This window comes from Vibrio sp. bablab_jr001 (genome assembly GCF_016464285.1).
In the GTDB taxonomy this organism is placed as follows: Bacteria; Pseudomonadota; Gammaproteobacteria; order Enterobacterales; family Vibrionaceae; genus Vibrio; species Vibrio fluvialis.
Map to the genome: position 1 here is coordinate 575,950 of NZ_JACDWZ010000092.1, position 57,671 is coordinate 633,620.

Here is a 57,671-nt window from a genome sequence, read left to right on the forward strand (position 1 = left end):
TCAACGCCGCTGTAATGGCGACGGTGGTCATTGCTCCGCTGACGAGACCGCCCGATAACGCGTCAGTATCGGTAGAAAACGCGGTGACGGATATCTGCCGGGGATCAAAGAGTGAATAACAGCTATCGCCGACGATAGAATCCGCCGCAGACGCGGGGGTTAAAGGCGCTGCCCGCATTTTTTCGCACAACTTGAACACCGTGGAGTCCTGACGATAAACCACATGGCGATATGCCGCCGCCCCTGCAGATTCCACGCGATACACAAAACCAACTACGGAGGGAGAACTTTGTGTATAAACCACGCTTGATGCCCCGGATAACAACACGGAAGTTCGGTTTACGTCATCAAACCCGGCCTGATACATCTCCTCTTTCATCCCTTGCATCACATTAGTGATATTTTGCAGCAGCAGAATTTCTTGGCTGCGTTGCGCGGCACTGCGCTGACTACTGATAAACACACTTCCGATTATCGCCAGCGCCATCGTCCCCACTAACGAGGCGATCATAAATTCGATCAACGAAGCGCCTCGGAGCTTTTTACGAGCACGCTGGATAACCATACAAGGCTCCTTGATTGCCACAAATCATCACTCGATTTGCGCTGTATGACGTCCGTAGTTTGAGTTCTTTGCTTGTCTCAGTGACCGGATGAAATGAGAGGCTGCCGTTAACCACTTTACCGCGCACACCATCGAACTTGATTTTGTTGGCGCTGAAATGCGATTCCAAACTGATGTTGCGAAATCCCCGGCCACTGAGTAGCAAAATGGTATTTCCAGAGGAAGGCGAATCGCTGTCTTTCAGCACAATAGTCCACTGGCCCGATGCAGATGGATTGCTGTCCATCACAAAGTGGGCCCATAAATCTTGGTTGCGAAACACCGCTTCCGATTTGGCTTGTAGCATGAATCCTTGCAGTTCAGACGCCAACGTCTGCATCTGATTCTGCTGTGAAAAACGCTCAAAACTGGGCGCTGCGAACGTTAGCACCACGGCCAGAACAGCCAGCGTGATCAGTAGTTCCAGTAAGGTAAACCCGCGAACCATTTCCCAAAACCTTTTGCAAACAATGAGATGAATGTGAATCAACTTGCACCGATGCTAGCAGTATCCACAATAGAGGCAGGCAGATTCAGGGAACTAATGGAAATGATTCGAACAAATCGTTGCAACAGGCGGCAATCCGATTCTTTGGGTATGACACTGATCGAATTAATGATCGCAGTGGTGATTATTGGCATTCTGTCCGGCATCGCCTACCCGGCTTATACTGGCTATGTTAAAGAAGGGCACCGTAAGCAGGTCATGGCTGACATGGTCAAAATCCAGTTGTATCTGGAAGAACATTACAACAGTGGCTATTCCATAGCCGGAGTGCTATCGGGTGGCGCCTGCACCTTATGTAGCAGTGATACAGATCGTTATTCCGTTGGTGTTACGGTATCCAGCTCGGGATACACCATTACCGCAACGCCACAAGCAGCCAAAGGCCAGAATCTGGATAAATGCGCAGGCAGCACTTACTCCCAGCTCTCATTGAGAAGTACAGGATTAGCAGAGCCCGTAACGTGTTGGCAGTAATTCGTAAATGTAAAAATCCACCAGCACCGCCAGTGGATTAGGAACAGAAAACAAAAAAGCCTGCAGATGCAGGCTTTTCAGTTCAATGATTAGCTGGTTAAGTCATCAAAGAACTTCTTCACACCATTGAAGAACCCTTCAGACTTGGGCTTATGCTTGTTGGCTGCATCGCCACCACAAGATTCTTCCAGTTCACGCAGAAGCTCTTTCTGACGCGCGCTCAGTTTCACCGGAGTTTCCACCACCAGCTTCACGATCAGGTCGCCGATGGCGCCGCCGCGAACACTCTTCACGCCTTTGCCACGCATGCGGAACATACGGCCCGTTTGCGTTTCTTCCGGCACTTTCAGGTTCACACGACCATCGAGGGTTGGAACTTCCACTTCACCGCCCAGTGCGGCCATTGCAAAGCTGACAGGGACTTCGCAGTACAAGTTGTTGCCATCACGTTCAAAAATGTGGTGTTCTCTGACGTGCACTTGTACGTACAAGTCGCCCGCAGGTGCGCCCATTTCTCCTGCTTCGCCTTCGCCCGCAAGGCGAATACGATCGCCCGTGTCGACACCGGCTGGAATTTTAACGTTAAGCGTTTTGGTTTTCTGTTTACGGCCCTGACCATGACAGTCGTTACAAGGGTCTTTAATGATCTTGCCTTTACCATGACAGGTAGGACAGGTTTGCTGGACCGCAAAGAAGCCCTGACGCATCTGTACCTGACCGTGACCATGACAGGTGCCACAGGTTTGAGCCGAGGTGCCTTTCTTCGCACCGCTGCCATCACAGGTATCACAGTGAACCAAAGTCGGAACTTCAATCTCTTTCGAGCAACCACGTACCGCTTCTTCCAGCGTCAGTTCCATGTTGTAGCGCAGATCCGCACCACGTTGTGGACGCGGCGCACCACCACCACGACGTCCGCCACCGAAAATATCGCCAAAGACATCACCAAAGATGTCGCCGAAATCCGCACCGCCGCCGCCAAAGCCGCCGCCACCGAAACCACCGCCGCCCTGTTCAAAGGCTGCGTGACCATATTGGTCGTACGCCGCTTTCTTCTGCGGGTCGGTCAGAATCTCATACGCTTCTTTTACTTCTTTAAACTTATCCGCAGCGCTGGCATCACCCTGATTGCGGTCCGGGTGGAATTTCATCGCCAGGCGTTTGTACGCCTTCTTAATATCGCGCTCAGAGGCATCACGGCTAACGCCTAATACTTCGTAAAAATCACGTTTTGACATGTTCTAGATCACCAATCTGTTACTGCAAACGGTTTTCGCTCTACTTAAGCGCCGCTTGGTGTTTGTATCGATATAGATAAAAAGTGTTGATTTCTTAGCTATAGCGATAAAGCTGACAAACAGACGGGCGTAAGAGTTTCCCCTAACGCCCGCATCAAACTTCGAGTGTTCTTTTCGAAAAAAGAACCGAAGGTGAAGGGCTTGAATTCTCTCAAATTCAAGCCTTCGATGACAAAGAATTATTTCTTGTCGTCTTTCACTTCTTCAAACTCGGCGTCAACCACGTCATCTTCTGGAGAAGTAGACTGCTGGCCAGCGTCAGCACCTTGTGCCTGAGCTTTCTGCTGAGCGATTTCCATCAGCTTCTGAGAAGCAGTCATCAGTGCTTGAACTTTCGCATCGATTTCTGCTTTATCTTCGCCGCGTTTCGCTGTTTCCAGCTCACTGATCGCCGCTTCGATCTTCTCTTTCTCGTCTGCTGGCAGAGCGTCACCCGCTTCTTCAACCTGTTTACGAGTTGCGTGGATCATCTGGTCAGCTTGGTTACGTGCAGTTGCTAGCTCTTCGAACTTTTTGTCCGCTTCTTTGTTCGCTTCTGCTTCCTGAACCATTTTCTCGATTTCTTCGTCGCTCAGACCACCAGACGCTTGGATAGTGATGTTCTGCTCTTTACCAGTTTGTTTGTCTTTCGCTGATACGTGCAGGATACCATCCGCATCCAGGTCGAAGGTCACTTCGATCTGAGGCATACCACGTGGTGCTGCCTGAATGCCTTCCAAGTTGAACTGACCCAGCGACTTGTTGAAGTTCGCTTGTTTACGTTCACCTTGCAGTACGTGAATCGTTACCGCGTTTTGGTTGTCTTCTGCTGTTGAGAACACTTGATTCGCTTTGGTTGGAATCGTGGTGTTTTTCTCAATCAGTTTGGTCATTACACCGCCCATTGTCTCAATACCCAGAGACAGAGGAGTTACGTCCAGCAGCAGTACGTCTTTCACTTCACCCGCCAGTACACCACCTTGAACCGCAGCACCAACAGCTACTGCTTCATCAGGGTTCACGTCACGACGTGCTTCTTTACCAAAGAATTCAGCCACTTTCTTCTGAACCATTGGCATACGAGTCTGACCACCCACCAGGATAACGTCAGTGATGTCGTTGACAGACAGGTCTGCATCAGCCAGGGCCACTTTCAGTGGATCCAGAGAACGTTGAACCAGGTCTTCAACCAGAGATTCCAGTTTCGCACGAGTCACTTTGATGTTCATGTGCTTAGGACCGGTTGCATCAGCAGTGATGTAAGGTAGGTTCACATCTGTTTGCTGAGCTGAAGACAGTTCGATCTTCGCTTTCTCTGCCGCTTCTTTCAGACGCTGCATCGCCAGTGGATCGTTCTTCAGGTTGATGCCTTGTTCTTTGTTGAACTCGTCAACCAAGTAGTTGATCATGCGGTTATCGAAGTCTTCACCACCCAGGTGAGTGTCACCGTTGGTTGCCAGAACTTCGAAGGTTTTCTCGCCTTCAACTTCATCGATTTCGATGATTGAAATATCAAAGGTACCACCACCCAGGTCGTATACTGCGATAACGCGATCGCCGCCCTGTTTGTCCAGACCGTAAGCCAGTGCAGCAGCAGTCGGTTCGTTGATGATACGTTTTACTTCAAGACCTGCGATACGACCGGCATCTTTCGTTGCCTGACGCTGCGCATCGTTGAAGTAAGCAGGAACGGTGATAACGGCACCCGTTACTTTCTCGCCCAGGTAATCTTCTGCAGTTTTCTTCATTTTCTTCAGAACTTCTGCTGAAACCTGTGGCGCAGCCATTTTTTGGCCTTTCGCTTCTACCCACGCATCGCCGTTGTCTGCACGAACGATCTTGTAAGGCATAATTGAGATGTCACGCTGTACTTCTTCGTCTTCATAACGACGACCGATAAGACGCTTGATTGCAAATAGCGTGTTTTCCGGGTTTGTTACAGCTTGACGTTTCGCTGGCTGACCAACTAGCGTTTCACCATCTGTGTACGCGATTACAGAAGGGGTTGTACGCTCACCCTCTGCGTTCTCGATTACGCGAGGTTTGTCGCCGTCTAGCACAGCAACACATGAGTTAGTAGTACCTAAGTCAATACCAATGATTTTACCCATCAGGCTATCTCCGAATAAATTCTATGTTCGTTTTGCTATACCCCTAATGTGGGGATGGAGAATCGGGTTTCAACCCCCGCTCACAAACAAAAACGTGTATGTTTGCTTCTCGTATGCCCCATAGATAAGGGCGACAAATACCTTTTCAAGGGCAAAAACGAAAAAAGTTTGAATTTTTAGTAAGAAAAAAGCGAAGCATCGGCTTCGCTTTTCATACAAGAAGTGAATTTTGTGCTTAACGAGTTTCTGTTGCCAGCTCTGCTTGCGCTTCTTCTTCGTTCGCCAGACCACCTTCGCTTTTCGCCACGATGGTGTTAACGGCAGTGTCACCCACTACGTTCGATGAAGTACAGAACATATCGTTAATACGGTCTACCGCAGCGATGATGGCCAAACCTTCAGGTGGCAGACCCAGTTGGTGCAATAGCACGCCAACCATCACCACACCGCCGCCCGGAACACCACCAGCACCGATAGACAGCAGCAGAATCGTCAGACCCAGAGTAAAGATATCCGCTGAGTTAATTGGCTGACCAAAAGCGTTCGCTACAAAGATAGTCGCCAGAGCGATATAGATAGACACACCCGACATGTTCATGGTTGCACCCAGCGGCACACCAAAGCCCGCGACAGACTTCGACACTTGCAACTTCTCAGTCAGTGTACGCATGGTTACCGGAATGGTTGCATTCGAACTTGCAGTCGACAGTGAGAACAGAATCTGTTCACGCGTAGCACGCAGGAACTGCTTTGGCGATACGCTGGTCGTCATACCTACCACAATTGGGTAGAAAACGAAGATCCAGAACACCAGCATAGCAACAACCAGAGCCACGTAACCCGCCACCGACATCAGCGTGTGCGCATCCAGTGTTGCACCCAGTTGGGTCATCAGAGCGAACACGCCGTAAGGTGCCAGACTCATCACCAGACCAACCAGCTTCATCATGATTTCGTTAGCCAGCTTAAAGGTACGAATAGCCGGGCCACCACGAGAATCCAGCGCTTGAATCGCCAAACCAGTCAGAATTGCCATAAAGATGATTTGTAGCATGTCGCCATTCGCAAACGCCTGAACCGGGTTGCTTGGCACAATGTTCACAACCAGAGAGAAAATATCCGGCGTTTCTGTGGTGGTCAGTTTCACCGCTTGTGACACCGTACCTGCCAAGTTTGCATCGGCACCTGGCTGGAAGATCAGACCAACCGTTAATGCCGCCGCAATCGCAATCACGGTGTTGATGATATAAAGCGCAAAAGTTTTAGTGCCTAAACGGCCAAAAGCGGAGATGTCTTTAAGATCAACAATGCCACAGACGATTGAAACATACACCAGTGGAACAACCAGCAGTTTGATCAGCGAAACGAACATGCCGCCCGCCCCTTCTGCTGCACCTAACAGGTACACGTCGAACAGGGAAACACCCTGAAACAGGTATTGAATGGCGGTCCCAAGAACCAGACCAGCAAACAAGCCTAAAAAGATTTTCGATGAGAGCGATTTATCCATCGTTCTACTCCAGTTTGTTGTGTTGAGTATTTATCGTTATAGAGTCGTTTATGTCACCCAAAGTGCTAAACGTCCGCGCATAATACACACACCGATAACAATCCGAAGCATTTATTTACAAAAATGTTACATGGCGCAAATTAGAACATTTACCAAAAATAGCCAGAACAATCAGGATTAACGTCTAACCACCTGTTTCACAAGAAAATCAACCAACCCAACAGCTTTACTTAAGAAACTCCTTATGCAACAAGCTTTCCGGTGCGAATTTAAAACAAAAAAAGAGAGGCCTATGCCTCTCTTTTCATAAAATCCGCAGTGGATTATTTTGCAACCATCACCATCGCAGGACGAACAACACGGCCGTTCAGTTCATAACCTTTCTGCATCACAAACATCACGGTGTTTGACTGATGATCCGGGCTTTCTTGAATCGACATTGCCTGGTGGAACTCAGGATTAAATGCTTCGCCTTCTGGGTTGATCTCTTTCAGGCCAAATTTTGCTACCGCATCAACAAATGTTTTATGCGTCAGCTCCACACCTTCCAGAATCGGCTTCACGATTTCGTTCTCGCCGTCGGCAGCCTGAATCGCACGTTCCAGGTTATCCAGAACCGGCAGCAACTCCTCAACAAAACGACTCAGCGCGTATTTGCGTGCTTTATCGATTTCCTGTTCGCTACGACGGCGCATGTTTTCCACTTCAGCACGGGCACGCAGCACCGCATCCTGATTCTCTTTCACACGCTCTTCGCTGGTCAGCAGCGCGGCTTCCAACTGTGCAATTTTCGCTTCTTTTTCATCAAGCTCTTCTGCGTCTTGATTCCAATCGATATCAGCATCAGTGCCAACGGCTTCCGCTTCTACTTCAACCGCGTCTTGTTGCAGCTCTTCGTCTTTGATCTTGTTTTCTTCGTTGCTCATGATATCTCCAGAACTCTCGTCACTTATGTGCTTAGGAGTTGAAATCTCTTAGTTTCCTGACACAAAAATTCGCATAAAAGCGTAACTTGCCTTTATTATGGGGATGAAGAATTCTGATTCAAGCCTAATTCGGTTGGAAAACTTATGAAAAACCCGTTTGAAGTGATCGCTATCATCGGTAAACCGAGAGATCAACAAGCGATTCAAACACATAAAGATCTCTACCACTGGTTAATGTCTCTGGGCAAGTCTGTCTTTATTGACGACCGACTACGTGAAATTTTGACCGAGATCCCGTCGGACCATTTTGGTAGCCTGATCGAACTGGGCAAAAAAGCCGATCTTGCGATTGTCGTTGGCGGTGATGGCAACATGCTGGGAGCGGCACGCGTCCTGTCGCGCTTTGATATCTCCGTCATCGGTGTGAACCGAGGCAATCTCGGCTTTCTGACCGACCTCAATCCGGAAGATTTTCAGGATCGCCTGCTTGACGTTCTGGCGGGTAACTATCTGGAAGAAGAACGCTTTTTGCTCGAAGCGGAAATCCATCGCCACGGCCAGGTAAAAAGCCATAACGCCGCTCTCAACGAAGCCGTATTGCACCCGGGTAAAATCGCGCACATGATTGAATTTGAAGTGTACATCGACAACAACTTCGCGTTCTCTCAGCGTTCCGACGGCATCATTATCTCCACACCGACTGGCTCGACAGCATATTCGCTCTCAGGAGGCGGTCCGATTTTGTCACCAAGCCTTAACGCCATCACTCTGGTTCCGATGTTTCCGCATACACTGTCTTGTCGCCCATTAGTGGTCGATGGTAAACGGCGCATCAAACTGATTGTGTCGCCAGACAACCGTGGCACCCAGGAAGTAAGCTGTGACGGTCAGGTTTCTCTCCCCGTTTCTCCGGGCGATGAAATTCATATTTATCAAAGCCCTAACGTACTCAGACTGATCCATCCACAGGACTACAGCTACTACCACGTGCTGCGTAACAAACTCGGCTGGTCGAGCAAACTGTTTTGAGTTTGCTCACACTTCATTCAGCTGGCTAAAAGTTTTTACCTGGACAACTTTACTGTATAAAGAAACAGTATATACTGTTTTCTTATACAGTATTGTTCAATTATACAGGTGCAAAAATGCTGGCTCATTTAAGTGTGAATAACTTTGCGATTGTAAAATCTCTGCAGCTTGAGCTGTCAAAAGGAATGACCACGATTACCGGTGAAACTGGTGCGGGTAAATCTATTGCGATAGACGCGTTGGGTCTTTGTTTAGGTGGCCGCGCAGAAGCCAGTATGGTGCGACAAGGTGAAGAGAAAACCGAAGTCAGCGCCGCTTTTGTACTTGATAACAATATTCACGCAACACGTTGGTTAGAAGATAACGATCTGCTGGACGGCAAGGATTGCATTCTGCGCCGTACCATCACTAAAGACGGCCGCTCAAGAGCCTTCATTAACGGCAGCCCTGTTCCGCTGTCGCAACTCAAATCCCTAGGCCAACTGCTGATCAACATTCATGGTCAGCACGCCCACCAACAACTGATGAAACCGGAATATCAACTGACTATGCTGGATCAGTATGCCGGGCACATCGACTTGTTAAAAAAAACACGCTTGACCTATCAAGCCTGGCGTCAGGCCAACAACCAATTGAAGCAACTGAAAGAAAACAGCCAACAAAATCTGGCCCAGTTGCAGCTGTTGGAGTACCAGATCAAAGAGCTCAACGAGCTGGCGATCGGTGAAGAAGAGTATGCGGAACTCGAACAAGAACACAAACGCCTGTCAAACAGCGGCGATCTCGCGATCAACTGCCAAAAAGCCATCGAACTTTTGTACGAAGGTGAAGAAGTCAATGCGCTGAATATTCTGCAATCCGCCAGCCAAACCCTGATTGAGCTGGCAGAATTAGACGGCAAACTCGGCGCGCTGCCGAACATGATTTCAGAAGCCATGATCCAGTTGGAAGAAGCCAATAGCGAGCTGCGTGGTTACCTGGACAGTATTGATGTCGATCCCGAGCGCATGGCATTTGTGGAAGAGCGTTATTCGCGCATCATGTCGCTGTCACGCAAACATCACGTGCTGCCGGAGGAGCTCTATCAACATCATCAGGATTTACTCCAACAGATCGCACAATTGGATTGCTCAGAAGAGAAAATGGATGAACTGGCCGCTGAAGTAGAAGCGAAATATCAGGCATTTGTTTCCGCGGCAGAAAAACTGAATAAATCGCGCAGTCGCTACGCCAAAGAACTGGATAAGCTCATCAGTCAGAGCATGCATGAACTCAGCATGGAGAAAGCACAGTTTAAGATTGATGTTTGCAATCAAGGTGGACATCCTTCGCCACTCGGCTTTGACTCTGTCACTTTCTTGGTATCCACCAACCCTGGTCAGCCTTTGCAACCGATCGCCAAAGTCGCCTCTGGTGGTGAACTTTCACGTATGTCGCTCGCGATTCAGGTCATCACTGCGCAGAAAGTGGATACGCCAAGTTTGATCTTCGATGAAGTGGATGTGGGTATTTCGGGCCCAACCGCTGCTGTCGTCGGGAAAATGTTGCGCACTCTGGGCGAATCCACTCAGGTACTCTGTGTCACTCACTTACCTCAGGTCGCCGGCTGCGGCCACAATCAGCTGTTTGTGGCTAAGCAAACCAAAGGCGGAAAAACCGAAACACAAATGGTCAAGCTCGATCAGGAGCAACGTGTGGCAGAACTGGCACGCCTGTTAGGTGGAAGCCAAATCACCGAATCTACGCTGGCCAATGCCAAAGAACTGCTGATTGCTGCCTAGCGCACAAAAAATGGATTTTTTGTTCAGGCTTTGCAACCTAATTCAAAAATCGTAGTCTCAACAAGCTCAGAGTATACAGGATGTTTTTACATCTGCTCTGAGCTTGTTTATTATCACCCCAGTTTTGAGTTTCATCAGCTATAGAATTTTGAATATGCAGTTTACCAAGTGGCTTGTTGCCCTTCCCCTAGCCTTGACCATGCTGTCTGGCTGTACTGTCCTAGAACGTCTGGTTTATCGTATCGATATTAACCAAGGTAACTACATCGAACAGCAGGCTGTTGATCAGTTGAAGTTTGGTATGTCAAAAGAACAGGTCCGCTTCGTGCTGGGTTCACCTATGCTGGTTGAAAACGGTTACCCGGATACCTGGTATTACATTTACCACCATACCGCTGGCCACGAAGATCCTGTTCAGAAGAATTTGGTCGTGAGCTTTAACAACGGTGGCACCTTAGTCAACATCGCTGGCGACTTCCAGCAAAGTGACAACTTCTTTGAAAGCCTGAACTGATCGGGTATGAAAAAAGCTCGCCTAAGCGAGCTTTTTTATTGTTATATTATTCCGTATCTGCTTTTCGCGAAGCACTTGGTTTGCCACCCGTTACCTGATCCGCAGTACCTGCAGCCTTTGCCTGTTCAGCGCGCTTACGGCGAATCTCTTTCGGGTCTGCCAACAACGGACGATAGATTTCGATTCGGTCACGATCACGTACTGTTGCGTCCAGCTTAACGTTGCGGCTGAAAACACCCACTTTGTTTTTGCTCAGATCAATCTCAGGGTACATCTGCAAGATCCCTGAGGTCTGAATGATTTCTTCAACCGTCATGGTTTTATTCACCACCAGCGTCAGTACACGCTGCTCATGCGGAAGCGCATAAACCACTTCCACGTGAATCATGTCGGATTCAATACTCATAGCGCATATACCTGTTTGGCACGTTTCGTAAAGGCATTGACCATATTGCTGGTGAGTTCGTTGAACACCTTACCAAACGCCATCTCGATCATCTTACTGGAGAACTCAAATTCCAGTTTCAGCTCTACCTTACACGCCTGCTCATCCAGCGGCGTGAAATACCAGCCACCACGCAGAGTTCGGAACGGGCCGTCGACCAGATTCATGATGATCGATTCACCATGATTCAATTCATTAGACGTGGTAAACGTTTTGCTGATGCCCGCTTTAGACACATCTACAGACGCCACCATTTTCTCACTCGATGCTTCAATAACACGCGAGCCAGAGCATCCCGGTAAAAATTCCGGATAACGAGCTACATCATTCACTAAATGAAACATCTGCTCTGCACTAAAAGACACCAGGGCAGAACGACTGACTTGCTTCATCTTTTCTCCTCACATTACCCAGAATTCTTGTTCAACCAACCTTTTATACTGAAGTTCGTTCTTCTATCGGCCAATCGGGAATATCACGTTGCAGGGATTGTACTTTTATCCCTGCACGACCTCAAGTTACTGCGTAAATCCCTCTTGAACTCGACAGTCGTTAACCTTATGCTACGCAAAGAAAAGCATTTCCTAACCTTTCACCAATCCGTATAATGCGCCCACTATGGTAAAGAAAAAATCAAACACAAAAGCGGGTAGCAACACTATCGCGCTGAACAAAAAAGCTCGCCATGAGTATTTCATTGAAGATGAAATCGAAGCTGGCATGGAGCTACAAGGCTGGGAAGTTAAATCTCTACGCCAGGGTAAAGCCAACATCGCAGAAAGCTATGTATTCCTGCGTGACGGAGAAGCCTTTATCTCCGGGATGACGATTACACCACTACAACAAGCTTCAACGCACGTGGTCGCTAACCCGACTCGTGTGCGTAAATTGCTTTTGTCACGTCGTGAACTCGATAACCTATTTGGTCGTATTAACCGTGAAGGGATGACTTTGATAGCCACCGCGCTGTACTGGTCTCGCTCATGGGTAAAAATCAAAATCGGTGTCGCAAAAGGTAAGAAACTGCACGACAAACGTGAAGATTTGAAAGACAAAGATTGGCAGCGCCAGAAAGCTCGCGTTATGAAGAGCAATAACCTGCGTTAATCTTAACCACTTGAACGCATATGGCTAGACAGCAAAAGCTTTTCTGGTAGTATGCGAACAATACCTTGGGGCTGATTCAGGATTCGACGGGAATTTTGAAGTCTAAGGTGCATGCCGAGGTGCGGTAGGCCTCGTTAACAAACCGCAAAAAAATAGTCGCAAACGACGAAAACTACGCACTAGCAGCTTAATACCCTGCTAAGAGCCCTTCCTCCCTAGCTTCCGCTTGTAAGACGGGGAAATCAGGAAGGTCAAACCCAATCAAGCTGGCGTGGATTCCCCCACCTGAGGGATGAACCGCGAGAATTAATTCAGGTTAGCCATTCGTTAGCGTGTCGGTTCGCAGGCGGTGGTGAAATTAAAGATCGACTAAGCATGTAGTACCAAAGATGAATGGTTTTCGGACGCGGGTTCAACTCCCGCCAGCTCCACCAAACACCATGTAAGCCTCTGATTTTTCAGGGGCTTTCTTTTTATATACGCATATGAAGAGAGAAAATGAGGTACATCCTGTTCTACATTTGGACGGAGATGACACATTGCACATGACACAGCGGGCTAATGGCGTATGGTATTATCAGCGTCGCATACCCCTCGCTTCCCAGCCCTTCTTCCAGAATAAACAATCCCTAAAGGTCTCACTCAAGACTAAGTCTATCGCTGAGGCTCGCGTTAAAGCACGCCAACTGTCCGTTGAGCATGACACCCTATTCGCTCAACACGAGCAGGCAGCCAGCAGACCAAACACAACAAAGAGACTCACGCACAACCCCTTTGAGTCACTCATAGACATTAAAGAGCAAACCCAACGCCTTTCTGGTATTGCTAAAGTCACTGCCGATAACTTAGTGGGAACTCAATACTTACTGCATACTCAAGCGCTCACTGCGCCATTAGCGCAACGTGAGAGCGTCTTTACGGGCATCGAAGCCCTTCGAGATGACATCCAAGAACTCAAGCATGACCTGACCGAAAACCTGCTCAGCGAGTATGAAGCAAAGCTTTCTCGCGCTTGGAGGGTAATCGAAGGAGCAATGGAGGCAGAGCAATACGAGTACCACACGGGGCAAGCGTATGACATTCAGAGACGGCTTGTCATTGAGAGCTGTAAAAGGTCTGTGTGCGGGCTATCAGCTCTGATTACTCAGCTAACCGACGCAGGTCTGGTGCCCAGTGACATACCTAATGCATCAGATACATACTTACATCAGCTTCGAGGCACACAAGCACCAACAGAGCCTGAGCACCAAGGCTTACTGCTATCTGAGTGCGCTGAGCTCTACGTTAAAGACCGCTCAAAAGACCAGATACGACCAAAGACTCTTGAACGCTACAAGGCTCGCATGCGTCTAATGCTGTACATCTTAGGCGATCGCCCCATTGACTCACTCAAGCGTCCAGACGCCCTGATGTTCAAAGAAAAGCTCTTGCAGTTGCCTGCGAACCTCAACAAAGTGTCTGACTTCAAGGGCTTGTCTGTTGACGATGTTATCGCACTAAAGCCATCCCCGATGTCAGTGAGTACAGCAAACGACACAATGACTGATGCGAGTTCATTCTTCGACTGGTGTGTGCTAAACGAATATGCGACGAAGAACGTGTTTAAGGGACTCAAAGTTAAAACCAACAAAAAGGCCTCAGATGAACGCAGCGCATTCACGGAATCTGACCTCAAGACCCTCTTTCAACACCCATACTTTCAAGGTGGTGAGCGTAAGCATCCACACTACTATTGGTTACCAGTTTTAGGGCTTTACACTGGCGCTCGCCTCAATGAACTGTGCCAATTACATGTATGCGATGTCCGTAGAGATGATGAGAGCGGCTTATGGACGATGACCATCACCAATACTCAAGAAGACCAAAACACCAAGAACTCTAGCTCTGTACGTACAATACCACTGCATCCAAAGCTGCTTGAGTTAGGCTTCATTGAGTATGTGCAAAGCCTTAACCATGAGCGCATCTTCCCCGAATTGAAGAAAGGTCGCGATGGTTACGGTCAAGCTCCATCCAAATGGTTTGGGCGTTTCCGCGATAGCGTGCTACCCAAGGCGAAGGAAGAGAACAAGGCATACCATTCCTTCAGGCACACTTTCATTGACGCCCTGAAGCAGTCAGGCGCATCTTACAGCCACGCAGCAGCTTATGTGGGGCACGGGGACGGAAGTGAAACGTTCGGACGCTACGGAAAAGCCTATGTCGCATCGGCATTAGCACCTATCTTGGACAACATTACGTTCGACTTCGACATAAAGCCCTACGTACTATCCAACTAGTACAGATTAAAAGGTAACACCTGACGCCTACCCAAGTGTTACCTTTCATTTTACATTTTACCTGCGGCTGCTTGGCTCGCTAAGCGGTCTGAATGCTCATTACCTTTGATGCCAGAATGACCTGCTACGTGCTCGACGCTAACACCTGGGCGAATAGCCTTAAGTTCATCTACCAGCATCCACAAGTCCTGATTAGCGACAGGCTTCTTGCTTGAGTTGCGCCAAGCGTTACGCTTCCAGTTATCAAGCCATTCATTGAAGCCCTGCACACAATACTTACTGTCACTAAAGATACTGTCCCCCTCACCAGCTACAAGTAAAGCAATGATGAGAGCGAGAAGCTCAGCCCTTTGGTTGGTTACACCACCAGCCCTGCGAACGGTTGATGAGTACTCATGAATGCAATGTCCAAGAGCGTCGTAAACAGCGACACCAACGCCCCCTTGAAGACACCCGTGCTGATTGTCTGGTGCTGAGCCATCGCAATAGACGCTTAGTGGGCGTTGTGCGTTGTGTAATGTGTGAGTAGTTTGATGTTGTTCCATATGAGTCCTTAATCGTAAAGCCATACCGAAAGCCCCACATAGCCAACTACACCAACGAAAGACTCGTAGTGACTAGCTGACAGCATGGCTTTGCGGTTAAGCGTTGGGTTTGAAGTGAAGTAGGCCTTGTGGTGGCCTTTTGTGAGTTGTGGAGTGTTGAGAGCTAATTAAGCTGCTTCAGGTAGTTGGATAGAAGTATCGTGAACTGAACGTTTAAAAGTGATGCTGTAGTGCGCACCTTCGTCACCACCTAAACACAAGATGAAACCGTGTCGATCTAGTCGCTTTAGTGATTCTCGGATAGTGCGTGGTTTCAGCCGTAGTGCGGCTTCAAGTGTCGCCATGGACACAATAAGATACTTTGCCCCTTTCGGAAGCATTCTCTGAGCCACAGTAAAGACTCGTTTGTCACTCACGCTTGGCCTGTACTGAGGCTCACATACAGAGATTGAAGTCTCATGAAGTGGAATCCCGTACATGTGTGCCAACTGAGACGCAACCTTGCGACAGACAGCCACGTACAACGCTATTGTACGCGCTGAATACGACTCTCGGTTTAGTGCTTTCAAGCTGGCATTGAGACGCTTTTCTAGGCTCTCGTAGGTCAGCATATCGAGCGTCTGAAGCAACCGAAGGATCCGGCGCTTCGACAGTCCTCGACTGCTACCACCCAAGCGACAAGCATTGTCAAAGACAGCCATCTGAGAACGACTGAGGTCTGAGTACTCAAATACATGAGCAAGTTCGACCTTCAGTTTTGAGTTGTTTATATACACCATTACAAAGCCTTTAATAACAATAAGTTAGATAAAAACACTGCAAGACTGCAACATATATAAGAAAGACCTGAGTAGGTCATTTGAGCTGAGTAAACAGGAATGTGATGAGGAGTAAGACGCAGAGCTTAAAGTATCTCTGAGAGCTACTTTAAGTTGAGCTTAGAGTTATCTTTAAGTAAGTGATTGTTATTGTTAATAACTACAATCACATCTTTAAGAAGACTTTAAGTATCCACGCCCTACACCAGCACGTCTTATCAACTTCAACCTCCTATCTAAGGAAGAGCTTCAGTCTTGCGTCTGGTGCATGTATTGCTCTTTGTCTCTCTGCTTGCCCAAGGCATTAAGACTCACTCTCTATGAAGCCGAGAGGTATCGAGGTGATGGCCTTGAAGCCCACTCAGTGCGTGACTCTGATGTGGGACTTCTTGCTGTCGTTTGGCGGCGACAGTCCGCAATAGGTTTACTCTTATAATCAGGGGTTATTACAGACATTTAACACTGGTGCTTGAATACAAGCTCGGTTCTAACTAGAACGCTATGTCTGACGTGGTTTCTCTTATAGGCAGTCGTAATTGAAACAGCATATCGATTAGCGCCGCATCAGGACTCAAAGAGAGCGTAAAGGCAGGGGATGAGAGCGTTGATGAAGTGGTGATTAGATGCAAACGAGACAGTTAAGGGCAGGCATTGCACCCGCCCCTGATTCTTAGATTAGAGAAACTCAGAGTTAATCTCATCCATGTAAGGCGCTAGAACAACCTCTGAGCCATCCGACGCATCTTCGAAGACCCCAAGCCCCACCAGCGCTTTAACGTGACACCACACCTCTTTGTGCAGGTCTACGTCTTGCGTGATGAGAAGTGTTTGAGTATCAAGATGATTTGAGGCTTTAATAGTTAAGACGTCTTTCATATCAATGCTCCTTTGCACTTAAGGTGAACTAAAGATACCGAGGTTCAAACCTGTTGTGTGTGGTGTAATCACTAGTGAGCACAATAAAGTGAATATGGTCACGCAAAGAGCCACCAACTGACTACTTATTGTTCAGCTCACCAACGCTTAGAACACAGTGCCTGCTTCAATCGCCTTCTTCTTCACTCTCTGAACAGTGCTTGCATTACATCCAAGCTCCTGAGCGACAGTACGAATAGACCAACCTGAGAGCAGCAGCTCAATGATACGTTGATGTTGCTTCTCGTCTGCCTTGCGTCCTTGGTACTTCTCAGCCCATTTCTCTGGGTCTGCTCGCAGAGCTTGCCGCCCAGCTTCCGCAGAGGCTAAGCGGTTCTTGCGTTCTGCTGCTGCCATGGCCGTTAGCATCGTGATTTGGATGTCAGTGACCATGTTCTGCATGTCTGCGTCTTCGCTTGTGTAGGCGAAGGTCAAGCCTTGATTGATGGTCTTAATGCACACACCACGACTCAGTAGCTCACGTATAGTCGATTCAGAGTCACGATAGTCCCGCCCCAAGCGGTCAACCCACCAAACAACAAGAGTGTCACCTTTGCGAAGCTTACCAAGTAACACTGAAAGCCCTGCCCGCTGCTTCGCAGGAACTGTGCCCGAGACCTTCTCCTGCGTCACTTCAGCACTAGGATAAAGCTTCAAGATGTCGCTCAATTGGCTGTCTACGTTCTGCTCCTTAGTCGACACACGGACATAAGCAAAGACCATTGAGTTGCTGTCATTGGATTGAGTTGTCATTGTCATACCTCGAACGAGTGCTTTAGGTTGCTGTGTGCTTAATCTATCGTGTGCATATCGGCAAATCAACACCTAAAGCACACAAAAATAACACACTTAGAGTGTGTGCATTTGGGCATAACCTAATAAACACACCACTCTCATAGCTCCTAGTTCAAACACTTATAAAGCCGCAATAGACACAGTTAAAACTGCATAAGGGGGGGACGGGGGATTTGCCAAACTCACACATTAGATATTCAGGCTGTACCCCATTCAAGGAAAATACTCATGAATAAGCCTTAGGACTCACAAAATAGCTATGCAATCAATTGACAAACTTGTTGATATTCAACTACTCTCAAAGCGTATTTGTTAAGAGGGAATCTCGCCATCAACTGAGTGCAAACTCGAGGAAAGTTTCGACTTTCTACCTTTTCCCCCGTGCGTGTTCCAGCCGCCATCGCTTGATGTTCATCATCAGGTTGTTGGACAAGATTGAGAACGAAAGCGCGGGCGGGTTTCGAACCTTTGGGCGACCAAGGTTCGTGAAATGGGAGCTAGTGTTGTTCATCCCTTCTTTGTGAGGCGAACCTTGGAGTTTTCCAGTGGGCATATAGTCTACGGCTTCAAGGGCACAAGGAGATGTTCATATGAACCAAACAGATACAGAACAACAGATGCAAGAAAACCGGAAGCCAAAGAAAGGCTGGAAAGCTTATGCTTGGGCAGGCTTTGTCACCCTCACTAGGATTATTAATATGCTAATCACCATCGCAAGATGGCTAGAGGGAGATGGTGAGTAATGTGTTCTCCCCTCTTTCAACTTAAAGGAACATTTAATGCTTCACAAAGCCTTGCGCCTCATACGGAAGTACCATAATAAGTCCCCTTCGGAAGCAGCGTTAGCCCTCGGTATATCTAAGAACGAACTGTCTGAAATTGAATCGAATCAGCGTCCTGTATCTCCTGACCTTCTAAACAAGTATGCGAACCTGTTTGAGCTCCCTGTTTCTTCACTTGTTTTGTTTTCAGAGACAATTGAAAAGGAAAGGAAGTACAGCCAGATAGTAAGAAAATCTCTCGCAGGGAAAGCTTTAAAAATCTTGGAATGGATGACTGACGAACATGCCCAAAGCAAACACAAAGCTTAAAATTGATACTAGAGGCAAGTTCTACGCTCATACAGATTCCCCTTTGTACAAGCTCAGAACGAAACGACGTCTAGCAGAGGTACTAAACCAACCTTTTCAGGCTCTACAAGCCTTGCGTTCAGACCAAGGTAACTACAAAGAATTCGAAGACACCTCAGGCGGCAAAGCCAGAAAGATACAACAGCCCGCCCGTAACTTAGACGTTGTTCATACGCGAATAGCTAGTCTTTTGTGTCGAATAGACACTCCCGACTACTTACACTCAGGCAAAAGGGGATTTTCAAACGTAACCAATGCCGAAGCACATATAGATAGCCAAAATGTTCTGACGACCGACATTCGCTCATTCTTTCCTTCAACAACTAGGAAAATGGTCTTTTCTTTCTTCTATGGCTTCATGAAATGTGCTGCTGATGTAGCAGATCTATTGGCCGACCTATGCACTATTCATTCACATATTCCAACAGGCAGTCGTCTGAGCATGCCACTAGCATTTTGGGCAAATCATACGATGTTCAATGAGTTAAATGAGCTGTCAATTAAGCACAATGTGAAAATGACGGTTTACGTCGATGATTTAACATTCTCGGGAGAGGCTGTAAATCGGCTATTTTCGTCTTGCGCTCGAAAGATAATATCCAAGTATAGCCACTGCATGCATCCAGACAAAACTAAGCTTTACGGTTCAAAATCTCCAAAACTCATTACTGGGGTCATTGTCCAAGGTGCATCATTAAAAGTTCGAAATCAACAGCACCAATATCTCTTAAGTGAAATGGCGCAATGGTTGTCAATCAAAGACTCACCAAACGCGCTTCACCTCAGCATAACCAATCGAATGCTCGGCCGCTTATATTCAATGTCGGTTATTGATAAGCGTTATCGTGCAAAAGCTAAAATGGTACGGAACTCAACAACCCCTTAGGGAATCGATTCAACTCCCGAATGGGGAACTGAACCCAGTTGTCAGTGTTCTACAAGGTGTGCTACATTCATTGCAACCCTATGATGTACCATCCTTGTATATCAGAGACTTACAACAGGATAAGCGGCAAACTCTCGAATCCCGCCAGCTCCACCAAACGTTTGGAAAGGGCCAACTCGAAAGAGTTGGCCCTTTTTGTATTTACATCTTTCTGATCCAAGTACAATTTGAACTTGAGTACGACAAACCTTGTATTGCATCTGAACATTGAGCCGATCGGGTCCAAACACTCTCAACAATCACAGGTATACCGACACTTCGGAAATGCGGTGCAGCCGTAAAACGATTTGCCTGCATTCTGGCCTTTTTTCGCGAGACGCACGACCAGCTCAGAGTGACAATTAGGACACAACTTAGGGGGAAATTGAGAAGATGGTTCTTCAATCACCGGCTTTTGCGTCAAGCTGCGTCCCTCTTCGATCATGTGAACTAATTCGCTCCCGTTGACTAGCCACAACCGTTTACCTTGAGCAAAAGTGATCGCTTCAGCGGTAAAACCACCAGAGGTCACGATGATCATTTTGCTGGCCTGATGTTCAATCATCACACCATACATCTCTCGCAACACTTGGACCCCAACCTTTCGCGCTTTCCAATGCTTACATTGAACAAGGCTGAGTTCAGCATCTTTGGTGAGCCAAATATCCACACCACCATCCGTTTGTTTCGAGAAAGATTGTTTGACGTCATACCCCTGATGTTTAAAGAATTCGCCGACGTAACTTTCAAACTCAATCCAACTTAGCGCATTCAATGGAGAGGCATTGTTGTGAGTTCGGATTTGAGAACTGGTGGAAAGGTAACGTTGCTTTCTTCGAACTTGTTTAAACAATGCGATGGGTGCCGGAATCAGCAGTACGGCGGCTACTGGCAACGCAAATGTAGGCAGGTTGAGCCCAATAGCATTCAAAACAAAATTGTCAGAGCTCGCCGCCAAACTTGGCAAGACCCATGATAACCCCAAATAACTCGCCGCCGACAACACAACACTCAACCACCATGGCGCGTCCATTAAGTGCCATATCAATCCGTCGTTTTTTCTTGCCATTAAACTTCCCCATAAGCATTTGGGTGCATTTAATCACAAACGAAGCGTTCTTAACTTCGACAGGCTTCATGAATCAACTAAAAGCATCTCCCCGTTTCCCCTTCCCGCCATCATTCCACCTCAGTTGCCCCGGCAATCTGCGCTTTCAGCCAATCGCGAAAGATGCGGGTGGTGTCGTTAGCGGTGTGGGTGATGAGAAAATAACCGGCGTTGGCCGCAATGGGGGTAAATGGCGTGACCAGTTTACCACTGTCGAGTTCATTGGTGATGAGCGCCATGCGCGCCATGGCAATACCCACGCCCGCTTCGGCGGCAGACATCGCCATGTCGGTTCGGTTGAAAAAATGGCCGCGCTGGGTCGCGAGTTCCAATCCCATTTCGGATGCCCAGTACAACCATTCAAAATCGCGTGGCGCTTTGGCCCACGGCATCGCATCGTGCAACAACACCACATCCTGCCAACCAGCGGCATGACTTAACTGTGGGTGCGCCGCCAGATAAGCCGGGCTCATCACCGGCAGCAACGATTCTTCCATCAACATTTCTGCATTTTGTTTGGGGTATGGCAGTGGGCCGTAGTCGATCGCAAGATCGAAATCTCGGCGGTCACTGTCCACCAGCGCGCCCTCAGCAAACATCTGAATCTGAATATCCGGGTTGTGACGATAAAAGTCATCCAGGCGCGGTACTAACCATTTAAAGGCCAGCGACGGCGTCAGCTTGAGGCGAATCTCTTTGCGGTTGTCACGTTGGCTAAGGCTTTGTATTGCAGAATCTATTTCCTGAAAGCTGCGCTGCAACACCGTGAGCAGCGTCTGCCCTGCTTCAGTTAAACGCACACCTCGCGAATGTCGTTCAAACAGGCTAAAACCTAGCTGCCCTTCCAATTGCAACAATTGCTGGCTGATCGCTCCCGTGGTGAGGTGCAGCGCTTTCGCTGCACTGCTGAAACTCGGGTGCTGTGCGACCAGCATAAAGATATGTAACGCGGAGACATTGTGGCTTTTTAACATGACTTGCTTAACATCGCTTGCTTTTAGAAAAACTAAACACTGGTGATAAATATTATCGATTGTTAAGAAAAGGTAAAGCAAAGAAACTAGCCACCAACAAACAGAGGTCGCCGTTTTGATGTCGCGACTTCATAAAACAGTCAGTCGCTCTAAGCAATCAACAGCCTTTGTAATAGGAAGTCGTTATGGAAGTTATCGTATTAGGTAGTGGTGTGGTCGGCCTCACTTCAGCATGGTACTTGTCTCAGGCAGGACACAGCGTCACGGTCGTCGACAGGCAGCCGCGCAGCGCTGAAGAAACCAGTTTCGCCAACGCCGGACAGATCTCTTACGGCTACTCTTCCCCATGGGCGGCGCCGGGCATTCCGCAAAAAGCGGTCAAATGGCTGTTTGAAAAACACGCGCCCCTGAAAATTAAACCGTCACTGGATCCAAAACTGCTGGGTTGGATGACGCAAATGCTGGCGAACTGCCAATTGTCGCGCTACCAGGTCAACAAAGCGCGCATGCTGGCGATTGCCAACCACAGCCGCGCCTGTCTGACCCAACTGAACAAAGAGCACAATGTGCAATATCAGGGCCGTCAGCAAGGGACGCTGCAAGTGTTCCGTGATGAAAAACAGCTGGTCTCAATTGAAAAAGACATGCGTTTGCTGGAAGAGAGCGGCGTGCGTTTTGAACTGATGAATGTCGACTCGTGTATCGCGCAAGAGCCGGGCCTGGCCCCAGTGAAAGACAAACTGGTGGGCGGCCTGTACCTGCCGGATGATGAAACGGGCGACTGCTACCTGTTCTGTCAGCAAATGACGGAACTGGCGAAAGCTCACGGTGTGCGTTTTGAGTTCGATACTCAAATCAAATCGCTGGCGACGGAAGGCAAAAAGATCGTCGGTGTCCAAACCGATAAAGGTCTGCTGAAAGCGGATGCGTACGTGGTTGCGTTAGGCAGCTTCTCAACCGCGATGCTGAAACCGCTGGGCATTGATATTCCGGTTTACCCAGTGAAAGGTTATTCACTGACCGTGCCTATCGTGAATCCAGAACTGTCGCCACAATCAACCGTCATGGATGAAACGTACAAAGTGGCGCTGACCCGTTTTGATGACCGTATTCGTGTGGCGGGCACCGCAGAACTGGCGGGCTTTGACCCATCGATTCCGACCGCACGTAAAGAGACGATTGAAATGGTGGTGCGCGATCTGTTCCCGCAAGGTGGCGATTTCGACCAAGCGCAATTCTGGACCGGCTTCCGCCCAATGACGCCAGATGGTACGCCAATCATCGGTGCGACGCAGTTCGATAACCTGTTCACCAACACCGGTCACGGTACACTGGGTTGGACAATGGCTTGTGGTTCTGCGCATCTGCTGGCGGATATCATGACCCGCGGCAAAGCCGAGATCGACACTCGTGGCCTGAACGTGTTCCGCTACCAAAACGCGTCTTAAATCCCCTCATATCTCCGTCATCCGGTGCTTAATCATGCGCCGGATGGCGGCTATTTTTTAGCCAGAACAATCATCTACTCTTTTCCTGCCTTTCAGCACAGCACTTTATAACGAATAGTTATTCATCCCCAGACGTATTGTTTCCGTACGATCGCATGTAAAAAACAAACCGCTCACTAATTAACCAAATGCTAATAAAGTCGCCATTTTTTAACATTCATTCAGGATTTTGTGTTCCATATCACGCTCCTTAGCATTAGCAGATAAATCAATTAACATTTGAGTTACAAAAAGATTAATATGTTGAACGCAAAACAAACACAACCATCTTTAAACAGGGAAAATACTCATGCAGTCATTTGTTGATTTTCTGAATGGAATTATCTGGAGCCCGGTGCTGATTTATCTTTGCCTTGGCGCTGGTTTGTTTTATTCCATTCTGACCCGTTTCGTTCAGGTCCGTCATTTCTTTGAAATGTGGCGTTTGCTGCTGTCTGGCAAAAGCTCATCAAAAGGCATTTCATCGTTCCAAGCGCTGGCAGTATCACTGTCTGGCCGTGTTGGTACAGGTAACATCGCTGGCGTAGCAGCAGCGATCGGTTTTGGTGGTCCTGGTGCTATCTTCTGGATGTGGGTTGTTGCCTTCTTCGGCGCAGCAACAGCATACGCAGAATCAACTTTGGCTCAGATCTACAAAGAAGAAGACGAAGGCGAATTCCGCGGCGGTCCGGCTTACTACATCGAAAAAGCGATGGGTCAGAAATGGTACGCATGGATCTTTGCTATCGCGACCATCTTCGCGTGTGGCGTGCTGCTGCCTGGCGTTCAGTCAAACAGCATCGGTAACGCGGTAGAATCTGCATTCGGCTCAGGCCCAATGATTGAAACGGCTATCGGTACTTACAGTTTCGCAAAAATCTTTACTGGTACGGTTGTTTCTATCCTACTGGGTTTCATCATCTTCGGTGGTGTAAAACGTATCGCTAACTTCACGCAAATCGTTGTGCCATTCATGGCGCTGGCTTACGTGATCACTGCATTCGTTATCATTCTGCTGAACATCGGCGAAGTGCCACGCATCTTCGGCATGATCCTGGGTGACGCATTCACGCCTATGGCGGGTCTTGGCGCAGCCATCGGCTGGGGTGTAAAACGTGGTGTTTACTCCAACGAAGCGGGTCAAGGTACTGGTCCTCACGCAGCGGCAGCGGCCAGCGTAGAGCACCCAGCACAGCAAGGTCTGGTTCAGTCTTTCTCTATTTACATCGATACTCTGCTGGTGTGTTCAGCAACAGCGTTCATGATTCTGATCACTGGTGCGTACAACGTACACGGCGGCGCAGAAGGTGCCTTCCTGGTACAAAACCTGGCGGCGGACATCAGTGCGAATGGCCCGGTATTTACTCAGGTTGCGATTGAAAGCGCGCTACCAGGTGTGGGTAAACCATTCGTTGCATTCGCGCTGTTCTTCTTCGCGTTTACCACGATTCTGGCTTACTACTACATTGCAGAAACCAACATCGCCTACATTCGTCGTACCTTCAAAATCGACGGTCTGGTGTTCATCCTGAAACTGGCCATCATGGCAGCGGTATTCTACGGTACTGTAAAAACAGCGAACCTTGCCTGGGCAATGGGTGACGTGGGCGTTGGTCTGATGGCATGGCTGAACATCGTCGGCATTCTGATCATCTTCTTTATGGCAAAACCAACCATGGCAGCGCTGAAAGATTACGAAGATCAGCAAAAGCAAGGCGTTGAAGAGTACGTATTCAACCCAGTGAAGTTGGGCATCAAGAACGCCACTTACTGGGAAGAGAAATACAAGCGCAAAACGGGCAAAGCACCGAGCGCTGAAGTTGAAGACACGCAAGTCGTTGAGCAGCCTTCAACCTAATTAATAATAAAAAAAGCAGTGGATTACACAAAGCAAAAGGGCCGGCATACGCTGGCCCTTTTTTTATTTCGCATAACCTTGCCACCCGACCGTCGCTATTGAAACTCCGGATAGATATCGCGCATGTCCTGCAGTATTCGCTCAAACAGCTCCATCGCGCTTTGTGTCATAATATCGCGCTTAGGCCGCACAACAGAGATCACGCTGTCGGGAATGTTGTCCAGAAGCGGGACGACCGCAAATTCGTTCTTAATATAATCCAGTTCCAGCGACTCCGTCGAAAACAGCGCCGCTAAATCCGCCGTCTGAATCAATGAGCGAGCCAATGTCATCGACGTGCATTCACGGATCCGCGACGGAATCGGTAAACCGTTCACCGCAAACAACTGATAGTGGTATGTGTTAGGGTCATCCGGCGCATCCAGCGTCACCCACTCACTTTGATGCAGAGCACGCAGTGAACGCGTATTGCACAGCGGATGCGATTTGCGCGTGACGACAACATTCGGAATGCGGCAGATAGCCTGCCAGTCAAGCGCACTGTCAATCACTGGGATCTGCGACGTAATGGCGAAATCGACCCCACCCTGACGAATCTGTTCCAGCAACGGAGCTGGTCTTAATTCGACAATTCTCAGGGTCACTTCCGGATGACGACGCATGAACTCGTTGAGGCTGGTCGTCAGCGATTTGATCAACGAGGCAATCGGCGTTACGCCCACCGTAACCAGACAACTGGAAATACCACGCATGGTATCGATGTCCTGTTTGGCACGCCGCGCGGTTTCATTCATCATTCGCGCGTAACCCAATAATCGCTCACCGTACGGCGTGAGGTTTAAACCGCTGGCACTGCGTTCAAACAGCGCAACACCGTACTGCTGTTCCAGTTCTTTGATGGCTTTGCTGAGAGCAGGCTGAGTCAGATGCAACTGCTCGGCTGCCGTTTTCAGGCTTCCTGCCTGACTGACGGCCAAAAAGGCTTTGATTTGATGTAGTTTCATGTCGCTATATATACCTTTTCGCGTGCCGCTCGCAAAGCCACAGTGCACTAATTTTAGCTTTTAGCTAAGTAATTGCTCACTAACTGAACCCAACATGCCGCGCCAATCGTCACTAAGCGATCATTGAAGTCGTATCCCGGGTTATGCACCGAGCAGCCGTGCCATTCGCCCAAGCCGTTCGCCAATGTGAAATAACACCCTGGTCGCTGTTGGAGCATCCAGGCAAAATCTTCACTGCCGGTGATCGGCTGAGCTTCTTCCCCTGCCACATTATCTTCCCCCAGCACAGCTTGTACGGCCTTGCGCGCCCAGCGCGTCTCTGCCGCAGCGTTGAAAATCGACGGAACCTGACGCAGATATTCGACCTCGCCCTGAATGCCAAATGCGCGGCACTGCCCCGCGACGATGTCGCGAATTCGCCGCTCGATCAAATCCTGATTCTGCTGACTAAAGTTGCGCACCGATAAGGTCATCATCGCATCATTGGGAATCACATTCGGTGTGGTTCCGGCCTGGATCTGGCCAATGCTGACAATGCTCTGATCGCTCGGAGAGATGTTGCGCGACACAATGCTCTGTAAACCGAGAATGATATGACCAATGGCGATCGTCACATCAGCAGAGAGATGCGGCAAAGCCGCATGCCCGCCTTTGCCCGTCAGGCGAATGGTGACTTTGTCGGACGAAGCGCTGAAAATTCCGCTGCGTACGTCGGCCTGCCCCACTTCTTTGCCCGGCATATTGTGCAGCGCAAAAATCGCATTGCACGGGAAACGCTCAAACAGACCATCATCAATCATGGCCTGAGCGCCGGAAAGGCCTTCTTCATCAGGCTGAAAGATCAGATTCACGGTGCCATCAAACGGTTTATGCTGCGCCAGATAGTGCGCCGCAGCGAGCAAAATAGCCGTGTGACCATCGTGTCCGCAGGCATGCATGCGCCCATCAATAGTACTGGCATAAGGTAAACCGGTATTTTCCTGAATTGGCAGCGCATCCATATCCGCACGAATACCGATGGAACGCTCCGCACTGCCATGCTTAAGTACGCCAACCACGCCGTGTCCGCCGACCTGAGTATGTGTTTCATACCCCCACTCTTGCAGTAACCGGGCGACGAGTTGCGCGGTATTCGGTACTTCAGAACCCAGCTCCGGATGGGCATGAATGGAATGGCGCGTCTGAATAAACTGCTCACAACTTTGGACAAAGTCAGCGTTATTAAGCAGTGAAGAAGCAGGTGTTGTCATCATTAATTCCTTATCAAGCGATCAGTGTTGTTGCGGTGCACGGGTTGGAAAACGCCAGATGGCCAGAGAGCTGACGGCGACGGCCACCATCAGATAAAACGCCGGCGCCATTTTGTTGCCGCTCCATTCAATCAGGCTGGCCACCAGCAGCGGCGTGAAACCGCCAAACACCGTCACTCCAAATCCGTAAATCATCGAAATGCCGCTGGCACGATATTGCTGAGCAAAAGCTTCCATGATCAGCACCAGTAGCGAGGCATTGGAGAGCGCAAACAAGGCAATCAGAGCTCCGATAATGAAGAGCGCTTTGACAAGCGATGCTTCGCCGCCAAGCAGAGTGAATGCAGGATAGATACAGACGAATGCGCTCATCATGCCAATCAGCGGCAGGACTTTGCGGCTTCCGAGCCCATCCGCCCATTTCCCCATAATCGGCATTAACACCATGAGCATAAAACCCGCCAGCACCGCGACAGCAAAAGCCGTCGTGGGGGCATATCCCAACTCTTTAATCAGGTAAGTAGGCATGTAAAATACTTCGATATACATCGATGCGGTTGCGCCCCAGATCATCAGCATGCCGATCAGTACGGTGCGCCCTTGTTTCGACAGCACGGTTTTAAACGGCGTCTCTTCGACAGCGGTCTGTGCTTGGTGCGGTTCATCCAGATGGCGGCGGATATACCAGCCAACGGGGCCAATTAACAAACCAAGTACGAACGGAATACGCCACCCCCAGCTATGCACTTGATCCTGAGTGAGTAAGCCATTGATCGCAAAACCGATCATTGCGCCCACCAGCGCCGCGGCGCCTTGGCTCGCCAGTTGCCAGCTCACCATATAGCAGCGACGCTTATAGTTATCCGATTCCATCAGAGCAGCCGATGCCGCGCCGATTTCGCCACCAGCTGAGAGCCCCTGCAACAAACGGCCAACCACCAGCATCACCGTGGCGGCAATACCGATGCTTTCGTAAGTCGGCGTTAACGCGATCATGCCTGTACCAATGGTCATCAGCGCGATGGTCAGTGTCAGCGCCGCTTTGCGGCCATGTTTATCGGCATAGTTACCAATCAATACCGCGCCAAGCGGACGCATAACAAAACCGACACCGAATGTTGCCAACGACAGCAACAATCCGGCAGCCGAACCTCCGACATTGAAAAACAGTTCGCCGATAATGACGGCAAAAAAACTGTAGACCGTGAAATCGTACATCTCGAGCCCATTGCCCAGTGAAATGGCGACAATCGCTTTGCGTGAACTCAGCGGCTTCGCAGGAGCGGTGGAGACGGACGTCAGATCTTGGCTCACTGAGCCAGAAAGTGTGCTGCTCATGGTTTCCCTTCCTTATAATGATCGCGATTCATTCGCTATCGACTGATTAGATAATAACCATTGCCATTCAATCACTAAGAAACCAAAAGTAATCCACAAAACTTTTGGTTGAGTTTCCAACTCGACGATTTGCCCAAGCATTCAGCAACGTGCGCCGTTTATGTGCAGCTAGCCAGAAAGTAAACCCAAAAGAGAAGAGCATAGAGGAAAGCAATAGTGCAGGAGCCGAGAAACCCACGATGTCGTGGTCCCTTGGGAATGATTCAAATCGGCAAACCAAAAGTTATAGGCCTAAAAAAAGAGAAACAAAAAAGGAGACATACGTCTCCTTTTACATGGTTCGCCGGGTTATTGAGTGACTTCAGCCTTGATGGCTGTCCCACCTTTTAACGGGCGCTTCGCCCAGTAACCTGCTAACAGAGAGCCGGACAAGTTATGCCAGATGGAGAAAATCGTCCCGGCAACGGCCGAAGCCAGAGTGAAAAACTTCATCGCCAACGCGGTCGCTAAGCCTGAGTTTTGCAAACCCACTTCAAAGGCCACCGTACGACAAATGCTTTCGTTAAAGCCCAGTGCACGACAGATCCAGTAACCGGAAGCAAGACCAATACTGTTATGCAGAATGACCGCTAGCGCTACGATAGGCCCAATCGTCGCCAGTTGGCTCGCATTAAGTGCTACTACAATCGCAATGATCATGACAATCGCAACCATAGAGACCAGCGGCAAAACAGGCTCCAGCTTCTCAGTCACCGAATGCAACAACACATTACACAGCAAGCCAATACTCACAGGCACAAGCACGATCTTAACCAAACTCATCAACATGCTCATCGCTGGCACATCGACACTTTGTCCAGCGAGCAACTTCACCAACAGAGGCGTCAGTACCACACCCAATAATGTTGAAATGGATGTCATGGTGATCGACAGTGCAACGTCCCCTTTCGCGAGATAGCACATTACGTTAGAAGAGGTGCCGCCCGCGACACTGCCCACCAGCACCATGCCGATCGTCAGCATTGGAGCGAAGCCGAGTAATAAACTCACCAAAAGCGCAGCCAGCGGCATCACGGAAAACTGCAGAATCAGGCCGATACCAATCGCTTTTTTATTGGTAACGACATTGAGAAAATCTTTGGGTTTGAGCGTCAACCCCATCGCCAACATGATAATGGTCAGCAGCGGTACGATCTGACTTTTCAAATCGACAAAAACGGAAGGGAAAAAGTAAGCGCAGAGTGAAAACAGCACTGCCCAGAGAGGAAAGAGTTGAGTGATTGTCCTTAACATGGTTATACATTCCTGTTGTGTGTTGCTTTGTTATAGTGTTTTAAATATCACCAACTAAGCTAACTCAGCTCTTCACATCGAAACAACCAGATTTTTATTAAGGGCTTAATTTCAGACAATAAAAAAGGCCGGCACATGGCCAGCCTTCTTTGCGATGCGTTAAATTACGCAGCGATTTCCTGTGCAGCAGGAACGGCTTTTTTCTTCTCGCCGATTGGCAGAATAACGCGACCGTATTCGTTGTTCAGAACTTGAGCCATTGCGAAGTACACTGCGCTCGCGCCACAGAAGATACCTTCGAAACCAGCAATCATGCCAATGAACTCGCTACCAGTGAAGTCACGGATAGCCAGCAGAGCGAACAGGATAGTCAGAGAACCGAATACCACCTGTTTTGCTACTGGGTAGCACAGCGAACCGATGAACATGAAGCCTGTGAAGATGCCCCACAACGCAAGGTACCAACCCATGAATGGAGCCGGGCTAGCAGGCAGACCCATTTTTGGCATCACGATCAGACCAACCAGAGTCAGCCAAAACAGACCGTAAGAAGTGAACGCTGTCGTACCGAAAGTATCACCACGTTTAAAGCACATGATGCCTACAATCACTTGGCTCAGACCACCGTAGAAAATACCCATAGCAAGAATCATCGAATCAAGCGGGAAGAAACCTGCGTTGTGGATATTCAGCAGAATTGTCGTCATACCGAAACCCATTAGACCGAGTGGTGCTGGGTTGGCTAATTTAGTAGACATTCAAGTTACCTTAAAATTAAAAAATGTTGATAAAAAATACGCGCGGATTTTAATAACCCCTATACAAAAAGATAGAACTCAAAAATGAAAACTTAGTTCTCACAAATAACACAAAAACAATTACTCATGATAGATAACGCCAATCAACTGATAAATAATAACTTTTAAAAAACAAAAAAAGGCCTCTCGTTGCAGAAAGGCCATTGAAGAAAGAAAAATATTTTTTACTGGCAGGAAATTTCGTCCCAGAACCAGTTGGATTGCACTGGCGTTTCCCACACTCCCGGGCCGTTTTTCGCAATGAAGCAGCGCCCGTTGTAAGTCACTTTATCGCCGTTAGCGACCTGAGAGACTCCCGGTTGCCACTCGAGAAAACTGCCTGTATCAGGTACAGGATCCGGAGTGGGTTGTGGCTCGGGAGTTGGTGCAGGTTCCGGCGTTGGTTCTGGCGTCGGTTGTGTTCCACTGACTAATAACCAAGGCCCGCCATTGGCGGGATCGTCGCCTTGAGTCCACCATTTTGCTTCATAAGTTGCCCCATTCCACACCACTTGATCACCAGCGTTATAAACCGCATTTTTATCCCACACATTGCTGCCCGGATCGGTTCCCGGGTCAGAAGGTTCAAGTTTCTCAACCACACGTACCTGAGGCCAGTTGGCGTGTGAACCATAGAAGTTGGTAACACATTTCTCGTAATCGCCTTCAACCAACGCGGAATAAGCGGTCTGAAAGCCCACCAGTTCACACTCAAACGAATAACCGCCAGGGCGATCCGGATAGTACTTCCAGTTGCCATCCCAGTTGGTATACAGCACATCAGTCGCGCCGTTAAGGTTGAGGCTGCCATACGGCGTTTGTTGCCAGCAGGTGTTTTTCTCATCAGGTTGCTGTGGAATTTGATAATGTTCGGCGAGCCCTTCCCAGTAGCGAATACGATTGACGGGCTGGCCTTTGTCTTTATTCTGCTCACCACATTCAATCCCCCCATTGATCACATTGATTGTGGTGCCAAAACCGTAGCCGATACCCGCATCAATTTCTCGTTGCGATGGCACCCAGGTACGATCAATCACGTGCAACATCGCAGGTTTAGGGGCCTGAGGCGTGAGGAAAAACCAGATAGCCGACGCCAGGTTCAGCCACGAATCAGCCACCAGCCCCGGGTTATTCAACAGAACCGTCGCATCGCCATCAAACATGGCTTCGGAGAAAGCGCCATAGTTGAAGTGATAAGAGAGCTGCTTCGCGCCACGGCCAAAATAGCCCTGTCCGGCGGCACATGGCCAACGGGCATTTTGCCAGTCGTTCTGTCCGCATCCGGTGGTATAGCCCTCCTGCCCCTCTGACCAGCCCATTTCACGCACATGCACCAACGCCTGCTGCCACTCTTCCAGTGCCAGCGGGTTATCCGATACATTATCTTTGGCGATATGGCCTCCGGTTTCTTGAGAGAAATGGGCGAACGCCGTCACAATCGACTTCTTACAGATGGCGTCAGCATCACGTCCATCTGTGTAGTCTCCACAAAAGGCAGGAAACTTACCAATCGCGCGCAGAAAACGTGTGTAGGTATATTCCGGTGCCGCCATATGTGTCAGATAATCCCATTCACTTTGCGGAAACACGCGCTCAACCCGTTGTACGTTACCCGGGTTACTCGCCAAACCGGGTTCAATAGCTTCAACTACGCTATTGGGCTGAGTCTGTAAAGCTTTGGCCCAAATGGCGTACATCGGGTTTGCCGTTTTAGCTTGCTCTGCGGCGTTCAACTCTACCCGCGACACTAAGTAGCCATTGGGGTTATTGGGATCGGGATCTATCGTCATTGACGCCTGACCACAGGCTGTAAAAAGACACCCTGCGATCAGGGTCAGTTTGCTTGGCGTTAACATGTTACGCTTCCTTCCAGATTGCACATCACTGGCGAGAGCGTAAGTACCCGCAGTGGGATTGAATAGCAGAAGTCGGTCAGAAAATGTGGTTTTGCGAGTCACTTCGTCAACCAAACGATGCGTTACTGATGCTTGGCAAATTAACTGCTAACTGCGCTAAAAAGTTCGGCTTTAGATAGATGTAAAAAAGCCCCGGAATACATCCGGGGCTTTTTATTCAGTTGGCTTGCTATCGCACAGGGATTATTCCCACTCGATAGTTGCTGGCGGCTTACCAGAAATATCGTAAACCACGCGAGAAATGCCGTTCACTTCGTTGATGATGCGGTTAGACACTTTACCCAAGAAATCGTAAGGCAGGTGTGCCCAATGCGCAGTCATGAAGTCGATGGTTTCTACTGCACGCAGAGAAACAACCCAATCGTACTTACGGCCATCGCCCATTACGCCCACAGAGCGTACTGGCAGGAATACAGTGAATGCTTGAGACACTTTGTCGTACAGGTCGGCAGCGTGAAGCTCTTCAATGAAGATAGCGTCTGCGCGACGTAGCAGGTCACAGTATTCTTTCTTGATTTCACCAAGAACACGAACGCCCAGACCAGGACCCGGGAATGGGTGACGGTAAAGCATGTTGTACGGCAGACCGAGCTCTAGGCCAATCTTACGGACTTCGTCTTTAAACAGCTCGCGCAGTGGCTCAACCAGACCCATTTCCATGTCTTCTGGCAGACCGCCCACGTTGTGATGCGATTTAATCACGTGCGCTTTACCGGTTTTCGATGCTGCAGACTCAATAACGTCTGGGTAAATCGTACCCTGAGCCAGCCATTTCGCGTTTTTCAGCTTCTTCGATTCTTCATCGAATACATCGACGAAGACGTGGCCGATAGTTTTACGTTTATCTTCTGGATCAGACTTGCCTTTCAGCGCATCAAGGAAGCGATCTTCTGCGTCAACTTTGATGATGTTCAGACCGAATTTATCGCCGAACATGTCCATCACTTGCTGACCTTCATTCAGGCGTAGCAGACCGTTATCAACGAACACACAAGTCAGCTTGTCACCGATTGCACGGTGAACCAGCATAGCTACAACTGAAGAGTCCACACCGCCAGATAGGCCAAGGATCACTTCATCGTCGCCTACTTGCTCTTTAATACGAGCGACTGCATCTTCGATGATCGATTCCGACGTCCAAAGACGCTCACAACCACAAACGCCAAGAACGAAGTTCTCCAGCATCTCTTTACCGTGTTTGGTGTGAGTAACTTCTGGGTGGAACTGTACGCCGAAGTATTTCTTCTCTTCGTTCGCCATCGCAGCATAAGGACAAGTGTCCGTCTCACCGACTTTCACGAAGTCTGCTGGAATCTCAACCACTTTGTCACCGTGGCTCATCCAAACATCTTGTAGTGCGTCTAGATCTTTGAACAGAGATGATTCACCAGAAACTTTAACCTGCGCATAACCGAATTCGCGCTCGTCTGAACCCGCAACTTTACCGCCCAGTTGTTCCGCCATGGTTTGCATGCCGTAACATACGCCCAGTACTGGTACGCCAGAGTCAAAAACGTATTGTGGTGCACGAGGTGAGTTCAGTTCAGTGACGCTTTCAGGGCCACCAGACAAGATGATGCCATCTGGATTGAATTCACGAATATCCGCTTCTTCGACATCCCAGCTCCACAGTTCACAGTAAACACCGATTTCACGTACACGGCGTGCTACCAGCTGAGTGTACTGAGAACCGAAGTCCAGGATCAGAATACGTTGGTCATGAATGTTTTTAGTCATTTTGAGCAGTCTTATAAGCTAGGTTATTAAAACGGAGGCGAGTGTACTCGCCTCTTATTAATGCTTCAAGGAAAAAGCAAACGTTTACGTTGTTTTCTCGTCAGAGAAAAATCGACGTAACGTTGATTAACCCAAACGATAGTTTGGTGCTTCTTTCGTGATTTGAACGTCGTGTACGTGAGACTCTGCCATACCAGCGCCAGAGATACGTACAAATTCTGCTTTAGTACGCATATCTTCAATCGTCGCTGAACCGGTCAGACCCATGCTTGAACGTAAACCACCCATCTGTTGATGAACGATCTCTTTCAGACGACCTTTATATGCGATACGGCCTTCGATACCTTCAGGAACCAACTTGTCCGCTGCGTTATCAGATTGGAAGTAGCGATCAGAAGAACCTTGAGACATCGCGCCCAGAGAACCCATACCACGGTATGCTTTGTACGAACGACCGTTGTACAGAATCACTTCGCCTGGTGCTTCTTCAGTACCCGCAAACATTGAGCCAACCATCACGCAAGATGCACCTGCGGCAATCGCTTTACAAATATCGCCAGAGAAACGGATACCGCCGTCAGCAATCACTGGAATACCGTATTGATTCGCTACTTCAGCAGCATCAGAAATCGCGGTAATTTGCGGTACACCAACACCAGTCACGATGCGAGTCGTACAGATAGAGCCAGGGCCGATACCCACTTTAACAGCACTGACACCCGCTTCGATCAGTGCTTTAGCACCTGCGCCAGTTGCGACGTTGCCGCCGATGATATCGAGATCTGGGTACGCTGCGCGTGTTTCGCGAATACGGTTTAGTACACCTTCAGAGTGACCGTGTGAAGAGTCAATAAGTAGAACGTCAACACCAGCTTCAACCAGAGCAGCAACACGCGCTTCGTTACCTGCGCCAGCACCAACCGCAGCACCTACACGTAGGCGGCCACGCGCATCTTTACATGCATTTGGTTTACGTTCAGCTTTGTGGAAGTCTTTCGCAGTGATCATACCGGTCAGTTGGAACTCATCATTCACAACCAGTACTTTCTCAACACGCGCTTCGTGCATTTTTTCTTGAACTTCAGCGCGAGTTGCGCCTTCTTTTACCTCAGCCAGACGCTCTTTCGGAGTCATCACTGCTGAAACTTTCTTAGATAGGTCTGTTACAAAACGAACATCACGACCAGTGATGATACCCACCAGTTCGTTGCTTTCCGTTACCACTGGGAAGCCAGCAAAGCCATGCTTTTCAGTCAGGGCAATCACATCAGCAATGGTTGCATCCGGGCTAACAGTGACAGGGTCGGTAACTACGCCAGCTTCGAATTTCTTCACCTGACGAACTTCGGCAGCTTGCTGCTCGATAGACATGTTCTTGTGGATAAAGCCAATGCCACCTTCCTGAGCCAGAGCGATAGCCAGACGGGCTTCCGTCACGGTATCCATCGACGCAGAGATCATTGGGATGTTCAGTTGGATGTTTTTCGTCAGCTGAGTGCGAAGATCAGCAGTATTTGGGAGAACGGTGGAGTGTGCTGGCACCAGTAGGACGTCATCGAATGTCAGCGCTTCTTTGGCAATTCTTAGCATTTGCAATATCTCACAATATAAGGAGTAAAAAGAACAATCCAAGCCTCATCGTTTCGCATAATGAGTGCAGGCGTGCTGCATTTGGATTAGATATTGCGGACGGATTATACGCCCAGAGCAATCGCTTGACCACTCATTTTTTTATTTTTTATTTGCAATTACCCCCTTGATATGTATTATATTGCCGCTAATTTCCATACTCACGTCTGAGCAAATTAGCGAGCCTTCTTTGACCAATCCAAACATCTATACCGTTTCCCGTCTCAATGCTGAAGTCCGGTTATTACTGGAAAATGAAATGGGCATTGTGTGGCTGCTTGGTGAGATCTCAAACTTCTCCGCTCCTGTCTCTGGTCACTGGTACCTGACCCTCAAAGATTCCCGCGCACAAGTTAAATGTGCGATGTTCAAAGGCAGTAACCGTTTGGTTCGCTTTAAGCCGCAAAATGGTCAGCAAGTGTTGGTTAAAGCGCGTTTATCGCTGTATGAGCCGCGTGGTGATTACCAAATCATCATTGAAAGCATGCAGCCAGAGGGAGATGGTCGCCTGCAGCAGGAATTTGATCAGCTGAAGATGCAACTGGCCGCAGAAGGTCTGTTTGCCCAGACGTTGAAAAAGCCGCTACCAGAGCATCCACGTTGCGTCGGCATTATTACCTCTAAAACCGGCGCTGCCCTGCACGATATTCTGCAGGTACTCAAACGCCGCGATCCCAGCTTACCAATCATTATTTATCCGACTCTGGTTCAGGGTGAAGACGCCGCGATTCAGATCGCCCAAGCGATTGGACGCGCCAACGCACGTGAAGAGTGTGATGTGTTGATCGTCGGCCGCGGCGGAGGTTCTTTAGAAGATCTGTGGTGCTTTAACCATGAGATTGTCGCGCGCACTATTGCAGCCAGTCAGATCCCGATAATCAGTGCCGTCGGGCACGAAATCGATGTTACAATTGCCGACTTTGTGGCTGATGTACGCGCACCGACGCCTTCAGCGGCGGCTGAACTCGTCAGCCGTGACAACAGTCATAAAAAGCAGGCGTTTAAGGGCTATGAGCACAAACTCGCCAGTGCGATGCGCCACTATTTCGCCGAGCAAAAAGTCAGCCTCAAGCAACTGCAATACCGTTTAGATAAACAGCACCCCATGTATCGCCTGCAGCGCCAGCAGCAACAACTCGATGAGCTGAGCATGCGCCTGGAGCGCGCGGTACAGAAACAGCTCAATGGCACTCGCCAGCATCTGGCTAAGCAGCAACATCGCCTGCAACTGCTGTCTCCAGAGAAGACGTTGCGTGAACAACGATATACATTAGCTCTGCGCGAGCGTAATCTGATCGACGCGATGCAGCGTCAGTTGGTGATGTCCCAACATCGTTTTACCCGCCTTATCGACAAACTCGATACGGTAAGTCCACTGGCCACCCTTTCTCGAGGTTATTCGATCACTCAAACCGCACAAGGTAAGATTGTTCGACAAGCGACGGATGTGAAAACGGGCGATCAACTGATCACCCGTTTAGCAGATGGCGACGTTCACTCGACCGTAAATTGATTACTGCTTTTCAAATTCAAAGCGCACACGCGATTTGGATTTCAGTTCATTGCAACTGTTACAAAAATAATTAGCCGCGCCGCATGCCTGCAGCTTTTCCAACTTTGCACCACAATCCGGACAATAGCCGATTTTCTTGTAGTGATCTTCGCAATGGGTACAGTGATACTGGCCATCCCATTCCAGCTCTTGTTGACAGGCCGGACATAGATTACTCATAACGTCTCTCCATTAATGCGCTCAGTTCATGGTCTGTGATCTGCCCATCTCTTGCTTTGATCTTTATCACAGCGAGTTCATTCCAGTCTGCTTTATGGTTTCGGTGCTGCTATCATTTTCTTAGAATGATCAAGACCGGATCATCTGCTTTATACATCCTGTTCAGCGATCTACCCTCAAAAGAACATTTATATAACCACACACCGAAAGCATAAGTTACATATCCTGTTTTTGGATTTTAAACAGATTTAAAATCCAAATTTACATTAAAAAACCCAAACGCAAAGAGTTTAATAAAAGGATCATTCTTCCGATAACGGGGTTACTTGAGTGTGCATTTCAATGTGTTGCTCATCGACCACTTTGAGCATAACTGTGATGCTTTGGTAATCAGCTAAACTCGTTGCATGCGTTCCGCCACAAGGGATACGCGCGACCGCTCCCTCCTGTAAATCACACTCCCAGTAACGGGAATCCGTCAAAGCGTCAGCCTCTCTAGAGAGGGTAATGTCTGCTCTTAATTGAAGCCAATGCCTTAACTGAAGGTTCACCTGCTCTTCAATCTTCGACAGGTCTTTCAGCATATCCTCACTGTTTAAACCCCTTTTACGGAGTGTTTTACCAAGTCGGTAGGTATCAACACAGCGATCTTCTGCCACGAAACTGGTGACCTGAGCATAGCTATTAAAATCACAGTGGCCGTGCGGGTCTTTACGATCCGCATCCTTGCGCCAATAACCGCCTGCCAAGACTTTATTCAGGGCCAGATACGCCAAATGCCCTGCACTGTGACCACGGCTGAGACTTTGTTGGTAAGTCTGATTCACCGCCAACGTTACCGTTTCGCCAAGTAGCACTGCGGTCGAATCAGCCTCAATAACATGAACCACCACAAAGACCCATCCAGGCGCATCACGTTTAACAGGGATCTGCTGCCCAACCTCTAAGCGGCCGGTTTCCAACTCAATAGCACCGACCTGGCAATCTAGCACCTCAAATTCCCCCTTGGAGGAGGTCAACGTTCCTTTATCTGCCGGATGATCGGGCCAAATATGGCTGACCGGATGAAATGGCGTGCTGTGTGTGACCACACACAATGTATTGTTTAGCGGCTGAACCCGCTGTACCTGACTGGAGAGCGTCCATACGGACTGAGTGAAAGTGACGATCGTTGGCGTGTAACACATAAACAATTCTCAAACAGAGTGAATTTCGTGGGCACAGAATAGCAAAAAGCCCGGGCTAAACCCGGGCTTTGTTGTTATTTTCTGCGATCTTTTACCATGCTCATCAGGCGTTTACGCTTACGTTCCTGAGACAGTGTCATCTTATTGGTTTTACCCTCAAATGGGTTTTCACTGTTCTGGAACTGAATACGAATCGGCGTACCCATGATGTCTAATGACTTACGGTAGTAGTTCATCAGATAACGTTTGTAAGAATCCGGCAGTTCATTCACCTGGTTACCGTGAATCACGATAATTGGCGGGTTGTAACCACCAGCGTGCGCGTATTTCAGCTTCACGCGGCGACCACGTACCAATGGTGGCTGGTGATCGTCCGTCGCCATTTTCATGATACGAGTCAGTACCGAGGTGCCCACACGTGTTGTTGCAGAGCGGTAAGCTTCCTGAACCGATTCGAACAAGTGACCAACACCCGTACCGTGCAATGCTGAGATAAAGTGAATACGGGCGAAGTCGACAAAGCCCAAACGACGGTCCAGCTCTTTCTTCACTCGCTCTTTAACGTCTGTATCCAGACCATCCCACTTGTTTACCGCAATCACGATTGAACGGCCCGCATTCAGAGCAAAGCCCAGCAGGCTCAGATCCTGATCGGAGATGTTTTCACGTGCATCGACAACCAGCAGCACCACGTTCGCATCTTCAACGGCTTTCAGGGTTTTAACCACGGAGAACTTTTCAACGGTTTCGTTGATACGCTTACGACGACGAACACCTGCCGTGTCAATCAGCACGTATTCACGCTCATCACGCTTCATCGGAATGTAGATAGAGTCACGCGTGGTTCCCGGCATATCGTAAACCACCACACGCTCTTCACCCAGAATACGGTTAGTCAGCGTCGATTTACCTACGTTCGGGCGACCGATAATCGCCAGCTTGATCGGTTGATCCTGCAGACGCTTGTACGCTTCTTCCGCTTCTTCTTCGGTGTAATCGAGCTTCTCTTCTTCTTCAGAATCGATGAAGTCGGTCAGGTCTTCCAGTGCCGCTTCTTCCTGCTGCATTTGTTCTGCAAGCGGATTCAGAGCTCGGTCAATCAGAGCACCGACACCACGGCCATGAGCAGCGGCGATCTGGAACATTTGATCAACGCCAAGCTGCCAGAATTCTGCACTTGCCGCTTCAGCGTCGATACCATCGACTTTATTCACGACCAGAATGGCATTCTTCTCGATACGGCGTAGGTGGTCAGCGATCGCTTCATCCGCAACCGTCAGGCCAGCGCGGCCATCCACCATAAACAGCACCACATCTGCTTCATCAATCGCCGCCAGCGATTGTGCAGCCATTTTGGTTTCCACACCTTCTTCACTGCCATCAATACCGCCGGTATCAATAACGATAAACTGATGTTCGCCAAGTTTTGCTTGGCCATATTTGCGGTCGCGGGTCAAACCAGGGAAGTCCGCTACCAGTGCATCTCGTGTGCGGGTGAGTCGGTTAAATAGCGTCGATTTACCTACGTTAGGACGCCCAACAAGAGCAACTACAGGTATCATAACAACCTCTACAATGATTCTTTTCTTATGTAGTTATAGGTAAACACTCTTTCACAAGCGCTAAATTTTTACCTATAACCACAAAGGTTCTCTAAAATAATTTCGCAGTTTGGCGGGCGATCCTGCCACTTCCAAGTACGAAAAGTATAAAACGGCTCCTAACCGTTGCCAGCTAGGAGCCGTTTGTGAATTGTATCACGAAATATTACTTGATCGTCAGTTTCTTTATATCGCCATCACGGCTGATAACCAGGTAACCATTGTCCAGCACGAGTGGGCTTACCGCGAAACCGCTGTCGTTCACCATTTGCTGCGCAACGAATTCGCCTGTACTACGGTCAATCCAGTGCAGGTAACCTTCGCTGTCACCCACGACAACAAAACCATTGATCAATACCGGAGCCGTAAGCAGACGGTGTTGCAGCTGATCATTACTCCACAGTTTAGTACCACTGCGCGCATCCACCGCAACAACGTGATCTTTATCGGTCACGACGAACAGTCGGCCGCCATCGCTGGCCAGATCCGTTGATGATGAATAGTTACGTTTCCACATCGGGTTCCCGGAACGCAGGTCAATCGCAATCAGCTGACCATTAAAGCCCACGGTGTACAGCGTAGAACCGATAATCAATGGAGAGGAATCCACATCCACCAGACGATCAATCTCTGTCGCGCCTTTTGGCTGACCAACAGGTTGTTGCCAGATTAGCTGACCACGTTCAGAAATGGCGGCCGCTAAGCGCCCGGCTGACGTACCCCAGAAAACACCACCCGATGTTGCAACAGGGCGGCTGTCGCCACGCAACGTCAGATTCGGTACTTCAGTACTGATAGTCCATTTCTGCTCACCCGTTTGCTCATCGAGCGCCACCAGCGCACCGCGACTGGTGTTCACGATAATCTGGTTTTGATCCGCGGTCGGCGCGGCCAAGACTTCACCTTCAACGTTAACACGCCAAGTTTCTTCACCGGTTTCTGCGTTTAGTGCGATGACTTCACCATTTTCGCTACCGATGTAGATTTGACCGTAAGCTGAAGCAATACCGCCAGACAAACGCGCAGGAGTATCTTTTTCCAGATTCGTTTTCCAGATGACTTTGCCGTTCGCCGGATCGAGTGCTTTGACTTCGCCATCGCGACTGGCGACAAAGATTTTGTCGTAAGCGTATTCCGGAGACAGTTTCGAGAAGTAGTGCCCCACGCCGTCACCGACAGAAGCACTCCACTCTGAACTAGGGGTAAATTCACTTTTCACCACAGGCACTGGTGCCATGATGACGTTTTCTTCTTCACCCGCACAGCCAGCCAGCAATCCCAGAACTGCGGCAGACAGGAGCACTTTGTTGAACATCTTTTTCATCAAGGTGTGCCCTTATTTGGCCAGATCATCCAGTTTCATCTGTAGCGTCTGACTTGCATCATCCGCCTGCTGCGCTTCGGTGTAAGCAGCATAAGCCGCCGCTTTATCACCTTTACGCAGAGAAATATCACCACGCAGCTCCGCGACACGGCCAGTCCAGCTTTGCTCTTCAATGTTCGCCAACTCACTCAGCGCAGCATCAAAGTTGCCTTGTTCTGCTTGCAGACGCGCAACACGATAGGTAATCACAGGTTTCAGCGCTGCATCACCCGTGGCGTTTTTCGCCCACTCTAACTGAGCCAGAGCTTCATCGAGATTACCCGCTTGAACTTGCGCTTTGGCCAGTTGCATAGCCGCCAGTACGGCGTACTCAGATTTATTATTGCTGTCGATAAAGCTTTGTACGTCCGCTTCTCCGTCAACGCCTTTGGTTGCCAGAGTTTGAATCGCTTTGGTGTAACTTGCAGAAGCAGCCTCTTGCGCTGACGTCACAGAATCTTGATAAAAACGCCAGCCAAACAAACCACCCAAGCCGATCACTGCGCCAAAGATTACGGCTTTGCCATTCTCTTTCCACCAATCTTTGATCGCTTCAACTTGTTGTTCTTCAGTATCGTAGAGTTCCACTTCCTGTCCTCTTAGTATGAAATCTCAAAAATTAGCGTTTAGACGAGATGAGCCAGTTTGCCCGCAATCTCGGTTTGAGAAATCGTTTCTTGTTCACCGCCAGCTAGGTCTTTCAGAACTACAGTCTTCTCTGCTACTTCGTTTTCACCCAGTACCAGAGCCACTGCCGCGCCGACTTTGTCTGCACGTTTAAATTGTTTCTTAAAGTTGCCGCCGCCAAAATGCGTCATCACGCGCAGTCCAGGAACTTGTTCGCGTAGCTCTTCAACCAGTTTCATTCCAGCCGTCAGCGTACCTTCACCGGCAGTCACCATGTACACATCAACGTTACGACGCACGTCTGTGTTACCCAAGGTTTCCATCATCAGTACCAGACGCTCAAGGCCCATCGCAAAGCCAACCGCTGGGGTTGCTTTACCGCCCAGTTGTTCAACCAGACCATCATAACGGCCGCCGCCACACACGGTCCCTTGTGAACCCAGGCTTTCAGTCATCCACTCAAATACCGTACGGTTGTAGTAGTCAAGACCACGTACCAAACGCTCATTTACCGTGTATTCGATACCTGCAGCGTCTAAAAGTTCACATAGACCTGCGAAGTGTGCTTTAGATTCTTCACCTAAGTACTCAGAAAGACGCGGTGCATCACCTAAAATAGCCTGAATGTCAGGGTTCTTCGTATCAAGAACACGCAGTGGGTTAGTGTGCATGCGGCGCTTACAATCTTCGTCTAGCACATCGATATGTTGCTCAAGGAAGGCAACCAGTGCTGTGCGGTAGTCTGCACGATCTTCTTGAGAACCGATTGAGTTCAGCTCAAGACGAACGTGCTTGTCGATGCCTAATTCACGCCACAGACGTGCAGTCATCATGATAAGCTCGGCGTCAACGTCTGGGCCATTTAGACCAAACACTTCGACACCACATTGGTGGAATTGACGGTAACGACCTTTCTGCGGACGCTCATGGCGGAACATAGGCCCCATGTACCACAGACGCTGTTCATCACGGTTGATCAGGCTGTTTTGAATACATGAACGTACACAACCCGCAGTACCTTCAGGGCGAAGCGTCAGACTGTCGCCATTACGGTCTTCAAAGGTGTACATTTCTTTTGAAACGACGTCTGTCTCTTCACCAACAGCGCGGCTGAATAGGTTTGTTTCTTCAACGATTGGCATGCGCACTTCGTTATAACCGTACGCGCTGATTACGTTTTTCACGATGCCTTCCACTTTTTGCCAAAGCGGAGACTGAGTTGGGAGGCAGTCGTTCATGCCTCGAATTGCTTGAATAGTCTTTGCCACAGTACTTACCGTAATATCGTTGAGATTAATCTTGTTGCTTGATGTCGATGCGATTTTTCACATCCAACTGAGCGGCTTTAGCGCGAATTTTTGCTTCCAGCTGATCGACGAGGTCATCGTTGTCAAAACGCTCTTTCTGGCGCACACCATCTTCGTAGAATGCGCTCTTCTTGTTACTGCCAGCCAGGCCAAGATGCGACACTTCCGCTTCACCTGGCCCGTTCACCACACAACCGATGATGGAGACGTCCATCGGCGTCAACACGTCTTCTAGACGCTGTTCAAGCGCGTTAACAGTACCAATCACATCAAACTCCTGACGTGAGCAGCTTGGGCAGGCGATAAAGTTGATACCGCGCGAACGAATGCGTAGCGACTTCAGAATGTCAAAACCGACTTTGATCTCTTCAACCGGGTTGGCCGCCAGAGAGATTCGCAGCGTGTCACCAATCCCTTCCGCCAATAACATGCCGAGACCGACCGCAGACTTGACAGAACCAGCGCGAGCTCCGCCCGCTTCGGTAATCCCGAGATGCAAAGGCTGATCAATCTGTTTCGCCAGCAAACGGTATGAATCCACCGCGAGGAACACATCGGAGGCTTTAACGCTAACTTTAAACTGATCGAAATTGAGTCGATCCAGAATATCGACATGGCGCATTGCCGATTCCACCAGTGCAGCCGGGGTCGGTTCGCCATATTTCATCTGAATGTCTTTTTCCAGCGAGCCACCGTTTACGCCAATGCGAATCGGAATGCCTTTGTCGCGTGCACAATCGACCACGGAGCGAATTCGGCTTTCATTGCCGATGTTGCCCGGGTTAATCCGCAGACAGTCAACGCCATATTCCGCCACTTTCAGCGCAATACGGTAGTCAAAATGAATATCCGCGACCAGAGGAACAGACACCTGCTGTTTGATCAGCTTAAACGCTTCTGCGGCATCCATCGTCGGAACCGAGACACGTACAATGTCGGCACCCACATTTTCCAACGCTTTGATTTGCGCCACAGTTGCTTCCACATCCGTAGTGCGAGTGTTGGTCATGGATTGAACGGCGATGGGCGCACCATCGCCAATTGGCACGTCACCCACATAAATACGTGTCGATGGGCGACGTTTGATAGGAGACTCGTGTTGCATAGTATTGTCTAAGGTAAGGTGAATCTTGCTACTTTGCCGGAAGTATACCCAGAAAGGTCGATAGGTTCACTCGCAAATGTGACTGAAACGCCTTCCGGAGCCCCAAGAATCACTTGCAGAGGCTTCTGACCGCGTAAATTAAGTGTCTCACCCGCTTTTTTGATGCCGGTAGACAGAGTTTTGCCAGTGGCGTCTTTCACCTGAACCCAACAGTCTGAACTGAAGTTCATGGTCAGCAGGTCACCAGAGGTTGCTTCAGCAGTTGGCGCTGCTGGAGTGGTTTGTGGTTCAACAACCGCTTCTTCTTGAGCTGGCGCGGGATCTTCCATCGCCATTTCGTCGCCCGTTGGCTCATCACTAGGCTGTGCGTCTGATTGCGCTTCTGCCTGTGTAGGCTCAATGGTATTGAACTCAGGTTGCACTTCTTGTGTCGCAGGCGCAGCAGCTTGATCTGCGACCGCAGATACCGCTTCCGCACTCTGGTCCGGCTTAAGCGTATCTTGTTCGTTGTTCTGCCACCACCACAGTGATGACATTCCAATGATGACCAGCAGAATGATCCAGGTTATGGTCATGATGCGGCTGTCATGCTTCTCACGCTTGGTTTTCTTAGAAAAACTCTGCATGGTCTGCTCTTGAGGTTCAGGCGTCACACTCTCTTCAAATGCATCCAACACCAGATGTTCCGCAAGGCCCACCGCTTTTGCGTACGAACGCAAATAACCGCGGGTAAAGGTGGCGACTAAATCGGAGTCGAAATTATTTTCTTCGATATTCTGAATGATGGTAACGCGCAGTCTCAGACGATCAGCCACTTGCTTCTGCGTTAACCCTAACGCTTCGCGTTTTTCTTTAAGAAGGGTACCTGGTTGTACTTTTGGAGTGCTTTCTGTGATGTTGTCTTGTTCTGTATTCATCCGCGATATCAATCTCGTGTTTTTGTGTCCAAGTCTGTTTCCACTCGCTTTTATTTTTGATTGTTAGTAGCGAATTCGTTACCGACTTAAACATAAGGAATGTGGTAGCGTCAATTTTATCAGCAAATCAAATCGACTTTGATAACAGAGAATCATTCTAATAGATATTAGGCAGTAAACAACATGGATTTGGGAAAGAAATTACAGACACGTCAAGGTTTTTCGTTAAATTGACATTGAAAATGACCCGAAACCTTAAAAAAACCGCCAAATGAATAAAGCCAGAGTCAACTCTGGCTTTATGAAAAATATTTTAATTACAGTGTCTTAACAGGAATCGCATTCTCAGCAACTTGTTTCATTTTAGTCCGTTTGGTACGGTCGATAACATCGCCGACCAACTGACCACACGCCGCATCGATATCGTCGCCACGTGTCTTACGAATAGTCACAGTGTGATCATATTGCATCAGCGTTTTCTGGAAACGGTCGATACGTGAGTTACTTGGCTTTTTATATGGCGAACCTGGGTACGGGTTGAACGGAATCAGGTTGATCTTACACGGCGTGTCTTTCATCAACTGAGCCAGTTCGTGAGCGTGTTCTGTGCCATCGTTAACGTGGTCCAGCAGAACATATTCCACGGTCACTTTGCCACGGTTGGCATTCGATGAAGCAATGTAACGACGCACAGATGCCAGGAAGTCCTGGATATCCCAACGGTCGTTGATTGGCATGATTTCACTGCGCAGTTTGTCGTTTGGCGCATGCAGAGAAATCGCCAGCGCAACGTCGATCTGACCCGTCATCTGATCCAGACCAGATACCACCCCTGAAGTCGACACCGTTACACGACGTTTAGACAGGCCAAAACCAAGATCATCCAGCATAATTTCCAGCGCCGGAATCAGGTTTTTCATATTCAGCAAAGGCTCACCCATGCCCATCATCACCACGTTGGTGATTGGACGACGTCCGGTCTCTTTTTCCAGACCAATTTCGCGAGCAGCACGCCACACCTGACCAATGATTTCGGATACGCGCAGGTTGCGGTTAAAGCCTTGCTGAGCGGTTGAGCAGAATTTACATTCCAGCGCACAACCGACCTGAGAAGATACACACAAAGTAGCACGGTCATCTTCAGGAATGTAGACGGTTTCTACGTCCTGATCACCCACACGCATCGCCCACTTGATGGTACCGTCAGTAGAATGCTGCGCTTCAGAAACGTATGGTGCGCGAATTTCACAGCGTTCTTTCAGATGTTCACGCAGTTTCTTGTTGATGTTGGTCATCTTGTCGAAATCATCACAACCAAAGTGATAGATCCACTTCATGATTTGATCCGCGCGGAACGCTTTCTCACCCAGTTCTTCAGCGAAAAATGCGCGCAAGCCTTTGCGATCAAAATCGAGCAGATTGACTTTTTCTGTGGTCATGTGGCCTCTCAGAGATGGAACAAGAATTAAGGGCGCGAATTGTACAGCCTTTACGCAATGACAACAAGAGCCGCAATCCCATGAGTTTACTAAGGCATTAATATCTTTGCGGTTAAAAATCAGCCAATATTTCCATGAACACCATCACACTTTATCAGACACAAAAAAGCCCTCGATATGAGGGCTTATTGGCATCAAAATCTGGCTTATTTGCTACGAGGGCAAAGTTCAGATTCAGGGAAGAAAAATTCAATTTCGCGGGCGGCTGATGCCGGGCTGTCGCTGCCGTGCACTGAGTTCAGACGCATGCTGATCGCGTAGTCAGCACGCAGTGTGCCGCATGCCGCTTCTTCCGGGTTGGTTTTACCCATCAACTCACGGTAGCGGGCAATCGCATTTTCCCCTTCCAACACCTGAACCATAATCGGGCCAGACGTCATGAATTCTTTCAATGCCGGGAAAAACTCTTTACCTTCATGCTCGGCATAAAAGCCACTCGCCTGCTCTTCTGTCAGATGCAGCATTTTGGCAGCAATAATACGCAGGCCTGCTTTTTCGATGCGATGGTAAATTTCACCAATCAAGTTACGTTCAACTGCATCGGGCTTAATAATCGAAAACGTTCTTTCAAGAGCCATAAGATGTCCTTTTTACTTCTATTGTAGTTATAAAGGGCAGCACAACATGCTGCCCGCGATTTTTCGCTATTATTTTGCTTGATCCATCAGGATACGAGCGACAGTTTTCACACCCATACCGGTTGCGCCTGCGGCCCATTTGTCACTTGGAGACTTGCGGTAAGTGCCCGCGCAGTCAAAGTGCAGCCAGCCTTTCTTGTAGTTATTGACAAAGTAAGACAGGAACGCCGCAGCAGTGCTCGCGCCTGGAGAATAATCACCTGAACTGATGTTCGACAGGTCTGCAAAGCTCGATGGCAGCATTTCACGGTGGAAATCCACCAATGGCAGAGGCCACAGGCCTTCATGTTCTTCCTTCGCCGCAGTCATCGCATCATGAGACAACGCGTCATCAAAGCTCAGCAGCGCGTGGAAATCGTTACCCAGCGCGTTTTTCGCCGCACCAGTCAGGGTGGCACAATCGATGATCAGCTCAGGATTTTGTTCTGAAGCGTAAATCAGACCATCCGCCAGAACCAGACGACCTTCAGCGTCAGTGTTCATGATTTCAACGGTTTTACCGTTTTTGTAGGTAATCACATCACCCAGTTTCAGCGCGCGGCCAGAAACCATGTTTTCTGCACAGCACAGGATCAGTTTGACGCGTTTTTTCAAACCACGCATGATCGCCAGCCCCAGTGCGCCAGTAATCATACCTGAACCACCCATGTCTGCTTTCATCGCAGCCATGAAGTTCGATGGTTTCAGGCTGTAACCGCCTGAGTCAAACGTAATGCCTTTACCCACCAGACAAGCGTACACCGGCGCATTTTCGTCGCCAGTTGGGTTGTAATCAAGTTGCAGCATTGCAGAAGTGCGCTCAGAGCCGCGGCCTACCGCGAAGATGCCTTCCCAGCCTTCGGTCAGCAGATCTTTGTCTTTCACGATACGGTAAGAGACATGCTCCGGAGCCAGCGATTTGATGAATTCCGCAGCCATCGTGGCCAGTTGACGAGGGGCGACTTCTTCTGCGCTTTTGTTGATGATATCGCGCGTCCAGTCAGTCGCTTTAATGCGAGCTTCCAGTTCGTCCTGCTGTGCCTGATCCAACGCCTTCCACTCCAGCGTGTTCAGTTTCTTCGGATCGCGGTAGCCCTGATAGAACGCCCAGATCGCTTCCAGCGTCCAGCCTTCGCCATCCAACAACAGTGAACGTAAGCCCTGGTTGTCCAGTTTACGCGCCGCACGCTGAATTGCGCCTAAATCATGCGATTGCTCAAGGTGAATCATTGCACCTTGTTCAGAAAACGAAATTAGCGCTTTTTCTCCCCACTGAGGCTGAGCAGAATCTTGGCTAATGAATACAGACATCTGTGTAGACATGGTTTCTCCTTGTCCTTATCGTGGCTTCACCTCAGCCACGTCGAATAATTAACGTTCGGATGTTAGCATTTTGTCAGGTAAAAATGTCAACTTGATAAAAAAACGGACCATCAGGCCCGCTTTTTTTAGTAAAAACTGTTAACTTGGCTCCGTTTTAGAGCAGCGCGTCCAGCTGACTAGTCGCGTTCGTCCATCCAGCACAGGATCACGGCTTCCAGAATCTTCTCATTTGAGCGGTTCGGCTCATCATCAAAGTCTTCTAAGTCAAGAATCCATTGGTGCAGATCGGTAAACCTTACGGTTTGTGGATCAACATCCGGGTACTGTTCACAGAGCTCAATCGCGATGTCGCGCGAATCTGTCCATTTCATGTCAACATTCCTAGTGCTATGCGGCCCCGGCTATAGAATAGACGAGGCTCACGGATTAATGGTCTTCTGATGCGTGGTTCAGCGTGTATTTCGGAATCTCTACCACCAGGTCTTCATCCGCCACTCGTGCCTGACAGCTGAGACGAGATTCTGGCTCCAGCCCCCATGCTTTATCCAGCATATCGTCTTCCAGTTCATCACTCTCTTCCAGTGAATCAAAACCTTCACGAACGATACAGTGGCAAGTGGTGCACGCGCACGATTTCTCACACGCATGTTCAATGGCGATACCGTTTTTTAGTGCCACATCAAGAATCGTTTCCCCTGCTTGCGCTTCTAATACTGCGCCTTCAGGGCAAAGGGTTTCATGAGGCAAAACAATAATCTTAGGCATGTTGGTAGTCTCTTCAAATCTCGTCAACAGAATGACCGGCCAGCGCAGCACGGATGGATTTATCCATACGACGTGATGCAAAGTCCTGACTGGCTTTGTCGGTATCTTTAATGCCCTGTTCAATGGCATCAGCATTGTCGCCATTGCGCAGTTCAATCAGTTTTTCAATAGCTTGCAGTAGTGTCTGACGCTCTTCTTCGGTCAGCAAATCGTCACCGTCTGCCTGCATGGCGGAAATCAGACCTTCAATCACGCGGTCGGCTTCCACACGCTGTTCAACCAGTGCACGCGCCTGCATGTCATCTTTGGCGTGCGCCATCGAATCTTTCAGCATGTTGGCTACTTCGTCGTCACTCAGACCGTAAGACGGTTTGACCTGAATTTCTGACTGCACACCAGTGCTCTTTTCCATTGCAGTTACGGACAACAGTCCATCAGCATCGACCTGATAAGTTACGCGAATGTGCGCCGCACCCGCTGCCATTGGCGGAATGCCTTTGAGCGAGAAACGCGCCAGCGAGCGGCAATCATCCACCAGTTCACGCTCGCCCTGCACTACGTGCACGCTCATCGCCGTTTGACCATCTTTAAAAGTGGTAAACTCTTGCGCGCGAGCAACAGGAATGGTGGTGTTGCGTGGAATGATTTTTTCCACCAGACCGCCCATGGTTTCGATACCCAGCGACAGTGGAATCACGTCCAGTAGCAACATTTCTGAATCCGGCTTGTTACCCGCCAGAATGTCCGCCTGAATCGCGGCACCAATCGCCACAACTTCATCCGGGTTGATGCTGGTCAGTGGTGTACGGCCAAAGAACTCGCCAACCATAGCTCGTACGAATGGCGTTCGAGTGGAACCGCCCACCATCACAACTTCTAACACTTCGTCTGCGGCTACATCAGCATCTTTCAGTGCACGGCGGCACGCCATCAGCGTCTTTTTCACCAGCGGCTGAATCAGTTCATTCAGTGTTTCTCGACTAAGTGAACCGGACCATCCCAGCACATCAACCGGCGCTTCTTCGGCGTCAGTCAGGGCAATTTTTGCTTGTGTCGCCGCATTGATCAACGCGCGGTATTTATCAGCACTCAACTTTCCTTCCAAGCCCATTTGAGCTTGCAGGTGATCAGCAATCAAGTGGTCAAAATCATCACCGCCCAGCGCCGAATCGCCGCCTGTTGCCAACACCTCGAACACACCTTTAGAAAGGCGCAGAATCGAAATATCGAATGTACCACCACCCAGGTCATACACGGCGATCACGCCTTCCTGACCGGAGTCCAGGCCATAAGCAATCGCTGCTGCTGTTGGTTCGTTCAGCAGACGTAATACATGCAATCCGGCCAGATTCGCCGCATCTTTAGTGCCCGCACGCTGAGCGTCATCAAAGTAAGCCGGCACAGTGATCACCACGCCAGCCAGTTCACCGCCCAGAGTACTTTCAGCACGTTTCGCCAGTGATTTAAGAATGTCCGCAGAAACCTGAATCGGGTTCTTGTCACCCTGTTCGGTTTGCAGAATCGGCAGGCCGTTGTTACTCGCTTTAAAACGGTATGGCAGGTTGGTATAGCGAGTTTCAATATCTTGCAGTGAACGACCAATCAGGCGTTTCACCGAAATGATGGTGTTTTCAGGATCAGCCTGAGCTTTATCTCGTGCTTCGTAGCCAACCAAGCTTTCTTCGCCTGAGTAGTTCACGACGGAAGGCAGAATGCTTCTTCCTTGCTCATCAAGCAACGTGGTTGCGCTGCCGCTGCGTACGGATGCAACCAGTGAGTTGGTGGTTCCCAGGTCAATACCCGCGGCCAGTTTATGCTGGTGCGGCGCCGAACTTTGACCAGGTTCTGCAATCTGAAGTAATGCCATGGATGGGTCCTTTTATTTGAATTAGCCGAGCAGCTTGTCTTCGACTCGTTCTATTTCAGTTTTTAATTTGGCAATAAATTTAAGTTTACGTACGGTATCTGCGGCAGTTTCCCATTGCGCCTCGTTCAGCTCTTTTTCGACCTGAACCAGATGCTGCTTGTACATCTTGCTGACTTTGCCATCAAAATCAAACAAGGCACTTTCCGGATCTGCACGGCTTTCGACCGCTTCAAGTTCTTCACGCAGTTCCATCTGTTCCATCAGGAACATCGGATCCTGAAGCGTTTGTTGCTCACCACGAAGCTCAACGCCATTTAAAGACAGCAGGTATTCTGCGCGATTGATTGGGCTTTTCAAAATTTGGTGGGCGTCATTAATCTGCGCCGCTTTCTGGACCGCCAACAGGCGATCCCGCTCAGACGCGGTGGCAAAATTATCCGGATGGAAACGCTTTTGCAACTCACGGAACTGAGAAGAAAGAAGGCTACCATCCAGATCAAACTGAGTTGGTAGCCCAAATAATTCAAAGTAATTCATGTAAAACCGGTCCTTAACATTCGGAGACAGGCAACCAGTGGCTACCTGCAACACCGAGATTCAACCGTTAAACGTTGAAGCTTTCACCACAACCACATTCACTTTTCGCATTTGGGTTGTTGAACTCAAAACCTTCGTTTAACCCTTCTTTCTTATAATCGAGCTGAGTGCCGTCGAGATAAACCAGGCTCTTGCTGTCGATGATCACTTTCACACCATGATCTTCAAACACCTGATCTTCTTCGTTGAGTTCATCAACGAATTCCAACACGTAAGCCATACCAGAGCAGCCTGTGGTTTTTACACCCAGACGTAAACCGACACCTTTACCCCGGTTATCCAGGTAAGATTTCACTCGGCTTGCTGCGGTTTCGGTTAGGGTAATGGCCATACTACAACCTTTGATTCTCAATTAATTAAAGGGGGGAGCAGCCAGTGCTCCCAAATGAATTACAGTTCGTGTTTTTTCTTGTAATCAGCAACAGCCGCTTTGATTGCATCTTCTGCCAGAATTGAACAGTGAACTTTCACTGGTGGCAACTCAAGCTCTTCTGCAATTTCAGAGTTTTTGATTGCTGCCGCTTCATCGATAGATTTGCCTTTCACCCACTCAGTAACCAGTGAGCTTGACGCGATTGCGCTACCGCAGCCGTATGTTTTGAACTTCGCATCTTCAATAATGCCTTCTGGAGACACTTTGATTTGCAGGCGCATTACGTCACCACAAGCCGGAGCGCCAACCATGCCGCTACCTACTGATGGGTCTTCTTTATCGAAAGAACCAACGTTACGTGGGTTCTCGTAGTGATCAATTACTTTTTCGCTGTATGCCATGATAGTTACCTCAAATCCTCTATATCCCTGGAACGATTAGTGGTGAGCCCATTCTACGGTACTCAGATCCACACCCTCTTTATACATATCCCATAGAGGAGACATGTCGCGTAGTTTGCTTACCGCTACACGAATCAGTTCGATTGCGTAGTCAACTTCTTCTTCAGTCGTGAAACGACCAAACGAGAAGCGAATTGAGCTGTGAGCCAGTTCATCATTCAGGCCCAGAGCACGCAGTACGTACGATGGTTCCAGGCTTGCTGATGTACATGCACTGCCTGAAGACACTGCGATGTCTTTCAGAGACATCAGAAGTGACTCACCTTCAACAAACGCGAAGCTGATGTTGAGGTTGTTTGGCAGACGCTGTTCCAGATCACCGTTAATGGTAACGGCTTCCATATCTTTAATGCCGCTTAGCATGCGATCGCGCAGCGCAACTGCGTGGTCGTAATCTTTCTGCATCTCTTCTTTTGCGATACGGAACGCTTCGCCCATGCCCACAATTTGGTGGGTCGCCAGTGTACCAGAGCGGAAACCACGCTCATGACCACCGCCGTGCATTTGCGCTTCCAGGCGAATACGTGGCTTACGACGTACGTACAGTGCGCCGATACCTTTTGGACCGTAGATTTTGTGTGCAGACAGAGAGATCAGGTCAACTTTCGTTTCCTGAACATCAATCGGCAGTTTACCCGCTGATTGTGCTGCATCAACGTGGAATACGATTTTACGCGCGCGGCACAACTCGCCAATCGCCGTAATGTCCTGAATCACGCCAATTTCGTTGTTCACGTGCATGATTGAAACCAGAATCGTGTCGTCACGCATTGCTGCTTCCAACTTGTTCAGGTCAATCAGGCCATTGGTTTCAGGCTCAAGATAAGTTACTTCAAATCCTTCACGCTCTAGCTGACGCGTAGTGTCCAGCACGGCTTTGTGTTCGGTTTTGCAAGTGATGATGTGTTTACCTTGCTTTTGATAAAAGTGCGCAACACCTTTAATCGCCAGGTTGTCAGATTCTGTTGCACCCGAAGTGAAGACAATTTCACGTGGGTCTGCGTTGAGAAGATCCGCAATTTGCTCACGCGCGGTGTCTACCGCTTCTTCTGCCTGCCAGCCATAACGATGAGAACGCGATGCCGGGTTACCGAAGTTTCCGTCCATCGTCATGCACTGAACCATCTTTTCAGCAACACGCGGATCGACTGGGCAAGTTGCTGAATAGTCTAAATAAATAGGCAGTTTCATTTTTTACTCCAATGTAAACATTGCCGCTATGAGCGAACGTTAATACCAACGGGTGCCGCACCAATGGTGACTGTGTTCGAATTTTTGTGTGCAAGCCCTTGGCTAACCGCGAGATCAATATCTTGGCGGTCTGAAATTTCTAAGACTTCGTTATCAATCATCAGCTCACCGAGCGTAATGTTGTTCAGGAAGTCGCTGATGCGTGAGCTGAGGTCACGCCACAGAGTGTGCGTTAAACAACGCGTGCCACCCTGGCAATCGCCCTTGCCATTGCATTTCGTCGCGTCGACAGACTCGTCAACAGCGGCAATGACCGTACCGATTGAAATCGTTGTCGCGTCAGAACCCAGACGGTAGCCACCACCTGGTCCGCGAACACTCGCCACTAGGCCGGCTTTACGCAGCTTAGAAAAAAGCTGCTCTAAGTATGAAAGCGAAATACCCTGACGTTCTGAAATGTCCGCCAATGGTACTGGGTTTTGCTGCGAATGCAGAGCCACATCTAACATGGCCGTTACTGCATATCTTCCTTTAGATGTAAGTCTCATATCACACCGTATCCACATTGTTTCTGTGGATAGAAGTTTTTCATACCCGACAAAATTGGTCAAGTATTTATTTGACTAAATTACTCGGGTATTTAACCCCAGGGTAAATGTGGTCAATCTTTATGCAGCGCTTTCTTTTCTATCGCGGTCAGAACACCACGCAGAATATTCAGTTCCTGTTCTTCCGGACGCGCGCGGCTGAACAGGCGACGTAATTTGTTCATCACCTGACCTGGCTTCTCTTCAGAGATAAACTGGGTCTGTACCAACACCTTTTCAAGGTGGGAGTAGAACATTTCCAGCTCATTGTGACGGGGGTAATCCACTGGTTGTGAAGGTGGAAATTGCGCCTCTAGCTGGTTCAGATGTGCGACACGAATTTCGTAGCACAATGTCTGAACCGCCATGGCCAGATTCAGGGAGCTGTATTCCGGATTGGCCGGAATGGCGACGTGATAATGACATTTTTGTAGCTCATCATTGGTCAGGCCTGTGCGTTCACGGCCAAACACAATGGCGACTTTGCGCTGCAGGCCTTCCTGAGCGAATTTTTCACCGCATTCGCGAGGGTCAAGCATAGGCCATTCAAGTGTGCGGGAACGCGCGCTGGTTCCGACCACTAAGGCACAATCTGCAACAGCATCATCCAATGTTTCAACAATCTGAGCATTGAGCGCAATTTCGCTCGCCCCGGCAGCCAGTGCAATCGCCTGAGCGTCCACTTCACACTGCGGATCGACCAATACCATCTGTTTGAGCCCCATGACTTTCATCGCACGGGCCGCAGAGCCGATATTTCCCGAATGTGAGGTTCCGACTAAAACGACTTTAACATTGTCTAACATTGCGTTATTACACCACTCAATTTACAGCCGCAGAATCTTAACATAAACCTGAGTGAAATGGTCAGACCCTTTGCGGACATCGCCATCAAACGCGCAAAAAATAACCACTTCCCTTTTGCGAAAGTTTTGATATACTGCCGCCCGCTTTTTCGTTCTTTAACATCCTTTGGGAAATTCGTATGCATCCAATGCTAAACATTGCTATTCGCGCAGCGCGAAAAGCAGGCAACCATATTGCCAAATCTCTAGAAAACGCTGAGAAAATTGAATCAACTCAGAAAGGCACGAACGACTTTGTTACTAACGTAGACAAAGAAGCAGAAGCTATCATCATTTCAACTATCAAGAGCTCATACCCAGAGCACTGTATCGTTGCCGAAGAAAGCGGTCTTATCGAAGGTAAAGATAAGGACGTACAATGGATCATCGACCCACTGGATGGCACCACTAACTTTGTTAAAGGTCTTCCTCACTTCGCGGTTTCTATCGCGGTTCGCTTCAAAGGCAAAACTGAAGTTGCCTGTGTTTACGATCCAATGCTGAATGAACTGTTTACTGCTCAACGTGGTTCGGGCGCACAGCTGAACAACGCGCGTATCCGTGTTCAACCACTGAAAGATCTGCAAGGTGCCGTTCTGGCAACAGGTTTCCCGTTCAAACAGAAACAGCATTCTGAGTCTTTCATGAAGATCATCTCTGCGCTGTTCATTGAATGTGCGGACTTCCGTCGTACTGGTTCTGCGGCTCTGGATCTGTGTTACCTAGCCTCTAACCGTGTTGATGGTTACTTTGAGCTGGGTCTGAAACCTTGGGATATGGCAGCGGGTGAACTGATTGCTCGTGAAGCAGGCGCAATCCTGACTGACTTCGCTGGCGGCACTGATTACATGAAATCAGGCAACATCGTAGGTTCAAGCCCACGCGGTGTGAAAGCAATTCTTAAGCACATCCGTGAAAACGGCAACAGCGCAATTCTGAAATAAGAACGCCCTGAGAATTCCAGCTCCGTCACAGCTGATAAAAAGCCCCGCGATTGCGGGGCTTTTTTTATAAAAATTGTACCGTCCTAAATGTGTCAACCTATATCAGGACGGGTCAAAATCATATCAATTAAGCACTGATTACAACAGAACCAAGACATCCTGAGTGGTGCCGGTTTCGGCCAGACGCGGGAAAATCGCGTTAATCGCGTGCTGGTGATTATCGAGATTCAAATCCGTCATCGCATCGGTACACAACGTCACATGATAGCCGAGTTCAAACGCCTGACGGGCCGTTGATTCCACACCAATACTGGTTGCGATACCAACGATCACCACTTGCGTCACTCCCAACGCTTGCAACTGTTGATGCAAATCGGTGTGCATGAATGCCCCCCAAGTGCGTTTGGTGATCAGAATGTCATCGTCCTGACGGTGAAGTTCATCCACTAAAGTCGCCCAATTGTCCGGTGCCGAATGCGAACCGAGCTTCTGGTCCGTACGTCCCGGAGCACCGCCTGCCACATTGACTAAAACCACAGGTCGCTCTTGCTGATGAAACACATCAATCAGTCGGTTTGCCTGTTCAATCACACCCGGCACCGTATGCTGGGGAGGCAGAGCCACAATACCGCACTGCAAATCAATCACGATCAGTGCGGTTGTTTTATCTAATTGAGTA

At 49.0% G+C, this 57,671-nt stretch carries 55 protein-coding genes and 1 other RNA gene (2 of these 56 only partly in view); 14 read left to right on the forward strand and 42 right to left on the reverse strand.

Going from position 1 to position 57,671, the window contains the following annotated elements:
- Both JIG40_RS16305 and JIG40_RS16310 read right to left on the reverse strand, forming a co-directional pair.
- Positions 1-565, reverse strand: the 5' portion of a protein-coding gene (locus JIG40_RS16305; RefSeq protein WP_199465651.1) for a pilus assembly protein PilW. The gene continues 62 nt to the left of window position 1, outside the view; only the first 565 of its 627 coding nucleotides appear in the window; it begins with the start codon at positions 563-565; its stop codon lies beyond the left edge, outside the window.
- Positions 543-1,052, reverse strand: coding sequence for a GspH/FimT family pseudopilin (locus tag JIG40_RS16310; RefSeq protein ID WP_199465652.1), 510 nt, complete (start codon positions 1,050-1,052; stop codon positions 543-545). Before JIG40_RS16310 ends, JIG40_RS16305 begins: the two co-directional genes overlap by 23 nt.
- Before the next feature lie 150 nt (positions 1,053-1,202).
- Between JIG40_RS16310 and JIG40_RS16315 the strand changes: the two genes are divergently transcribed.
- Entirely contained in the window at positions 1,203-1,586 is a 384-nt protein-coding gene (locus tag JIG40_RS16315; protein WP_244662681.1) for a type IV pilin protein, read from the forward strand.
- A gap of 89 nt (positions 1,587-1,675) precedes the next feature.
- Here the strand turns inward: JIG40_RS16315 and dnaJ are convergent, their stop codons facing one another.
- The 4 genes from dnaJ to grpE all read right to left on the reverse strand — a co-directional run bounded on the left by dnaJ (position 1,676) and on the right by grpE (position 7,410).
- Entirely contained in the window at positions 1,676-2,824 is a 1,149-nt protein-coding gene (gene dnaJ / locus JIG40_RS16320) for a molecular chaperone DnaJ (RefSeq protein WP_020328124.1), read from the reverse strand.
- 239 nt (positions 2,825-3,063) lie between these two features.
- Positions 3,064-4,974, reverse strand: coding sequence for a molecular chaperone DnaK (dnaK, locus tag JIG40_RS16325; RefSeq protein ID WP_020328125.1), 1,911 nt, complete (start codon positions 4,972-4,974; stop codon positions 3,064-3,066).
- 235 nt (positions 4,975-5,209) lie between these two features.
- Positions 5,210-6,484: a dicarboxylate/amino acid:cation symporter gene (locus tag JIG40_RS16330; RefSeq protein ID WP_020328126.1), complete on the reverse strand. Its 1,275-nt coding sequence runs from the start codon at positions 6,482-6,484 to the stop codon at positions 5,210-5,212.
- A gap of 323 nt (positions 6,485-6,807) precedes the next feature.
- Positions 6,808-7,410: a nucleotide exchange factor GrpE gene (grpE, locus tag JIG40_RS16335; RefSeq protein WP_020328127.1), complete on the reverse strand. Its 603-nt coding sequence runs from the start codon at positions 7,408-7,410 to the stop codon at positions 6,808-6,810.
- A gap of 144 nt (positions 7,411-7,554) precedes the next feature.
- Between grpE and nadK the strand changes: the two genes are divergently transcribed.
- The 3 genes from nadK to bamE all read left to right on the forward strand — a co-directional run bounded on the left by nadK (position 7,555) and on the right by bamE (position 10,734).
- Positions 7,555-8,439 carry an NAD(+) kinase gene (gene nadK / locus JIG40_RS16340; protein WP_020328128.1) on the forward strand — a complete coding sequence of 295 codons (885 nt, stop codon included), beginning with the start codon at positions 7,555-7,557 and terminating at the stop codon, positions 8,437-8,439.
- 116 nt (positions 8,440-8,555) lie between these two features.
- Entirely contained in the window at positions 8,556-10,220 is a 1,665-nt protein-coding gene (recN, locus tag JIG40_RS16345; protein ID WP_199465654.1) for a DNA repair protein RecN, read from the forward strand.
- A gap of 154 nt (positions 10,221-10,374) precedes the next feature.
- Positions 10,375-10,734, forward strand: coding sequence for an outer membrane protein assembly factor BamE (bamE, locus tag JIG40_RS16350; protein ID WP_024374098.1), 360 nt, complete (start codon positions 10,375-10,377; stop codon positions 10,732-10,734).
- Positions 10,735-10,780: 46 nt separating this feature from the next.
- Here bamE and JIG40_RS16355 read toward each other — a convergent pair whose 3' ends face one another.
- Both JIG40_RS16355 and JIG40_RS16360 read right to left on the reverse strand, forming a co-directional pair.
- The gene (locus tag JIG40_RS16355; protein WP_199465655.1) at positions 10,781-11,140 is read right to left on the reverse strand and encodes an RnfH family protein; all 360 of its coding nucleotides are present in this window, start codon (positions 11,138-11,140) and stop codon (positions 10,781-10,783) included.
- Positions 11,137-11,571, reverse strand: coding sequence for an SRPBCC family protein (locus tag JIG40_RS16360; protein WP_020431427.1), 435 nt, complete (start codon positions 11,569-11,571; stop codon positions 11,137-11,139). The genes JIG40_RS16355 and JIG40_RS16360 overlap by 4 nt, the downstream gene beginning before the upstream one ends.
- Positions 11,572-11,797: 226 nt before the next feature.
- Between JIG40_RS16360 and smpB the strand changes: the two genes are divergently transcribed.
- The 3 genes from smpB to JIG40_RS16375 all read left to right on the forward strand — a co-directional run bounded on the left by smpB (position 11,798) and on the right by JIG40_RS16375 (position 14,565).
- Positions 11,798-12,286 (forward strand): SsrA-binding protein SmpB, encoded by a 489-nt coding sequence (gene smpB / locus JIG40_RS16365; protein WP_020328134.1) that lies wholly within the window; start codon positions 11,798-11,800, stop codon positions 12,284-12,286.
- Positions 12,287-12,353: 67 nt separating this feature from the next.
- Positions 12,354-12,720, forward strand: a transfer-messenger RNA (tmRNA) gene (gene ssrA / locus JIG40_RS16370).
- Positions 12,721-12,831: 111 nt separating this feature from the next.
- The gene (locus JIG40_RS16375; protein WP_244662687.1) at positions 12,832-14,565 is read left to right on the forward strand and encodes a site-specific integrase; all 1,734 of its coding nucleotides are present in this window, start codon (positions 12,832-12,834) and stop codon (positions 14,563-14,565) included.
- A 50-nt stretch (positions 14,566-14,615) separates the two neighbouring features.
- Here the strand turns inward: JIG40_RS16375 and JIG40_RS16380 are convergent, their stop codons facing one another.
- The 3 genes from JIG40_RS16380 to JIG40_RS16390 form a co-directional block, all read right to left on the reverse strand.
- The gene (locus tag JIG40_RS16380) at positions 14,616-15,110 is read right to left on the reverse strand and encodes an RNase H family protein (protein ID WP_000434915.1); all 495 of its coding nucleotides are present in this window, start codon (positions 15,108-15,110) and stop codon (positions 14,616-14,618) included.
- 1,493 nt (positions 15,111-16,603) lie between these two features.
- Positions 16,604-16,804 carry a hypothetical protein gene (locus JIG40_RS16385; protein WP_000655893.1) on the reverse strand — a complete coding sequence of 67 codons (201 nt, stop codon included), beginning with the start codon at positions 16,802-16,804 and terminating at the stop codon, positions 16,604-16,606.
- Between the two features lie 147 nt (positions 16,805-16,951).
- Positions 16,952-17,596 carry a recombinase family protein gene (locus JIG40_RS16390; protein WP_199251228.1) on the reverse strand — a complete coding sequence of 215 codons (645 nt, stop codon included), beginning with the start codon at positions 17,594-17,596 and terminating at the stop codon, positions 16,952-16,954.
- A 632-nt stretch (positions 17,597-18,228) separates the two neighbouring features.
- Here JIG40_RS16390 and JIG40_RS16395 point away from each other — a divergent pair.
- From JIG40_RS16395 to JIG40_RS16405, 3 genes are read left to right on the forward strand one after another with little or no spacing between them, the layout of a single operon-like run.
- A complete protein-coding gene (locus JIG40_RS16395; RefSeq protein WP_158124406.1) occupies positions 18,229-18,381 on the forward strand; it encodes a hypothetical protein in 153 nt (50 codons plus the stop codon).
- A gap of 36 nt (positions 18,382-18,417) precedes the next feature.
- Entirely contained in the window at positions 18,418-18,729 is a 312-nt protein-coding gene (locus tag JIG40_RS16400) for a helix-turn-helix transcriptional regulator (protein ID WP_032082146.1), read from the forward strand.
- On the forward strand, positions 18,704-19,654 hold the full coding sequence (locus tag JIG40_RS16405) for a reverse transcriptase family protein (RefSeq protein ID WP_158141057.1): 951 nt from the start codon (positions 18,704-18,706) through the stop codon (positions 19,652-19,654). The genes JIG40_RS16400 and JIG40_RS16405 overlap by 26 nt, the downstream gene beginning before the upstream one ends.
- 292 nt (positions 19,655-19,946) lie before the next feature.
- Here the strand turns inward: JIG40_RS16405 and JIG40_RS16410 are convergent, their stop codons facing one another.
- Together JIG40_RS16410 and JIG40_RS16415 are read right to left on the reverse strand one after the other, a co-directional pair.
- Entirely contained in the window at positions 19,947-20,762 is an 816-nt protein-coding gene (locus tag JIG40_RS16410) for a restriction endonuclease (protein ID WP_100268996.1), read from the reverse strand.
- A 110-nt stretch (positions 20,763-20,872) separates the two neighbouring features.
- Positions 20,873-21,775 carry a LysR substrate-binding domain-containing protein gene (locus JIG40_RS16415; protein ID WP_199465657.1) on the reverse strand — a complete coding sequence of 301 codons (903 nt, stop codon included), beginning with the start codon at positions 21,773-21,775 and terminating at the stop codon, positions 20,873-20,875.
- Positions 21,776-21,960: 185 nt separating this feature from the next.
- On the opposite strand from JIG40_RS16415, the gene JIG40_RS16420 reads away from it, so the two are divergent.
- Together JIG40_RS16420 and JIG40_RS16425 are read left to right on the forward strand one after the other, a co-directional pair.
- Positions 21,961-23,223, forward strand: coding sequence for a D-amino acid dehydrogenase (locus tag JIG40_RS16420; protein ID WP_024374641.1), 1,263 nt, complete (start codon positions 21,961-21,963; stop codon positions 23,221-23,223).
- 349 nt (positions 23,224-23,572) lie between these two features.
- Complete coding sequence (locus JIG40_RS16425) at positions 23,573-25,120, forward strand: alanine/glycine:cation symporter family protein (RefSeq protein ID WP_199465658.1); 1,548 nt, start codon at positions 23,573-23,575, stop codon at positions 25,118-25,120.
- Positions 25,121-25,215: 95 nt separating this feature from the next.
- Here the strand turns inward: JIG40_RS16425 and JIG40_RS16430 are convergent, their stop codons facing one another.
- The 8 genes from JIG40_RS16430 to guaB all read right to left on the reverse strand — a co-directional run bounded on the left by JIG40_RS16430 (position 25,216) and on the right by guaB (position 36,045).
- On the reverse strand, positions 25,216-26,124 hold the full coding sequence (locus JIG40_RS16430; RefSeq protein ID WP_199465659.1) for a LysR family transcriptional regulator: 909 nt from the start codon (positions 26,122-26,124) through the stop codon (positions 25,216-25,218).
- Between the two features lie 53 nt (positions 26,125-26,177).
- Positions 26,178-27,374, reverse strand: coding sequence for a M20 aminoacylase family protein (locus JIG40_RS16435; protein WP_199465660.1), 1,197 nt, complete (start codon positions 27,372-27,374; stop codon positions 26,178-26,180).
- 21 nt (positions 27,375-27,395) lie between these two features.
- The gene (locus tag JIG40_RS16440) at positions 27,396-28,712 is read right to left on the reverse strand and encodes an MFS transporter (protein WP_199465661.1); all 1,317 of its coding nucleotides are present in this window, start codon (positions 28,710-28,712) and stop codon (positions 27,396-27,398) included.
- 348 nt (positions 28,713-29,060) lie between these two features.
- Positions 29,061-30,005: a bile acid:sodium symporter family protein gene (locus tag JIG40_RS16445; protein ID WP_199465662.1), complete on the reverse strand. Its 945-nt coding sequence runs from the start codon at positions 30,003-30,005 to the stop codon at positions 29,061-29,063.
- 164 nt (positions 30,006-30,169) lie between these two features.
- Positions 30,170-30,763 (reverse strand): GPR1/FUN34/YaaH family transporter, encoded by a 594-nt coding sequence (locus tag JIG40_RS16450; RefSeq protein ID WP_020328148.1) that lies wholly within the window; start codon positions 30,761-30,763, stop codon positions 30,170-30,172.
- Positions 30,764-30,987: 224 nt separating this feature from the next.
- Positions 30,988-32,658: a chitinase gene (locus tag JIG40_RS16455; protein ID WP_199465663.1), complete on the reverse strand. Its 1,671-nt coding sequence runs from the start codon at positions 32,656-32,658 to the stop codon at positions 30,988-30,990.
- Between the two features lie 243 nt (positions 32,659-32,901).
- Positions 32,902-34,455, reverse strand: a complete 1,554-nt coding sequence (gene guaA, locus JIG40_RS16460) for a glutamine-hydrolyzing GMP synthase (RefSeq protein ID WP_020328150.1) — start codon at positions 34,453-34,455, stop codon at positions 32,902-32,904.
- A gap of 126 nt (positions 34,456-34,581) precedes the next feature.
- Positions 34,582-36,045, reverse strand: coding sequence for an IMP dehydrogenase (gene guaB, locus JIG40_RS16465; protein ID WP_020328151.1), 1,464 nt, complete (start codon positions 36,043-36,045; stop codon positions 34,582-34,584).
- 214 nt (positions 36,046-36,259) lie between these two features.
- On the opposite strand from guaB, the gene xseA reads away from it, so the two are divergent.
- Complete coding sequence (gene xseA, locus JIG40_RS16470; RefSeq protein ID WP_199465737.1) at positions 36,260-37,597, forward strand: exodeoxyribonuclease VII large subunit; 1,338 nt, start codon at positions 36,260-36,262, stop codon at positions 37,595-37,597.
- On the opposite strand, the gene JIG40_RS16475 is transcribed toward xseA, so the two are convergent.
- From JIG40_RS16475 to trmJ, 20 genes are all read right to left on the reverse strand, one after another.
- The gene (locus JIG40_RS16475; RefSeq protein WP_158146804.1) at positions 37,598-37,816 is read right to left on the reverse strand and encodes a zinc ribbon domain-containing protein; all 219 of its coding nucleotides are present in this window, start codon (positions 37,814-37,816) and stop codon (positions 37,598-37,600) included.
- A gap of 302 nt (positions 37,817-38,118) precedes the next feature.
- Positions 38,119-39,003 (reverse strand): alanyl-tRNA editing protein, encoded by an 885-nt coding sequence (locus JIG40_RS16480; RefSeq protein ID WP_199465664.1) that lies wholly within the window; start codon positions 39,001-39,003, stop codon positions 38,119-38,121.
- 74 nt (positions 39,004-39,077) lie between these two features.
- Entirely contained in the window at positions 39,078-40,565 is a 1,488-nt protein-coding gene (gene der / locus JIG40_RS16485; protein WP_020328155.1) for a ribosome biogenesis GTPase Der, read from the reverse strand.
- A gap of 205 nt (positions 40,566-40,770) precedes the next feature.
- Complete coding sequence (bamB, locus tag JIG40_RS16490) at positions 40,771-41,928, reverse strand: outer membrane protein assembly factor BamB (protein WP_199465665.1); 1,158 nt, start codon at positions 41,926-41,928, stop codon at positions 40,771-40,773.
- Between the two features lie 12 nt (positions 41,929-41,940).
- The gene (locus JIG40_RS16495; RefSeq protein WP_199465666.1) at positions 41,941-42,555 is read right to left on the reverse strand and encodes a YfgM family protein; all 615 of its coding nucleotides are present in this window, start codon (positions 42,553-42,555) and stop codon (positions 41,941-41,943) included.
- A 38-nt stretch (positions 42,556-42,593) separates the two neighbouring features.
- A complete protein-coding gene (hisS, locus tag JIG40_RS16500; protein WP_020429908.1) occupies positions 42,594-43,862 on the reverse strand; it encodes a histidine--tRNA ligase in 1,269 nt (422 codons plus the stop codon).
- Positions 43,863-43,887: 25 nt separating this feature from the next.
- Positions 43,888-45,006: a flavodoxin-dependent (E)-4-hydroxy-3-methylbut-2-enyl-diphosphate synthase gene (gene ispG / locus JIG40_RS16505; RefSeq protein WP_020429906.1), complete on the reverse strand. Its 1,119-nt coding sequence runs from the start codon at positions 45,004-45,006 to the stop codon at positions 43,888-43,890.
- An 8-nt stretch (positions 45,007-45,014) separates the two neighbouring features.
- Positions 45,015-45,923: a RodZ domain-containing protein gene (locus JIG40_RS16510; RefSeq protein WP_199465667.1), complete on the reverse strand. Its 909-nt coding sequence runs from the start codon at positions 45,921-45,923 to the stop codon at positions 45,015-45,017.
- A 317-nt stretch (positions 45,924-46,240) separates the two neighbouring features.
- A complete protein-coding gene (locus JIG40_RS16515) occupies positions 46,241-47,362 on the reverse strand; it encodes a bifunctional tRNA (adenosine(37)-C2)-methyltransferase TrmG/ribosomal RNA large subunit methyltransferase RlmN (RefSeq protein ID WP_199465668.1) in 1,122 nt (373 codons plus the stop codon).
- Between the two features lie 206 nt (positions 47,363-47,568).
- Complete coding sequence (gene ndk, locus JIG40_RS16520; RefSeq protein ID WP_020330651.1) at positions 47,569-48,000, reverse strand: nucleoside-diphosphate kinase; 432 nt, start codon at positions 47,998-48,000, stop codon at positions 47,569-47,571.
- Positions 48,001-48,069: 69 nt separating this feature from the next.
- A complete protein-coding gene (gene pepB, locus JIG40_RS16525) occupies positions 48,070-49,362 on the reverse strand; it encodes an aminopeptidase PepB (protein ID WP_020330650.1) in 1,293 nt (430 codons plus the stop codon).
- Between the two features lie 176 nt (positions 49,363-49,538).
- Positions 49,539-49,733 carry a Fe-S cluster assembly protein IscX gene (gene iscX / locus JIG40_RS16530; protein ID WP_020330649.1) on the reverse strand — a complete coding sequence of 65 codons (195 nt, stop codon included), beginning with the start codon at positions 49,731-49,733 and terminating at the stop codon, positions 49,539-49,541.
- Between the two features lie 55 nt (positions 49,734-49,788).
- The gene (fdx, locus tag JIG40_RS16535; RefSeq protein WP_020330648.1) at positions 49,789-50,127 is read right to left on the reverse strand and encodes an ISC system 2Fe-2S type ferredoxin; all 339 of its coding nucleotides are present in this window, start codon (positions 50,125-50,127) and stop codon (positions 49,789-49,791) included.
- 13 nt (positions 50,128-50,140) lie between these two features.
- A complete protein-coding gene (hscA, locus tag JIG40_RS16540; RefSeq protein ID WP_199465669.1) occupies positions 50,141-51,994 on the reverse strand; it encodes a Fe-S protein assembly chaperone HscA in 1,854 nt (617 codons plus the stop codon).
- Positions 51,995-52,015: 21 nt separating this feature from the next.
- Positions 52,016-52,531: a co-chaperone HscB gene (gene hscB / locus JIG40_RS16545; protein WP_020330646.1), complete on the reverse strand. Its 516-nt coding sequence runs from the start codon at positions 52,529-52,531 to the stop codon at positions 52,016-52,018.
- A 67-nt stretch (positions 52,532-52,598) separates the two neighbouring features.
- Positions 52,599-52,922 carry an iron-sulfur cluster assembly protein IscA gene (gene iscA, locus JIG40_RS16550; RefSeq protein ID WP_020330645.1) on the reverse strand — a complete coding sequence of 108 codons (324 nt, stop codon included), beginning with the start codon at positions 52,920-52,922 and terminating at the stop codon, positions 52,599-52,601.
- 59 nt (positions 52,923-52,981) lie between these two features.
- Complete coding sequence (gene iscU / locus JIG40_RS16555; RefSeq protein WP_020330644.1) at positions 52,982-53,365, reverse strand: Fe-S cluster assembly scaffold IscU; 384 nt, start codon at positions 53,363-53,365, stop codon at positions 52,982-52,984.
- 36 nt (positions 53,366-53,401) lie between these two features.
- Positions 53,402-54,616, reverse strand: a complete 1,215-nt coding sequence (locus JIG40_RS16560; protein WP_020330643.1) for an IscS subfamily cysteine desulfurase — start codon at positions 54,614-54,616, stop codon at positions 53,402-53,404.
- A gap of 26 nt (positions 54,617-54,642) precedes the next feature.
- Positions 54,643-55,164, reverse strand: coding sequence for a Fe-S cluster assembly transcriptional regulator IscR (gene iscR / locus JIG40_RS16565; protein WP_080650529.1), 522 nt, complete (start codon positions 55,162-55,164; stop codon positions 54,643-54,645).
- 113 nt (positions 55,165-55,277) lie between these two features.
- Complete coding sequence (gene trmJ, locus JIG40_RS16570) at positions 55,278-56,009, reverse strand: tRNA (cytosine(32)/uridine(32)-2'-O)-methyltransferase TrmJ (protein ID WP_020330641.1); 732 nt, start codon at positions 56,007-56,009, stop codon at positions 55,278-55,280.
- A gap of 179 nt (positions 56,010-56,188) precedes the next feature.
- Between trmJ and suhB the strand changes: the two genes are divergently transcribed.
- Positions 56,189-56,992, forward strand: a complete 804-nt coding sequence (gene suhB / locus JIG40_RS16575; protein ID WP_158146807.1) for an inositol-1-monophosphatase — start codon at positions 56,189-56,191, stop codon at positions 56,990-56,992.
- 138 nt (positions 56,993-57,130) lie between these two features.
- Here the strand turns inward: suhB and JIG40_RS16580 are convergent, their stop codons facing one another.
- Positions 57,131-57,671, reverse strand: the 3' portion of a protein-coding gene (locus JIG40_RS16580) for an isochorismatase family protein (RefSeq protein WP_158151447.1). Its footprint extends 8 nt past the window's final position; only the last 541 of its 549 coding nucleotides appear in the window; the start codon falls outside the window, past its right edge; its stop codon occupies positions 57,131-57,133.

Coding starts and splice junctions, on each gene's coding strand:
- JIG40_RS16415 (WP_199465657.1), bottom strand. CDS start 21,775: ATGTTAAAAAGCCACAATGTCTCCGCGTTACATATCTTTATGCTGGTC.
- JIG40_RS16435 (WP_199465660.1), bottom strand. CDS start 27,374: ATGACAACACCTGCTTCTTCACTGCTTAATAACGCTGACTTTGTCCAA.
- JIG40_RS16385 (WP_000655893.1), bottom strand. CDS start 16,804: ATGAAAGACGTCTTAACTATTAAAGCCTCAAATCATCTTGATACTCAA.
- JIG40_RS16425 (WP_199465658.1), top strand. CDS start 23,573: ATGCAGTCATTTGTTGATTTTCTGAATGGAATTATCTGGAGCCCGGTG.
- JIG40_RS16480 (WP_199465664.1), bottom strand. CDS start 39,003: ATGTGTTACACGCCAACGATCGTCACTTTCACTCAGTCCGTATGGACG.
- pepB (WP_020330650.1), bottom strand. CDS start 49,362: ATGTCTACACAGATGTCTGTATTCATTAGCCAAGATTCTGCTCAGCCT.
- guaB (WP_020328151.1), bottom strand. CDS start 36,045: ATGCTAAGAATTGCCAAAGAAGCGCTGACATTCGATGACGTCCTACTG.
- JIG40_RS16405 (WP_158141057.1), top strand. CDS start 18,704: ATGCCCAAAGCAAACACAAAGCTTAAAATTGATACTAGAGGCAAGTTC.
- JIG40_RS16355 (WP_199465655.1), bottom strand. CDS start 11,140: ATGAGTATTGAATCCGACATGATTCACGTGGAAGTGGTTTATGCGCTT.
- suhB (WP_158146807.1), top strand. CDS start 56,189: ATGCATCCAATGCTAAACATTGCTATTCGCGCAGCGCGAAAAGCAGGC.
- JIG40_RS16400 (WP_032082146.1), top strand. CDS start 18,418: ATGCTTCACAAAGCCTTGCGCCTCATACGGAAGTACCATAATAAGTCC.
- JIG40_RS16450 (WP_020328148.1), bottom strand. CDS start 30,763: ATGTCTACTAAATTAGCCAACCCAGCACCACTCGGTCTAATGGGTTTC.
- JIG40_RS16315 (WP_244662681.1), top strand. CDS start 1,203: ATGACACTGATCGAATTAATGATCGCAGTGGTGATTATTGGCATTCTG.
- JIG40_RS16390 (WP_199251228.1), bottom strand. CDS start 17,596: ATGACAACTCAATCCAATGACAGCAACTCAATGGTCTTTGCTTATGTC.
- JIG40_RS16310 (WP_199465652.1), bottom strand. CDS start 1,052: ATGGTTCGCGGGTTTACCTTACTGGAACTACTGATCACGCTGGCTGTT.
- dnaK (WP_020328125.1), bottom strand. CDS start 4,974: ATGGGTAAAATCATTGGTATTGACTTAGGTACTACTAACTCATGTGTT.
- nadK (WP_020328128.1), top strand. CDS start 7,555: ATGAAAAACCCGTTTGAAGTGATCGCTATCATCGGTAAACCGAGAGAT.
- ispG (WP_020429906.1), bottom strand. CDS start 45,006: ATGCAACACGAGTCTCCTATCAAACGTCGCCCATCGACACGTATTTAT.
- bamB (WP_199465665.1), bottom strand. CDS start 41,928: ATGAAAAAGATGTTCAACAAAGTGCTCCTGTCTGCCGCAGTTCTGGGA.
- trmJ (WP_020330641.1), bottom strand. CDS start 56,009: ATGTTAGACAATGTTAAAGTCGTTTTAGTCGGAACCTCACATTCGGGA.
- JIG40_RS16475 (WP_158146804.1), bottom strand. CDS start 37,816: ATGAGTAATCTATGTCCGGCCTGTCAACAAGAGCTGGAATGGGATGGC.
- JIG40_RS16510 (WP_199465667.1), bottom strand. CDS start 45,923: ATGAATACAGAACAAGACAACATCACAGAAAGCACTCCAAAAGTACAA.
- JIG40_RS16395 (WP_158124406.1), top strand. CDS start 18,229: ATGAACCAAACAGATACAGAACAACAGATGCAAGAAAACCGGAAGCCA.
- hscA (WP_199465669.1), bottom strand. CDS start 51,994: ATGGCATTACTTCAGATTGCAGAACCTGGTCAAAGTTCGGCGCCGCAC.
- hscB (WP_020330646.1), bottom strand. CDS start 52,531: ATGAATTACTTTGAATTATTTGGGCTACCAACTCAGTTTGATCTGGAT.
- JIG40_RS16440 (WP_199465661.1), bottom strand. CDS start 28,712: ATGAGCAGCACACTTTCTGGCTCAGTGAGCCAAGATCTGACGTCCGTC.
- JIG40_RS16360 (WP_020431427.1), bottom strand. CDS start 11,571: ATGAAGCAAGTCAGTCGTTCTGCCCTGGTGTCTTTTAGTGCAGAGCAG.
- bamE (WP_024374098.1), top strand. CDS start 10,375: ATGCAGTTTACCAAGTGGCTTGTTGCCCTTCCCCTAGCCTTGACCATG.
- JIG40_RS16515 (WP_199465668.1), bottom strand. CDS start 47,362: ATGACCACAGAAAAAGTCAATCTGCTCGATTTTGATCGCAAAGGCTTG.
- JIG40_RS16445 (WP_199465662.1), bottom strand. CDS start 30,005: ATGTTAAGGACAATCACTCAACTCTTTCCTCTCTGGGCAGTGCTGTTT.
- JIG40_RS16380 (WP_000434915.1), bottom strand. CDS start 15,110: ATGGAACAACATCAAACTACTCACACATTACACAACGCACAACGCCCA.
- recN (WP_199465654.1), top strand. CDS start 8,556: ATGCTGGCTCATTTAAGTGTGAATAACTTTGCGATTGTAAAATCTCTG.
- JIG40_RS16560 (WP_020330643.1), bottom strand. CDS start 54,616: ATGAAACTGCCTATTTATTTAGACTATTCAGCAACTTGCCCAGTCGAT.
- grpE (WP_020328127.1), bottom strand. CDS start 7,410: ATGAGCAACGAAGAAAACAAGATCAAAGACGAAGAGCTGCAACAAGAC.
- der (WP_020328155.1), bottom strand. CDS start 40,565: ATGATACCTGTAGTTGCTCTTGTTGGGCGTCCTAACGTAGGTAAATCG.
- iscR (WP_080650529.1), bottom strand. CDS start 55,164: ATGAGACTTACATCTAAAGGAAGATATGCAGTAACGGCCATGTTAGAT.
- dnaJ (WP_020328124.1), bottom strand. CDS start 2,824: ATGTCAAAACGTGATTTTTACGAAGTATTAGGCGTTAGCCGTGATGCC.
- JIG40_RS16375 (WP_244662687.1), top strand. CDS start 12,832: ATGACACAGCGGGCTAATGGCGTATGGTATTATCAGCGTCGCATACCC.
- iscA (WP_020330645.1), bottom strand. CDS start 52,922: ATGGCCATTACCCTAACCGAAACCGCAGCAAGCCGAGTGAAATCTTAC.
- JIG40_RS16420 (WP_024374641.1), top strand. CDS start 21,961: ATGGAAGTTATCGTATTAGGTAGTGGTGTGGTCGGCCTCACTTCAGCA.
- JIG40_RS16455 (WP_199465663.1), bottom strand. CDS start 32,658: ATGTTAACGCCAAGCAAACTGACCCTGATCGCAGGGTGTCTTTTTACA.
- JIG40_RS16410 (WP_100268996.1), bottom strand. CDS start 20,762: ATGGCAAGAAAAAACGACGGATTGATATGGCACTTAATGGACGCGCCA.
- iscU (WP_020330644.1), bottom strand. CDS start 53,365: ATGGCATACAGCGAAAAAGTAATTGATCACTACGAGAACCCACGTAAC.
- guaA (WP_020328150.1), bottom strand. CDS start 34,455: ATGACTAAAAACATTCATGACCAACGTATTCTGATCCTGGACTTCGGT.
- iscX (WP_020330649.1), bottom strand. CDS start 49,733: ATGAAATGGACAGATTCGCGCGACATCGCGATTGAGCTCTGTGAACAG.
- JIG40_RS16330 (WP_020328126.1), bottom strand. CDS start 6,484: ATGGATAAATCGCTCTCATCGAAAATCTTTTTAGGCTTGTTTGCTGGT.
- ndk (WP_020330651.1), bottom strand. CDS start 48,000: ATGGCTCTTGAAAGAACGTTTTCGATTATTAAGCCCGATGCAGTTGAA.
- smpB (WP_020328134.1), top strand. CDS start 11,798: ATGGTAAAGAAAAAATCAAACACAAAAGCGGGTAGCAACACTATCGCG.
- JIG40_RS16430 (WP_199465659.1), bottom strand. CDS start 26,124: ATGAAACTACATCAAATCAAAGCCTTTTTGGCCGTCAGTCAGGCAGGA.
- fdx (WP_020330648.1), bottom strand. CDS start 50,127: ATGCCTAAGATTATTGTTTTGCCTCATGAAACCCTTTGCCCTGAAGGC.